General features: G+C 55.0%; 38 protein-coding genes and 14 pseudogenes. 30 read left to right on the forward strand and 22 right to left on the reverse strand.

The annotated features are described in order from the left end of the window. The 4 genes and pseudogenes from EXE41_RS12740 to EXE41_RS12760 all read left to right on the forward strand — a co-directional run. Nucleotides 1–96, forward strand: a pseudogene (locus tag EXE41_RS12740) (IS1595 family transposase); the annotation flags it as partial. Nucleotides 97–655: 559 nt separating this feature from the next. Next, nucleotides 656–1,963, forward strand: coding sequence for a dicarboxylate/amino acid:cation symporter (locus tag EXE41_RS12745; RefSeq protein ID WP_137691212.1), 1,308 nt, complete (start codon nucleotides 656–658; stop codon nucleotides 1,961–1,963). A gap of 539 nt (nucleotides 1,964–2,502) precedes the next feature. Then, the gene (locus EXE41_RS12755) at nucleotides 2,503–2,796 is read left to right on the forward strand and encodes a hypothetical protein (RefSeq protein ID WP_137691214.1); all 294 of its coding nucleotides are present in this window, start codon (nucleotides 2,503–2,505) and stop codon (nucleotides 2,794–2,796) included. A 249-nt stretch (nucleotides 2,797–3,045) separates the two neighbouring features. Beyond that, a pseudogene (locus tag EXE41_RS12760) lies at nucleotides 3,046–3,381 on the forward strand (hypothetical protein); the annotation flags it as partial. A gap of 131 nt (nucleotides 3,382–3,512) precedes the next feature. Here EXE41_RS12760 and EXE41_RS12765 read toward each other — a convergent pair. The 10 genes from EXE41_RS12765 to EXE41_RS12810 form a co-directional block, all read right to left on the reverse strand. Beyond that, nucleotides 3,513–3,887, reverse strand: coding sequence for a Rid family detoxifying hydrolase (locus tag EXE41_RS12765; RefSeq protein ID WP_137691215.1), 375 nt, complete (start codon nucleotides 3,885–3,887; stop codon nucleotides 3,513–3,515). Nucleotides 3,888–3,924: 37 nt separating this feature from the next. Next, entirely contained in the window at nucleotides 3,925–4,584 is a 660-nt protein-coding gene (locus EXE41_RS12770) for a carbohydrate-binding family 9-like protein (RefSeq protein ID WP_137691216.1), read from the reverse strand. Then, nucleotides 4,581–5,423 carry an SDR family NAD(P)-dependent oxidoreductase gene (locus EXE41_RS12775; RefSeq protein WP_137691217.1) on the reverse strand — a complete coding sequence of 281 codons (843 nt, stop codon included), beginning with the start codon at nucleotides 5,421–5,423 and terminating at the stop codon, nucleotides 4,581–4,583. The genes EXE41_RS12770 and EXE41_RS12775 overlap by 4 nt, the downstream gene beginning before the upstream one ends. Before the next feature lie 83 nt (nucleotides 5,424–5,506). Then, nucleotides 5,507–6,673, reverse strand: a complete 1,167-nt coding sequence (locus EXE41_RS12780) for a mandelate racemase/muconate lactonizing enzyme family protein (RefSeq protein ID WP_137691218.1) — start codon at nucleotides 6,671–6,673, stop codon at nucleotides 5,507–5,509. 40 nt (nucleotides 6,674–6,713) lie between these two features. Continuing rightward, nucleotides 6,714–7,853 carry a hypothetical protein gene (locus tag EXE41_RS12785; RefSeq protein ID WP_137691219.1) on the reverse strand — a complete coding sequence of 380 codons (1,140 nt, stop codon included), beginning with the start codon at nucleotides 7,851–7,853 and terminating at the stop codon, nucleotides 6,714–6,716. 63 nt (nucleotides 7,854–7,916) lie between these two features. Continuing rightward, on the reverse strand, nucleotides 7,917–8,762 hold the full coding sequence (locus EXE41_RS12790) for a carbohydrate ABC transporter permease (RefSeq protein ID WP_137691220.1): 846 nt from the start codon (nucleotides 8,760–8,762) through the stop codon (nucleotides 7,917–7,919). Beyond that, complete coding sequence (locus EXE41_RS12795) at nucleotides 8,759–9,697, reverse strand: carbohydrate ABC transporter permease (RefSeq protein WP_137691221.1); 939 nt, start codon at nucleotides 9,695–9,697, stop codon at nucleotides 8,759–8,761. Before EXE41_RS12795 ends, EXE41_RS12790 begins: the two co-directional genes overlap by 4 nt. Before the next feature lie 9 nt (nucleotides 9,698–9,706). Continuing rightward, nucleotides 9,707–11,059 (reverse strand): sugar ABC transporter substrate-binding protein, encoded by a 1,353-nt coding sequence (locus EXE41_RS12800; RefSeq protein WP_137691222.1) that lies wholly within the window; start codon nucleotides 11,057–11,059, stop codon nucleotides 9,707–9,709. A gap of 77 nt (nucleotides 11,060–11,136) precedes the next feature. Next, nucleotides 11,137–11,940 carry a creatininase family protein gene (locus EXE41_RS12805; protein WP_137691223.1) on the reverse strand — a complete coding sequence of 268 codons (804 nt, stop codon included), beginning with the start codon at nucleotides 11,938–11,940 and terminating at the stop codon, nucleotides 11,137–11,139. Next, nucleotides 11,937–13,043 (reverse strand): ABC transporter ATP-binding protein, encoded by a 1,107-nt coding sequence (locus EXE41_RS12810; RefSeq protein ID WP_137691224.1) that lies wholly within the window; start codon nucleotides 13,041–13,043, stop codon nucleotides 11,937–11,939. The genes EXE41_RS12805 and EXE41_RS12810 overlap by 4 nt, the downstream gene beginning before the upstream one ends. Before the next feature lie 165 nt (nucleotides 13,044–13,208). Here EXE41_RS12810 and EXE41_RS12815 point away from each other — a divergent pair, with 165 nt between their 5' ends. Beyond that, on the forward strand, nucleotides 13,209–13,985 hold the full coding sequence (locus EXE41_RS12815) for an IclR family transcriptional regulator (protein WP_137691225.1): 777 nt from the start codon (nucleotides 13,209–13,211) through the stop codon (nucleotides 13,983–13,985). A gap of 352 nt (nucleotides 13,986–14,337) precedes the next feature. On the opposite strand, the pseudogene EXE41_RS20025 reads toward EXE41_RS12815, so the two are convergent. The 4 genes and pseudogenes from EXE41_RS20025 to EXE41_RS12830 form a co-directional block, all read right to left on the reverse strand. Then, nucleotides 14,338–14,727, reverse strand: a pseudogene (locus tag EXE41_RS20025) (IS6 family transposase); the annotation flags it as partial. Between the two features lie 31 nt (nucleotides 14,728–14,758). Next, nucleotides 14,759–15,900: pseudogene (locus tag EXE41_RS12820) on the reverse strand (IS4 family transposase); the annotation flags it as partial. Between the two features lie 7 nt (nucleotides 15,901–15,907). Continuing rightward, nucleotides 15,908–17,011 (reverse strand): IS630 family transposase, encoded by a 1,104-nt coding sequence (locus EXE41_RS12825; RefSeq protein WP_137691226.1) that lies wholly within the window; start codon nucleotides 17,009–17,011, stop codon nucleotides 15,908–15,910. 18 nt (nucleotides 17,012–17,029) lie between these two features. Then, nucleotides 17,030–17,185: pseudogene (locus tag EXE41_RS12830) on the reverse strand (IS4 family transposase); the annotation flags it as partial. 199 nt (nucleotides 17,186–17,384) lie between these two features. On the opposite strand from EXE41_RS12830, the gene EXE41_RS12835 reads away from it, so the two are divergent. The 10 genes from EXE41_RS12835 to EXE41_RS12880 all read left to right on the forward strand — a co-directional run bounded on the left by EXE41_RS12835 (nucleotide 17,385) and on the right by EXE41_RS12880 (nucleotide 30,252). After that, nucleotides 17,385–19,319 carry an archaea-specific SMC-related protein gene (locus EXE41_RS12835; RefSeq protein WP_137691227.1) on the forward strand — a complete coding sequence of 645 codons (1,935 nt, stop codon included), beginning with the start codon at nucleotides 17,385–17,387 and terminating at the stop codon, nucleotides 19,317–19,319. A 77-nt stretch (nucleotides 19,320–19,396) separates the two neighbouring features. Beyond that, entirely contained in the window at nucleotides 19,397–19,999 is a 603-nt protein-coding gene (rdfA, locus tag EXE41_RS12840; protein ID WP_137691228.1) for a rod-determining factor RdfA, read from the forward strand. A gap of 1,100 nt (nucleotides 20,000–21,099) precedes the next feature. Next, the gene (locus EXE41_RS12845) at nucleotides 21,100–21,864 is read left to right on the forward strand and encodes an IclR family transcriptional regulator (protein WP_137691229.1); all 765 of its coding nucleotides are present in this window, start codon (nucleotides 21,100–21,102) and stop codon (nucleotides 21,862–21,864) included. A gap of 108 nt (nucleotides 21,865–21,972) precedes the next feature. Next, the gene (locus tag EXE41_RS12850; protein WP_137691230.1) at nucleotides 21,973–22,794 is read left to right on the forward strand and encodes an acetoacetate decarboxylase family protein; all 822 of its coding nucleotides are present in this window, start codon (nucleotides 21,973–21,975) and stop codon (nucleotides 22,792–22,794) included. A gap of 65 nt (nucleotides 22,795–22,859) precedes the next feature. Beyond that, nucleotides 22,860–23,426 (forward strand): hypothetical protein, encoded by a 567-nt coding sequence (locus EXE41_RS12855; protein WP_137691231.1) that lies wholly within the window; start codon nucleotides 22,860–22,862, stop codon nucleotides 23,424–23,426. A gap of 184 nt (nucleotides 23,427–23,610) precedes the next feature. Further along, nucleotides 23,611–24,282 (forward strand): cysteine hydrolase family protein, encoded by a 672-nt coding sequence (locus EXE41_RS12860; protein ID WP_137691232.1) that lies wholly within the window; start codon nucleotides 23,611–23,613, stop codon nucleotides 24,280–24,282. Nucleotides 24,283–25,120: 838 nt separating this feature from the next. After that, the gene (gene fdrA / locus EXE41_RS12865; RefSeq protein ID WP_158294416.1) at nucleotides 25,121–26,689 is read left to right on the forward strand and encodes an acyl-CoA synthetase FdrA; all 1,569 of its coding nucleotides are present in this window, start codon (nucleotides 25,121–25,123) and stop codon (nucleotides 26,687–26,689) included. Further along, complete coding sequence (locus EXE41_RS12870) at nucleotides 26,686–28,098, forward strand: DUF1116 domain-containing protein (RefSeq protein ID WP_137691234.1); 1,413 nt, start codon at nucleotides 26,686–26,688, stop codon at nucleotides 28,096–28,098. The genes fdrA and EXE41_RS12870 overlap by 4 nt, the downstream gene beginning before the upstream one ends. 129 nt (nucleotides 28,099–28,227) lie before the next feature. Then, nucleotides 28,228–29,178, forward strand: a complete 951-nt coding sequence (locus tag EXE41_RS12875) for a carbamate kinase (RefSeq protein WP_137691235.1) — start codon at nucleotides 28,228–28,230, stop codon at nucleotides 29,176–29,178. A 261-nt stretch (nucleotides 29,179–29,439) separates the two neighbouring features. Next, nucleotides 29,440–30,252, forward strand: a complete 813-nt coding sequence (locus tag EXE41_RS12880) for a DUF2877 domain-containing protein (RefSeq protein ID WP_158294417.1) — start codon at nucleotides 29,440–29,442, stop codon at nucleotides 30,250–30,252. Between the two features lie 841 nt (nucleotides 30,253–31,093). Here the strand turns inward: EXE41_RS12880 and EXE41_RS12885 are convergent. Together EXE41_RS12885 and EXE41_RS12890 are read right to left on the reverse strand one after the other, a co-directional pair. Then, nucleotides 31,094–32,086, reverse strand: a pseudogene (locus tag EXE41_RS12885) (transposase). A gap of 137 nt (nucleotides 32,087–32,223) precedes the next feature. Then, nucleotides 32,224–32,997 carry an SDR family oxidoreductase gene (locus EXE41_RS12890; RefSeq protein WP_137691237.1) on the reverse strand — a complete coding sequence of 258 codons (774 nt, stop codon included), beginning with the start codon at nucleotides 32,995–32,997 and terminating at the stop codon, nucleotides 32,224–32,226. Between the two features lie 171 nt (nucleotides 32,998–33,168). On the opposite strand from EXE41_RS12890, the gene EXE41_RS12895 reads away from it, so the two are divergent. Both EXE41_RS12895 and EXE41_RS12900 read left to right on the forward strand, forming a co-directional pair. After that, the gene (locus EXE41_RS12895; RefSeq protein ID WP_137691238.1) at nucleotides 33,169–33,993 is read left to right on the forward strand and encodes an IS5 family transposase; all 825 of its coding nucleotides are present in this window, start codon (nucleotides 33,169–33,171) and stop codon (nucleotides 33,991–33,993) included. 63 nt (nucleotides 33,994–34,056) lie between these two features. Continuing rightward, entirely contained in the window at nucleotides 34,057–35,310 is a 1,254-nt protein-coding gene (locus tag EXE41_RS12900) for an amidohydrolase family protein (protein ID WP_137691239.1), read from the forward strand. 253 nt (nucleotides 35,311–35,563) lie between these two features. Here the strand turns inward: EXE41_RS12900 and EXE41_RS12905 are convergent. Further along, nucleotides 35,564–36,095 (reverse strand): annotated as a pseudogene (locus tag EXE41_RS12905) (transposase); the annotation flags it as partial. A gap of 55 nt (nucleotides 36,096–36,150) precedes the next feature. Here EXE41_RS12905 and EXE41_RS12910 point away from each other — a divergent pair. Then, nucleotides 36,151–36,525 (forward strand): annotated as a pseudogene (locus EXE41_RS12910) (IS6 family transposase); the annotation flags it as partial. Between the two features lie 295 nt (nucleotides 36,526–36,820). Then, nucleotides 36,821–37,071 (forward strand): annotated as a pseudogene (locus tag EXE41_RS12915) (IS6 family transposase); the annotation flags it as partial. A 227-nt stretch (nucleotides 37,072–37,298) separates the two neighbouring features. Here EXE41_RS12915 and EXE41_RS12920 read toward each other — a convergent pair. Further along, nucleotides 37,299–38,048, reverse strand: coding sequence for an SDR family NAD(P)-dependent oxidoreductase (locus EXE41_RS12920; RefSeq protein ID WP_394348113.1), 750 nt, complete (start codon nucleotides 38,046–38,048; stop codon nucleotides 37,299–37,301). Nucleotides 38,049–38,220: 172 nt separating this feature from the next. On the opposite strand from EXE41_RS12920, the gene EXE41_RS12925 reads away from it, so the two are divergent. Next, complete coding sequence (locus EXE41_RS12925) at nucleotides 38,221–39,288, forward strand: phytoene/squalene synthase family protein (RefSeq protein WP_137691247.1); 1,068 nt, start codon at nucleotides 38,221–38,223, stop codon at nucleotides 39,286–39,288. A 99-nt stretch (nucleotides 39,289–39,387) separates the two neighbouring features. On the opposite strand, the gene EXE41_RS12930 is transcribed toward EXE41_RS12925, so the two are convergent. Beyond that, nucleotides 39,388–39,996: a TetR/AcrR family transcriptional regulator gene (locus tag EXE41_RS12930; RefSeq protein WP_004595558.1), complete on the reverse strand. Its 609-nt coding sequence runs from the start codon at nucleotides 39,994–39,996 to the stop codon at nucleotides 39,388–39,390. A 212-nt stretch (nucleotides 39,997–40,208) separates the two neighbouring features. On the opposite strand from EXE41_RS12930, the gene EXE41_RS12935 reads away from it, so the two are divergent. The 5 genes from EXE41_RS12935 (at nucleotide 40,209) to EXE41_RS12960 (ending at nucleotide 46,646) form a co-directional block, all read left to right on the forward strand. Further along, nucleotides 40,209–40,847, forward strand: a complete 639-nt coding sequence (locus EXE41_RS12935) for a helix-turn-helix domain-containing protein (RefSeq protein ID WP_137691241.1) — start codon at nucleotides 40,209–40,211, stop codon at nucleotides 40,845–40,847. Nucleotides 40,848–41,600: 753 nt separating this feature from the next. Beyond that, nucleotides 41,601–41,885 (forward strand): hypothetical protein, encoded by a 285-nt coding sequence (locus EXE41_RS19675; RefSeq protein ID WP_241987244.1) that lies wholly within the window; start codon nucleotides 41,601–41,603, stop codon nucleotides 41,883–41,885. A gap of 1,514 nt (nucleotides 41,886–43,399) precedes the next feature. Continuing rightward, entirely contained in the window at nucleotides 43,400–44,215 is an 816-nt protein-coding gene (locus EXE41_RS12950; protein WP_137691243.1) for a hypothetical protein, read from the forward strand. Nucleotides 44,216–44,427: 212 nt separating this feature from the next. Further along, the gene (locus tag EXE41_RS12955; RefSeq protein ID WP_137691244.1) at nucleotides 44,428–45,309 is read left to right on the forward strand and encodes a M48 family metallopeptidase; all 882 of its coding nucleotides are present in this window, start codon (nucleotides 44,428–44,430) and stop codon (nucleotides 45,307–45,309) included. A gap of 29 nt (nucleotides 45,310–45,338) precedes the next feature. Further along, nucleotides 45,339–46,646, forward strand: a complete 1,308-nt coding sequence (locus EXE41_RS12960; protein WP_241987245.1) for a hypothetical protein — start codon at nucleotides 45,339–45,341, stop codon at nucleotides 46,644–46,646. A gap of 19 nt (nucleotides 46,647–46,665) precedes the next feature. On the opposite strand, the pseudogene EXE41_RS19680 reads toward EXE41_RS12960, so the two are convergent. After that, nucleotides 46,666–47,174 (reverse strand): annotated as a pseudogene (locus EXE41_RS19680) (hypothetical protein). A 79-nt stretch (nucleotides 47,175–47,253) separates the two neighbouring features. Here EXE41_RS19680 and EXE41_RS12970 point away from each other — a divergent pair. Next, the gene (locus tag EXE41_RS12970; RefSeq protein WP_137691245.1) at nucleotides 47,254–48,864 is read left to right on the forward strand and encodes a SufS family cysteine desulfurase; all 1,611 of its coding nucleotides are present in this window, start codon (nucleotides 47,254–47,256) and stop codon (nucleotides 48,862–48,864) included. A gap of 380 nt (nucleotides 48,865–49,244) precedes the next feature. Then, nucleotides 49,245–51,210 (forward strand): annotated as a pseudogene (locus EXE41_RS12975) (cation:proton antiporter). A gap of 216 nt (nucleotides 51,211–51,426) precedes the next feature. Here the strand turns inward: EXE41_RS12975 and EXE41_RS12980 are convergent. Further along, nucleotides 51,427–53,931 carry a heavy metal translocating P-type ATPase gene (locus tag EXE41_RS12980; protein WP_394348114.1) on the reverse strand — a complete coding sequence of 835 codons (2,505 nt, stop codon included), beginning with the start codon at nucleotides 53,929–53,931 and terminating at the stop codon, nucleotides 51,427–51,429. A gap of 113 nt (nucleotides 53,932–54,044) precedes the next feature. Between EXE41_RS12980 and EXE41_RS20030 the strand changes: the two are divergent. From EXE41_RS20030 to EXE41_RS12995, 3 genes and pseudogenes are all read left to right on the forward strand, one after another. Continuing rightward, nucleotides 54,045–54,200: pseudogene (locus EXE41_RS20030) on the forward strand (RNA-guided endonuclease TnpB family protein); the annotation flags it as partial. A gap of 62 nt (nucleotides 54,201–54,262) precedes the next feature. After that, nucleotides 54,263–55,429, forward strand: a complete 1,167-nt coding sequence (locus tag EXE41_RS12990; RefSeq protein ID WP_137691246.1) for an MFS transporter — start codon at nucleotides 54,263–54,265, stop codon at nucleotides 55,427–55,429. Nucleotides 55,430–55,584: 155 nt separating this feature from the next. Beyond that, nucleotides 55,585–55,867, forward strand: a pseudogene (locus tag EXE41_RS12995) (IS5/IS1182 family transposase); the annotation flags it as partial. Here the strand turns inward: EXE41_RS12995 and EXE41_RS13000 are convergent. After that, nucleotides 55,857–55,977 (reverse strand): annotated as a pseudogene (locus EXE41_RS13000) (IS630 family transposase); the annotation flags it as partial. The pseudogenes EXE41_RS12995 and EXE41_RS13000 sit on opposite strands and share 11 nt — an antisense overlap.

The following is a 55,977-nucleotide window of genomic DNA, read 5'->3' on the forward strand; positions in this document are numbered from 1 at the left end:
CTCACGCCGTATATCCGAGCGTTTCAGCTCCGTCGAGAAGTGTTCCGCAAACCGGGGAAAGAAGCGCTCAAAACCATCCTCGAAACTGCGCTATGACTCACCAACAATCTACGCCACAAGAGCGTTGTGTCATAGAAGCGTTCTCATGGTTTGCTGAATCAGCTCTGACGAATTAGAAGCGTTGTGTACTTTGTGTATGTTGTTCTCCGTTTGTCATAGCTATAGCGAAAGAGAAGTTCTGAGTCGCTGTTGACGAGTGAATCGTGTGAGAAATGGATGAATTGGTCGCTGAGTGTGGCGATCTCGAAGCCATTCTCACAACGTTCGTTCAATCCGAAATAACCACGCTGAACGGGTTTGGAAAATCATTATTCGGAAACAAAAAGAAATTCTCTAACTGATTTTGAACCCCGTGTACCGGGTGAACGCACTTCTAAGCTACTAACCTACTATAACAGTAAAAATACAGACTATATGCCCTGTTGAAATCCTCAGGAAATGATATACTCTGGCCCCGTTGCAGTCAGTACAGGAAGTACAATCAGGGTGTCATAGAACAGTGGCATACCTTCCTTTTGTCCTCTCAAATTGTTCAATACAAGAGCATCATCGATATATTTATACGTCGGCTATGTTGCCGGTGTAAATACGGTACATGTCACAGTCTGTCATTGCGTCTCTTTGGAATCGGTATCGTTCGGTCGGAATCGTCTACCGTATCGGGGTCGCGTTCGTCCTCGGCTCGCTCGTTGGCCTCGCCGTCGGCGAGCCCGCAACGGCCCTGAAACCAGTTGGCGACTTGTTCGTCCGACTGCTGAAGATGCTGATCGTTCCTATTGTGGTGTTCACGCTCCTGATGGGTGTCCGGCAACTCTCGCCGTCGTCGCTCGGGCGGATTGGCGCGCAAGTAGTGGGGCTGTACGCACTCACGTCCGCGTTTGCGGTCGCCATCGGACTCGGCGTGAGCAACTTCGTCTCGCCCGGCTCCCGCGGGCTCGAATCACTCCTCGCCGGAGCGGAGGCCCAGAGCGCTGAGGCCCCCAACGCCGTCGAAGTCGTTCTCAACATCGTCCCGACGAATCCCGTGGGCGCGATGGCTGAGGGTAGCGTGTTGCCGACCATCTTCTTCGTCGTCGTGTTCGGCCTTGGCCTCACGCTAGTATGGGAGGAAACGGACGACGAGCAGGTCAAACGCGGCATCGAGGGGTTCTTCGACCTCGCTGACGCAGGTGCAGAGGCGATGTACAAGGTCGTTTGGGGCGCGATGGAGTTCGGAGTTATCGGCGTCTTCGCGCTCATGGCGAATGTTTTCGGCACCGCTGGTGTCGACGCCATCCTTCCCTTCGCGCTCCTTATCGGAACTATGCTCCTCGCGGCCATCATCCATATCGGGCTCGTCTACCTCGGCGTGTTCGTCGTCGGTGTCGCGGGACGGTCTCCGATTGCGTTCCTCTCCGGCGCGCGCGACGCGATGGTGACTGCGCTGAGCATCCGGTCGTCGTCCGGGACGCTCCCGGTGACGATGTCCGACGCGGACGACAACCTTGGCATCGAAGAACGCATCTACGGATTTACTCTTCCGCTCGGCGCCACCATCAATATGGACGGCACGGCGATGTACCAGGGCGTCGCAGCCGTCTTCGCGGCGAACATCGTCGGCTTGGAGCTCTCTCTGGCCGACCAGTTCGCGGTCGTCGCGGTGGCCGTGCTGGCGAGCATCGGAACCGCCGGCGTGCCCGGGTCGGGTCTCATCATGCTCACGCTCGTCTTGACACAGTTGGGGCTCCCACTGGAAATCGTCGGTCTCGTCGCTGGCGTCGACCCCATCCTCGACCGCATCCGGACGATGGTGAACGTGACCGGCGATCTCGCGGTGACGACGGCCGTCGCCACGTGGAACGACGCAGTCGATTTCACCGCTGACGCGTGGAACGACGGCGCCGTTGTGTCGCTGTCCGACTGAACTGAGGCGAGGGACTCCGGTTCAGTTGGCCCGCTCTATTTCTTCGAGCGCCTCAGGGTTCTCGATACTGCTCATGCTGCCGAACTCTTCGTCCGGGTAAATCGTCGCGATTGAGCGGCGGATAATCTTCCCCTACTGCGTATTCGGGAACTCCTCGACGGCGGCGGTCTCGGTGCTGTCGTCGGAAGCGCCGATGGTGGTGGGCTGATTCCCCGCGTTGTGTTCGATGGGCCGACGCGTTCGATCAGATCTGGATTGCTGTCCGATGTCGCAGCAGAGAGTATAAGTACCGAGTCTTCGCCGGGCTCGCTGTCGGTGGCTGGCCCGAGGGCTATCGTCCCTGCGAGACCGCAGTCGACTCTTCGAACCGGCGGATTCTCACCGGTCAATACGCAGGATCAGTGTATCAGGAAATTCATACTAAACCTGTGAAACAATGCTTTGTGAAGTGTTCTATGACACCCTCCTAACGGTCAACACAAGTTCCTCGAGGCTCTCCAGCACAGGTAGTTTATCTGTCTGATGTGAGAATCGATGATATGGCTGACGCGGATTCTCCAACCGTCTCGGTATCTCTCTCTGGTCGCATGGATATCCCAGCAGTCCTGAATCGAACTGGCATCGATCATGTTAGTGTCTATGATCACCGACTCCTTGCTATCTATCACACGGTAATTTTCAATGTGACAACTGACCCGCATCAGATATCGGATGCACAAACACTCGAGATCGAATGCTGGGAAGATCCAATTTCATCTCGTGCTGATGGAAAGTCGTCACAAGATATTCTTCAGGATTCCACCGACGTGTTCGACTCTGCTGAGGACTATTGAGAGATCCACCCTGGTGGCTCGAGCCGATTAGCGCAATAATCACGCCCACTTTGAAGTACCTCGCCGCCATCAAGGAAGCACGAATGCTACAATCGCCTCACGACGGCGCTTCCCCCTTGTAGATCCCTCAAGTACGGGGTTCGAATTTGCTCTACTCCTTTCAGTCGAGATCGAAGCGGTGGCGAAAAATAGGTTCGATATAGGACTAATGCCCTCAATCTGTATTAAATAGAGTCCGAACAGGGTTGTATGAGCGAAAACAAATCGAATTCCGAGGGCCTGATCGAACGCCAGACCACGGGTGAAGACCGCGTGCGGATGACTGCCCGACAGCTGTCGGAGCCTCGCACAGCCAACTGGATCGCTTCCGAAGCGAGCTGGTCACACGAGCCAACCAAGCGCGTCCTCGAACGACTCGCCGACGACGGCATCCTCCACCGTGACGAAGGCGGTACTCACACGACGTATTACCCTGACTACCGTCGCCAGGCGATGCGGCTTCGAGACAGCGGGCACACTGTTGAGGAGCTCATGGACTGTCTCACCGATGTGAAGGCGCAGATCCGCTGTTGGAAGGGCAAATTCGGATATAGAGCATTCAAAACACTGACCGCCTCGTCCTTAAGTTAACATCGCCAACAGTTCTAACAGTCATGTTAATAAATGAGAACGTCAAGACCATTGTACTATTCGCATCGGAGTGGCCGCACCGTCACTCAGACGCTCGCGACAACCTCAATTTCGACAGCGATCTCAATGGGTAGACGGGAGACCTCCATGGCCGCTCGCGCCGGGTACGGCTCGGTCATGTACTCTGCGTAGACCTCGTTGACAGTTTTGTAGTCGTCCATGTCCGTGACGTAGACGTTTGCGTGGACGACGTCGTCGAACGAACTCCCCGCAGCGTCGAGTATGGCAGCGACGTTCTCCAGCGTCCGTGCCGTCTGCTCCGCCACGTCGTCTGAGACGATCTCACCGGAGTCGGGGTCGACAGGGCCCTGTCCCGAGACGTACACCCGGCCGTCGTTGAGCGTTCCCTGCGAGTACGGACCGATCGCATCTGGAGCCTGATTGGTGTTGACTTCCTCCATAGAGAGAGAATATCTTGGCGGTCAATTGTATCTTTCGTCACCGGAACCGGAGTTCGCCGAACGCGGCCGGTCGATGGAAGTCCGGCTCAGGCGCGTCAACCGTGTTCCACGCGGCGTAGAGCGGTTCCGGGCGGCTCCGGAGCCGGTGGAAGTTCCCGTGCCACCGTGTTCCCGGCGACGGAGCGACGTCGACGCCGGAGAGGGCTGATAGTGCGTCGAACGGAAGCGTCGCGGCGACCCACCACCCTTCGTCGTCGGGACGAGGGGTCTTTGTGGGACCGTCGATCGACGTCCGAACCCGAACGGCGTCCGCGGTCTTGAGGTCGACCAGATTTCGGTTCGGTCGGTCAGACCCGTAGGCGAGGTGGAACGTCCCGACGCAGTTCACCTCGAAGTTGAAGTACGCCTCATCGGACGACGGCCGCGGACTGGCGAACCACTCGACGCAGCTGTCCTCCCACACCGGTCCGTTGAGCGTAGTCGCCGTCGCGTGGCTGTGGCGGTCCGTCACCTCGTAGTGTAGGTAGAGCGCGTTGTCGTCGTACAACGCTCGCACCGTCGTCTGCGGCTGGCGCTCAGGGGAGGTCCAGAGGAACCGGTCGACGGTAACCGGGTCCGAATACTCCCACGCCGTCCCAGACGTCTCCCTGACAAGCGGGGCAGAGTCGGAGACGCGAGGGACCGTCGCCGTTCTCATCGACTGGCCGGCGGCTCGTCGGCCTGATAGATCTCGTTCTCGAACGACTGGGGCAAGCCGGCGGTCAGGCCGCCGTCGACGACGAGGTTCTCACCGGTAATGAACCCGGATCGGTCGCTCGCGAGGAACAGGGCGGTGTCCGCCACCTCCCGCGGTCGTCCGAACCGCCCCAACGGGTACTGGTCGAGCCACCGGTCCCGGGCGCTCGTCTCGCCGGACCGCTCTTCCGTGCCCTCCATCTCATCCCGGCGGTTTTGGGTCTCGATGGTTCCGGCTGAGAGCACGTTCGATCGGATTCCGTACTGTCCGTAGTGGGTTGCGAGGTTCCGTGAGAGCGCGAGCAGCCCGCTCTTTGCCTCCGAGTAGCCCGAGAGACCGATCCCAAAGAGCCCGTTGACCGACCCCACGTGGATCATCGACCCGCCGCCCGCGGAAATCATTGCCGGTAGCGCCTCGCGGGCGAGCAGGTACGGCGCCTTGAGGTTCAACTCTAGCATCCACTCGAACTCGTCCTCGCCACACCGGTGAATCAGGTCAGCGGACTCTACTGAGCCGCCGGCGTTATTAACGAGGACGCGGAGGTCGCCGAACTCCTCGACTGCGGTGTCGACGAGATCGCGGACGGCTTCCGAGTCGGTTACGTCGCACTCGACCGGCACAACGCGCCCGTCGTGGTTAGCCTCAAGTTCGTCTGCGACGGTCGCGACATCATCATACGTTCGTGAGCAGATGACCACGTCTCCACCCGCCTCTACGAACGCCGCCGCAATCTCCTTCCCGATACCACGTGAGGCGCCGGTAACTATCGCTGGACGGTCTGCGAGTGACAGCTCGACCATATCGGCTGAAAACACATGGTGGGCGATAATGAAGCTTCCGACGTGAAATCGGCTGCCCGACGCCCTGCGACGCCTGTTAGACGCTACACTTCGTACCGCTCGATCGCGTCTCGGTCGACCTCGATTCCGAGTCCAGGTGCGTCGCGGACCGTCATCCGACCATTCGACGCGTCGAACGGATCTTCAATGATGTCTCCCTCCCATGCGTAGTATGTCGTGTCCGGCGGAAGTGAAAAGCCGGGCAGCCCGTGAACGGCCTGGAGGATAGCCGCGGTCCGAATCCCGAGGTCGAACGCGCAGTGGTGCGTGAAGGGGACGCCTGTATCCTCGACGATCGACGCCTGCTGTCTAAGGCCGCTGATCCCGCCGGCTGGTGTGAGATCCAAGACGGCGACGTCCATCGCGCCGGCCGCCGCAAGCGATTGTAGGTTGTTCGGGATGTACGTGTCCTCGTTCGGGGCGATCGGCTGCCGGAGCCGCTTCCGGAGCGTCGCGAGCGAACCGTGGGCGTTCACGCGTATCGGTTGCTCCAAGTACTGGAGGTAAATACCGGCGTCTTCAAGCGCCGCACCGACGCGGACCGCCTGATCAAGTGACCAGCCCTGATTCGGGTCGAGCCTGAATTCCAATTCTCCGTCCACCTCGTCGTACATGGCCTCGATCCGTGCTACGTCCTGCTGCCAGTCCCGTCCGGCTTTAGTTTTGAGCACCGAAAAACCGGCCTCAAGCGCATTACGAGCCTTGACGCGAGATTCTTCAGGCGAGAGGATGCCGAGGCAGAAGGCGAATTCGATGTCGGTATCGCTTCCCGAGGCACGGTCCGCGGCGTCGGCATTCATCGCGGCCGTCTGATCCGGGGCAGTCGAGCCGCCGAGCAGCTCGTGGATGGGTTTGCCGAGCGCCTTCCCCGCGATATCCCAACAGGCGGTCTCAACGGCGGCAAAGAACAGCTCGACGTTCGTATATTCGATGAACACCTGTCGGCGAAGGCGCTCGACCTCGAACGGCGACTGGCCCTCGATCAGAGGGCCGATTCCATCCTCGATCACAGACTCCGTGGCAGCCGCGGTGAGGAACGTGCGCATCTCTCCCCATCCGGACACCCCCTCGTCGGTCTCAACTTCTACGAGGACTCGTTCCATGGAGTCAACCTGTCCGTGGTTCGTTACGTAGGGGCCGATGCCGAGCGGCTCGTCGAGTTCGAGCAACGGTACGTCCACAGTTCTAGCTGTCACGTCTGTAATTTCCATGTACACCCGTGTACATCCCCGATAGAAGAAGGTACCGTCTTCACCGGATCGCCGCTTCGATCCAGTCGAGCGAGCGGTCCGGGAGGAGCCCGTAGTTGTAGAAGGAGACGCGGGGAACATCCTCCTCACGAAGCCCCTCGACGATCCGTGAGAGCGTCTCAGCGTCGTTAATCTCAGGATAGCCGGGAAGCAGTCCGACGTGAACCGGTACGTCCGGATCGTGGCGCTTGACGCGGTGGTAAGCGCGGAGAACTGCCTCGCGGCTCGACTCGTACGCTGGAAGGCAGACGTAATCGAGGTACTCCGAGAGTCGGTCCAAATCAACGCCAGCCATCCATTCCCGGCCGGGTTCTGGGGTGCCCACGTAGTAGCCGAGCGGTGTCCCGTCCGCAGCCGCGTAGAGGTCCGCGTAGAGGTCACCGAGGCGATCCTGACGTGCTGCGACGTAGTCGGCGACCGGTTGATGCTGTCGGATCCACTCTTCCGGGATGATGTCGTTCGACAGACCGTTCGAGATGATGTCATCGAGTACCTCAACCGTCGCCTCTCGCGCCTCCTCGACGTCGATCCCTCGCGTCGCGGCGTGTTCTCGACAGTGCTCACAGAAGCAGAGGCCGAACAGGAACTCCCCGAGTGTCCCGAGCTCCACGTGGATTTTCTGGTGGTGCCAACCGAATCCGGTGCCGTAGAAGTAGTCGAACGTCTCCAGCTCAATCCGATCGAACCACTCCCGCGAGGCGAGGTCACCCACGACCGATGTCAGGTAGCGCTGAACCGCCGGGTTGGAAGGGCAAAGACCGAACACTAGGTTGTCGCCGTATGGAGACGTCAGCGTGACATCGGGATTCGCCATCCCGAGCCGCGAGTTGTGACAGCCGACCGTCCACGAGGTCAATCGGAGATCCTCGGCTGCCGTCGTGATCGACTCGACCCAGTCCCCGTCCATCCCCTCGTACGGCGTCGGTCGGAGATCGCCATACCTGTCGTCCGGGAGGAAGTACGAACTCGCCTCTGCGAAGTGGGTCTTCTGCCCCGCGCCGTGGGGAGAGAACGCCTGGATGGCGTGGTAGTTCGTCGCGAGGTTCACTTCATCGACGCCGATCCCCCTGAGCCGCGAGGACACCGACTCGACGCCCTCGTCGCGGAGATCCCACGGGTACGCCCACGTTGCAAACTCCATGCGATCAGAGGCAGGGCCGGGGTGTTAAATCCCGCGTCGGATTGGAGCGGAACCGGGGAGACGCTACTCCTTGACGGCGCCAGCGGTCATCCCCGAGACGATGTACTCCTCAAGGAATGCGAAGAGAATTAGCAGCGGCACAATGCCGATGACCGACGCGGTGAGCATCATCCGCCAATCTGTCTGGAGCGCTCCAACCATCGAGAAGACGCCCCGCGGGACGTTGTACTTCCCGGCGTCCGTGAGGAACGTCAAGACGAATAGCAGGCGGTTCCACGCGTAAAGGAACGTGTAGGTGACGCTCGCGACGAGCGCCGGCTTCGTGAGCGGCAGGACGATTTTCGTCAGGATCTGCCACTGATCGGCCCCGTCGATCCGCGCGGACTCCTCTAGCGACACCGGGATCGTCTTGAAGTACCCATACAGCATCCACACGTTGAACGGCAGCGTGAACGCCGCCGCGGGGATAATGACAGCGAGGTAGCTATCGAACAGGCCGACCGCCGTGATGACATCGAAGAGCCCGACGATGAGTACGACCGGTGCGAACATCTGTACGACGAGCACCGCCAACAGGAACGACCGCTTACCGACGAACTCATTGCGTGCGCACGAGTACGCGGCCGGGATGGCAAGCACCAGCGTGAGAAGGACGGTTCCGATGGAGATGAGGAAGCTGTTGCCGACCCACAGAAGGATATCCGTTTGACTCCACACTTGAAGATACGCTTCGAGCGTCGGATCTGCGGGAATGAGTGTCGCCGGGCTTGAGAAGATCTCAGATTCGTTTTTAAACGTACTCGAGAACATCGCGTAGAATGGGAACATCATTAGTCCCAGCAGCGCGATCAGCATCCCGTACAGGCGGACCTTCCGGAGCCAGCTTCGGTCGTGGCCAGCCATCGTCATAGCTCTTCACCCCCACGCGTATATACGCGCAGATAGACGATGGCGAACGCCAGAAGGAAGAGAAAGCCAATGACGCTGAACGCGGCGCCGCGACCGAGGTTCCCGTTCTCCAGACCGACCTGGTAGATCCAGATCACGAGCGTCGATGTGGTGTTGATCGGTCCGCCGCCGGTCATGGTCCAGATCGTGTCGAAGCTGACGAACGTCCAGATTGTCGACAGCAGGGTCGCGATCAGGATCACTGACTTGAGCTGTGGCAGCGTGATGTAGCGGAACTGCTGCCACCGTTCGGCGCCGTCGATCGCGGCCGCCTCGTACAGTTCCTGTGGAATCGACTGGAGCCCCGCCAAGAAGATGATCGCCATGAACGGTGTACCTATCCAGACGTCGGCCACGATGACCCCGAGCCATGCGATCTCGGGATTCCCAAGGATGCCGATCCCCTGATCAATGAGCCCCAGTTCTATCAGGACGGCGTTCAAGTAGCCGTACTGCGGATGTTCGATCCAGCGGAACACGACTGCGGAGATAGCGTAGGGAATTCCCCACGGAATCAGGAACGCCGTGCGGAAGAACTTTCGACCTTTGATGTCGCCCTTCAGATGGACGGCGATCAATAGGCCGAGTAGCGTCTTCCCCGCGACGCCCACGACGACCCAGCGACCGGTCTGCCAGAGCAACTGGGTGAAGATGTCGCTGGTGAGAATTTCGACGTAGTGCTGGAATCCGACGTACGTTTCGACAGGGGAATCTGCGGGGGACTCGTACAGCGAGAGTCGAAACGTTTCGATGATCGGATAACCGACGACGCTCAACAGGAAGATCGCAGCGGGAGCGATCAGCAGGTACGCGCGGCTGTTCCGGCGGAGGTACTCGACCCCCCGTTCTAGGCGCGAGTCGGTTGCTGTCTCGGCGTACTCTTCTATAGTGCCCATTTTTACCGATCACTCCATGGCATCTTCGAGATCGGACTGGGCGTCATCGAGCGCCTGTTGCGGAGATTTCTGTCCGCCGACCGCCTCCTGAATAGCCAAAACCATCCGGTTGTTGAACTCGTTGAAGTTCGAGAGCTTCGGCCTAGCACGGGCGTACTGGCCCGCCTCGATGTAGGGAGCCCAGTTCGACGACTCCTGGAAGTAGTCCCGCTCTCCGACTTCCTCGACAGTGGGCATGAATCCTTTGCTCGTCGCGTACTCGAAGTGGCGGTCGGGATCGAAGTAAAACCGGAGCAGGTCCTCAGCCGTGTCTTTGACTTCGGACTGAGCGAACACGGAGATTGCGTCGATGGTGTTCAGGCTGTACCGGCCCTCGGGCCCAGCGGGCACCTGAACGATACCATAGTCGAAGTCAACGTCGCCTGCCTCCTTGGCAGTGTCGATGTTGATCCCGGTGTAGACGTGTGCGATGACCATCCCGAGTTCACCGGACTCGAACAGCTGGCGAATGTCTTGGCGGGTCGACGAGAGCGGCGAGGGCTGGGTGATCCCGTACTCCTGATTGAGGTCGGCGTAGAGTGAAAGCGCCTCGACGCCGGCGTCGGAGTTGACGACGGGATTCCCGTCCTCGTCAATCAAGTCCGCCCCGTGCGACCAGTGGTAGTGGTAGTACTGTGATCCCGTCTCGATAGCCTCGGCGCCGGCGAGCCCGAGCGGGGGCGTGTCTGTTTCGTCACGGATGGTCTCTCCGGCCGCGATCATGTCCTCCCACGTGTCGAGTTGCGGGTTCTCTGGGTTAAGGCCGGCTGCCTCGAAGACGTCTTTGTTGTAGTAGAAGCACTTGTTCGACGCAGCCCACGGAGCACCATAGTAGGAGCCTTGGTACTTACAGCCCTCGGCCATCCCCTCATAGAACCGGTCGCCGAACTCGCTCTCCATCAACTCGTCGATCGGCTCAAGCTCCTCTTTACCGACTAGCTGGGGAATCCAGCGTGCCGGCCAGCGGGCGGCATCGGGGGCCTCGCCCCCGTCGACGCGGTTATTGACTGTTTGCTGGGCGTTGTCCCAAGTGACGCTGGTGAACTCGAGGGAGACATCGTATTCCTCCTCAAACTGTGCGTTGTTCTCTTCAAAGTACGACTCGATGTTGTCCCCGACGCCCATCGTCAAGAACTGGATGGTCTCTCCGTCTCCGCCGCCGTCATTGTTGCTCCCTCCGCTGTCTCCAGAGCCATCGGAACCACCGCCATTTCCGCCCCCAGAACAGCCCGCAAGCGCGATGATACCGCCGCCACTCATCGCTTGAAGCAGGTTTCGCCGGCCAATACTTCCGTCCATAAGGTTCATCTTTTTTTCGGACATCTGCGCTAAATGTTCACGTGTGGTTATTAAAACCTTTGGGTGGATTGGCTGTTCGCCCGGGATGGCCCGTTCAGCCGTCAGCGATTATGCTCGTAGATGGCGGTGAACAGCGCGCCCAGCTCCTCCGTCACCGCTTCGTAGATGCGTTCGCCCTTATCCGCGTTCGCGAGTTCCGGGGCACCAATGTCGCCCGTTTCGGAGTACTGCTCGAAGTCGCGGTACACCGAGAGCGAGCCGCCATCAAGTAGGTCGCCGCCGGCCCAGTCGTAGTGCTCTTCCCAGCGGGTTCCCTCCTCTATCATTGAATCGACCACCAAGTCAGGACGAAGGTACAGCATGAGGGAGGTTTCGTATTCACCGCCGTGAGCCATGCCCCCGGTTTCACTCTCGCGGAAATCAGAAACTTCGCTCGTCGCAAGCTTGAAATACGTTGTGCCGAGCACCTCCGCGTCCGCCGTTTTCCCGAGAGTACTCACTAACGCATCGATGAGCGCGCCGTTACCGCCGTGTCCGTTTACGAAACACACGGCATCGAAGCCGTTCTCTAGTCCCGTGCGGCCGACATCCTCGAGCGTTCGTCGGAGGTGCTCGAACTCCAGCGAGAGCGTCCCCCCCAGCGAAAGGTGATGCGGCGAGAACCCGCTCCAGATTGGGGGTGTGACGAGCAGCGGGACGGCGTCGCGGAGCGATTTGGCCCCCCCATGAACCATTGCGTCCACCAGAAGTGTATCGGTAATGACGGGGAGATGGTTCCCGTGTTGCTCGACGCTCCCCACGGGGACCACAAGGACGGAGCCGTCTCGCTGACCGACCTTTTTGATGGCCCCGGACGGCTTGCCAGCCCATTCATACTCGTCCGTGCCGATGGTTTCGTGAATCATCGACTCGTTGTTTGCTCGGCGATCGTCGTTGGGACCCGATCTCCCGTCTCGTCAAAGAAGTGAATGTCTTCGATATCGAAATCGAGGTCGATGCGCTCGCCGGTATCAGGACTGTACTCGCTGTCGACACGAGCGACGATCTCTTTCTCTCTGTCGTCGTCAGTCGGGGGATTGAGGTAGAGGTAGTTGTCCGCCCCCATAGGCTCAACCACATCGACATCGGCGGGAATTCGGCCCGATTCGTCCGCCAAGCGAAGGTCTTCGGGGCGGATACCGAGCGTGTAGCGGCCAGTTTCTAGCGACACGTTAAGATCGGTCTGGAAGCTATCACCATCCACGTGGATGCCGTCGGATTCTGACTCAACAGCGACCTCGAAGAAGTTCATGCTCGGGGATCCAATGAACCCCGCGACGAACCGATTGTTCGGTTCGCTGTAGCAGACCTCGGGCTCAGCGACCTGTTGGAGTTCGCCATCGTTCAGAATCGCGATCCGGTCACCCATCGTCATGGCTTCCGTCTGGTCGTGTGTCACGTAAACCGTGGTGACGCCGAGTTCCTCGTGGAGCCGCTGGAGTTCCGTTCGCATCTGTGAGCGGAGCTTCGCGTCGAGGTTAGAGAGCGGCTCGTCCATGAGGAACACCTCAGGGTCGCGGACGATCGCGCGGCCGAGTGCGACCCGCTGCTGCTGGCCGCCCGAGAGTTCCTTGGGATACTGTTCCAGTAGTTCCGGGATTTCGAGAAGTTCGGCGGCGTTCTCGACGCGGTCGTCGATCACAGCGGCCTCGTATTCGCCGGAGAGACGCAGGCCGAAGGACATGTTCTCTCGTACGCTCATGTGAGGATAGAGAGCGTAGTTTTGGAACACCATCGCGATGTTTCGGTCCTGTGGCCGGACGTCGTTGACGACCTTCGATCCGATTCCGATCTCACCTCCAGAGATTGTTTCGAGGCCGGCGACCATACGAAGAGTCGTCGACTTCCCACATCCAGATGGACCGACAACGACGAGGAACTCGCCGTCGCGAACCGTCAGGTCGATCCCTTCGACGGCAACTACGTCGTCGTACGTCTTTGTGACGTTAGATAGCTGTACGTGACTCATTGTAACCTGTCGGCATCTCTTTAGCGGGATATAAAAAATTACCGACGGAGAGGGATCGATAGGGCGATACTCGTTTATTGAGAATTATTAGTCCGACACTCTATTGTATAAAAATGTTTTTGACTATACCAAATATTATACGCGTGGAGACGTGTACAGTAACATATGAGTGATAACCGAGCGCCACGGCGAATTAAGTCGGTGGGGATTGCTTTTGACATACTCAAAATACTTCGAAACGAGGGGGGTGCAACGGTGACAGAGATCGCTGGGGCGATCGACCGCACACCGGGAACGACCCACACCTATCTCGCGACGATGTGCGATAAGGGGTACGTCAAGGTCGAGGACGGGGAGTATCAGGTGGGGCTGTTCGCACTCCCACTCGGTGAATACGTGAGGGCAAACTCCAGGCTTTATCAAATCGGGAAGCCGGAGGTCGATAAACTTGCTCGAAAGACTGGCGAAGCGGCCCACCTCGTGGTGGAGAGTCACAGCCGCGAGATTCTGCTGTACGAGCAGTTCGGAGCCGATGCTGTCGGGGAGGATCTGTACACGCAGATTAAAGGGTATCCTCGGAGGAATCTCCACTGTTCGGCCGCGAGCAAAGCGATCATCGCGCACCTGGACGAATCCCGCCGGAACGAGATACTTGATGGGTACCAACTCGTCTCTCGAACTCCAAACACGATTACGGAAGAGGAGGTGCTCCGAGAGGAATTAGAGCAGGTGCGAAGCGACGGGTATGCGAGTAACGACGAGGAACAAATCACCGGTGTTCGCGCCGTCGCTGCGCCGATCATCCATGAAGAGACGATTTACGGCGCAATCAGTCTATCTGCACCCACGAGTCGAATGCCACAGGATCAGTTCATGAACACCGCCCCGGAGCAGATTCTTGACGTTGCGAACGTAATCGAAGTCAATATTCAAACACCCTAAGCCGAGCCTCGAATTACAGTTCGGCTGATCCGAACAACTGAACATAAACGATTACCGCGCTTGGCTCCTCAGAAAGTAGACATACGCATGTTTGAAGCAATTTTAATGGGAAATGTCGTGGTAATTGGATCAGCGATTTATAGTTTAAATTATATAATATTCTTTACCGCACTTAGTTTTGATATATACAAAACAGTAGAATGTATGATTCAGTATCGAAGCGAATACAATTACAAACGTACGGTTGTAATTCTTGTCGCGTTAGGTGCGGGGATACGGCATCCCAGTACCAATTATGACAGAAGTTCTTGACCATCAAAAGCAAATTTGGTAAATATCTCGCTGTTGAGAAAAGCTGATTCCATGGGAAGCTAAACGACCTGAGCGGGGGGCAGTAGTTTCTGCTACGGCGTTCTAAAACAGTATGAGAAACAGAAGGTTCGATGTATATTGCTCTATAGATACGTTCCACAGAGTTCCGATATCCATGTCACCCGTTCCTGAAATTGAGAGCATGGAGTTGACACGTATCTTATAGCGAATGCGTTCCATCGATGAGAATCACGGCATCGGAGACGTCGTAGTTCTCGGAAAGGACCGTCAGAAACGAATGAGCGATAACAATTATTGTCGTGGGCCCCAGGGTGGTATGAAGTAATTTGTTTGTCTTGGGATCGACGGCAGCATACAGCTAATATTGCTCATTTCTGGGTCGGACCACAGTCTTATCAACCGCAATGTGGCTGGAAACTGACCTGCTCATCCGTCTTTAGTTAAGCTTCACACCTCGGTTGTGTAGCGGTAGCGAGCGTCTCTTGTAAGATTGGTCGTCGCTTGTAGATCTTTTGAGTGTCTTCGATCAGCCGGTCGAGCAGCGGTGGTGGTGAGTAGCCGAGGAACTCACCGAGTTTGTGGAGAATGAGCTGGGCGTGCGACCGAAAGGTCGCCGCCCAGCGCTCTGTCGGAAACACAAGCTCATCATCCGCCTGCTCAGTGACTAGATCTAACAGATCGCGTCTTACAAGCAGCGACAGCAGCGCTGCGTACAATAAGATCCTCACCACGTGTTCGTCACTCGTATCGAACTCGTCCAATTCGTACTGTGTCTTCAGCTCCCGGAACAGCAACTCAACTTCCCACCGACAGCGATAGACCTCCGCTAAATCCGCCGGAAAGAACTCTTTTCTCGCTAAATTCGTCATGTACAGGTGGTAGTCGTCGGCGTCCTCGTCGCGGACGCCGACGACGCGAAATTGCTTCGTATCCAGCGACTGTGTCCCATTGTACGGCCCCCGTTTGAACTCGACTTCGACCTCCACATCGATGTATTTCCGGTCAAGATCATCGAGAACAGCTCGGAGCTGCTCGCCCTCTAAGGGAATGGCGCGGCCGCGCTATTCCCATAACTCCCCCGTAATGAGCGGGTTCGCGTTCTGCTTCAGCCGACTCACGAAGTAGCCGTCGTTTTCGTCGATCAACGCAAACCGGCGGTACTTGAAGTAGGCGAGATCGAACAGTACAAGGCGATTCTCAAGCCACGGCCCTGTTTTGAATAAGTGCTGTCGTGCGTTTTTTCGTTAGCAGTATCGAGCCGTTTAATCGTCTGCTCTGTGGCATTGTGGAGCAGGTGGAGCTTCGCTCTAGCCTGCTCCTCGTGGCGGGCTTCGAACTGGTCTGAGAGAAATTCGTGTAACCGCAACACCGTTCCATCAGCGATCATCACGTCTCTAAATCGGTCGAGATCAGCGTCAACAGCGTTAGGAACAGCGACCTCGTCGAGACCATGCTCGACGAGGTCGCGGAGGTACTCCGCAAGCGTCGGTGTCAACCGTTGATAGAATCCACCCGGAGAGATCGTCTCATCGGCAATCGAGCTGTAACAGCGTCTAAACCCGGCGAGTGTTCGGCTTTCGCCTTAGTACCTAGCGTAACTTTTGAAGATAGTCGTTGAGATGATTGTCGATCCAAGAGGCCGCAAAACTAAGCTGAGCTGTGAGCTTCTCAAAGAGTTCGGTAAGGAAAGCGCGGTATTCTGCCGCGCTCTCCACAATCAACGGTGACGCTTCCCATTTCAGACTCTTCCAGACCTGCTCGATTGGATTGAGATCCGGTGAACCAACGGGCAAAAACACGAGGTCAATTCCGAGTTGATGGGCTCGCTTACGCGTGTACTCGCACACGTGAGAAGAGAAGTTATCCAAGACGAGCAGAATCCGTTGACTCGGATTCTGCTCGCGGATTCCTTCGAGACACTCACAGATTCGTTCTTTCTCCTGATTACTTGGAAACTGGACCACGCTCTCACCGGAGAGTGCATAGAACCCGACCGCTGGTTCGTCTAACTTCACCAGCGGTCGGGTGATGTGAGGGTCGTCGACGGTGTAGAGTCGCTGTGAGTTGTCCCACGGTTGTGGATGCGATGTGTCGAGAAATCCAAGCACAGTTCCACCGTCCGTACGGATCTCTTCGTCGACGACCCAGCCTTCCTCATCGTCTCCATCGCGTTTGTTGTGCGGCTCATCAGTTGCCTCGTCGAACGCGTCGCCGACGCGTTCGTCGAGGATTTCTTCGGCATTCTCTGGCCGTGATGGGCGCTTAGTCCGCGGAATTGCGTAGGAGAGGCCGAGCTTTTCGAGGAACGTAGTGAGATGGGCTGGATGAAATTCAACGTCGAACTCCTCGTTGATGAGGTGTTGTATCTCTTGTTTCTTCCACGGTTGGCCCTCCCGGAGCAGTTCCAAGAGGCGTTGCTGTTGCTCTTCGCCGAGCTTCGGGGGCCTGCCGCCCCCGAAGTTCGGCATTAGAAGTCCAAGACCGCCCTTGTTCCATCGGCGAGCCCAGCGTGTTCCTGTCGCGGAGGACCTGCCGACATCGTCGGCAGCGTCCTCCAAGGTTGCCCCCTTGTAGAGCCGTTTAACGAAGATCAACCGCTCAGTGAGTTTTTCATCCGTAGACTCCGCGAGGAGTCGATCGAGATCGTCCTCACTGAGGTGACGGACGATCTCTTTGCGGCGATCCCCAGACATACCTCCTCATCAGACTCTACCTTCATAACTTTCACTAGGCACTACGGCGAAGCCGAACACAAATGCCCAAACGAAGGCAGGGATCTGGAGCTTGCGGTCACGTTCGACCACGCCGAGTTCCTCGGCGTGCTCTTCGAGGAACTCGGAGGGAAACAGTGTAGTGAGCCGACGCATAATCCGAGACGAGGAGTCCTTGTCGTACACAGACTGGACTTCCTCATTCCTTCGGAAAGATGCCTCGATAAGCCGCCGCTATCACACGGTTTTCGCTTAACTAAAGACGGATGCTGACCTGCTTTATTCTGTAAATCAGAGAACACTACCAGATACTATTGCGGTAGACTTAATATTAAGAAGGCCAAATATATCCTACGTGTCACAAATTTCAAAAACCGCAGTACGCGTCGATATCAGGAATATCGGTGGCATCGACGAAGCATCGGTGACGCTTCCCAGCGGTGTCTCGATTTTAACCGGGCGGAACGCAACAAACCGGACCTCCTTCTTACAGGCACTGATGGCCGGGCTCGGTAGCCGACAAAGTTCACTGAAGGGCAACGCCGAGGAGGGAGAAGTCACCCTCGAACTCGGTGACAAGACGTACACACGAACGCTCAAGCGCCGCGGCGACTCCGTCGACTTCACCGGTGACCCGTACCTTGACGATCCAGAACTAGCCGACCTGTTCGCATTCCTCTTGGAGAACAACGAGGCGCGACGTGCGGTAGCGCGCGGTGACGACCTCCGCGAGATCATCATGCGCCCGATCGATACCGACTCGATCGACGCGGAGATCCGTGAGTGTAAACGCGAACGCGAGGAGCTAGAGTCCGATATCGAGCAGCTCGACGGCCTCGAACGCGATCTCCCGGATCTCGAATCGGACCGGCGCGAGAAGATCGAGGAGCTGGAGGAAGCACAGGAGGAACTCGAGTCGATCCGCGAGGAACTCGACGAGCTCGACGCCAGCGTCGAGGAGAGCCGGACGCGCAAGAAGGAGATGGAGGCAGCGTTCCAGCGCGTCCGGGACGCTCGCTCCGAACTCGACGACCTTGAGTTCGATCTTGAGACTGAGCGCTCGACTCTCTCAGAGCTGAAAGCGGAGCGCAAGGAGCTCCGAGAGACGATTGAAGCAGCTGAGGAGCCCGACGAGAACGCGGATCGGCTCGCCGGCCGTATCGACGAACTTCGCCGCCGGAAGCGTTCGCTCGACGATGACATCAACGAACTCGGCAGCGTCATCGGCTTCAACGAGGACATGGTCGAGGGCTCAGGGATCGACATCGACATCAACGAGGAGACGGCCATCGACGACCCGACCGCCGCCCTAACCGCAGGTGACCGGACGGCCTGTTGGACCTGCGGGTCCGAGGTCGAGACCGACCAGATCGAAGCGACCCTTGACCGGCTCCACGAGCTCCGGTCTGACAAGCTCGACGAGCGCAATGATATCCGCGCGGAGATCCAAGAGCTCACCAACCGGCAGTCATCGATCCAGCAGACCCAACGCGAGAACGAGCGCGCCGAGGAGCGGCTCGAGGCGGTCAACAACGAGATCGAGTCGACCGAGTCGCGGATCGCCGACCTCGAAGTGCGGATCGAGTCGAAAGAGGACGAGATCGAGAATCTGGAAGGCGAGGCCGAATCGATCGACGTCGGTGGCTACGACGAAGCGTTGGAACTCCACCGCGAGGCGAACGGGATAGAGCTCCGGATCGACCGGCTCGAAGACGAGATCGACGAGATTGACGAGGAGATCGAAGAGCGGGAGGCCGCGATCGAGCGCCGCGAGGACCTCAAAGAGGAACGTGAGGAGCTCGCCGAGCGGCTGACCGAATTGCGGACGCGCGTCGATCGCATCGAGGAAACCGCCGTCGAAGAATTCAACGAGCGGATGGGGACCGTCCTCGACATTCTGTCGTACGATAACCTTGACCGGATCTGGATCGAACGCCGCGAGGTTGAGGAACGCGAGGGACGTCGGAAGGTGACACGAACACGCTTCGATCTCCACGTCGTGCGGTCGGCAGCGGATGGGAGCGCATACGAGGACACAGTCGGACATCTCTCGGAGAGCGAACGCGAGGTCACGGGGCTAGTATTCGCGCTTGCTGGTTACCTAGTTCACGACGTCGACGAGACGGTGCCATTCATTTTGCTCGACTCCTTGGAGGCGATCGACTCAGACCGGATCGCCGACTTGGTTAGCTACTTCGGAGACCACGCAGACCACCTCGTCACGGCGCTCCTACCGGAAGATGCACAGGCGCTTGACGACGAGTACGCGTACGTGGAGGCTATTGACTGAAACGTTTGTCGACAGACCCGTCGAGATACTCAGACTTACAGCGTTACGTTTGTAATGCTTGACGCACAAGGGCAGGTATGTCACAGACGAACGGCGGTCGGCAGACGAAGGTCGCCCGCGTGATAGACGATTATGACCTTACGGGGATGGGGTCCCGCCTCGAAGCGGCGTGGACAGGAGAATCGGGTGATCGAACGAGCCTGCGGGACTTGGCCGACGAGTTCAACGAGGCGGTGTTGGAGGCTGCGATTCGGGACGCCGGAGGCGCTCCGCTGGAGTTCGAAGTGTCGGGAACCTACGAGGCACTATCGTCGGGGGCGGAGGCGGGTGCGACGCGCGCACGGCGGCGATTAGAGCGCGAGGACGTTGACGTGGACTCCGTTGAGTCGGACTTTGTCACGCACCAAGCTGTTCATACGTACCTGAAGCGGGACCGGGACGCAAGCCTTCCATCGGACAACGGGGATCCCCGCGAGCGGAAAGTTAAATCCATCGAGAAGCTCCAGGGCCGGCTTACGGCAGTTACTGAGTCCGCGGTCTCCTCACTCGCTGCAGCCGACGAAATCGATCAGTCCGATTATGAGGTGCTCGTTAATGTCCGCGTGGTTTGTCCAGATTGTGGCGCAGGTCAGCCGGTGGGAGAGCTTCTCCGTGAAGGCGGCTGCGGCTGTACGAACTGATTAACGTGCCCCTCTAGCTGGCACTATCGAGCCATGAATAAAGACAGTTATGCGGTCACACATGTTCACGATAACACGCATAGACTATTCGATAATCGTGAATATTGCGTTGCGGTTGTTGAGGCTCTTCAGCTGGTCGCGCTGACAATTCCTGACTGAACCACTGAATCTCATGGTGAAGTCGGTGTGTATCACGCAGATGAGCGTGCGCATCTGAATTAGCTGAGTTTGCGCAGTTTTCGCTGTATACCTAATATCCTATCGGCCTGTTAGTCTACAATGTGGTCAATCTGAGAATCCGATCACACCGTCGTGTTGGTTATCTCTTCGTTCAACGGACTGTTTTTTTTACTGGCGGACAGCAAGCTACAGCCCGAAGGTCTAACGACTGATAGATGCGCACAATCAGTCTGAGATTGGATCATTCCTCCACATGGCATCGATCAACGAATTGAGCGAGCAGAGAGTTCAGGATATCCGGATGCTGTATCCAATACACTGCTGCTGTGCCGTTTCTTCGTTGACGCTCTCAAGCCGGTTGTTGGTGAATCTATCATTCATCCTAAGATTTCACCGCTGGTAGGGCAGGCGGTACCTCCTAACTGCTCTGGTCCTCACTACAACCATATTCGTGGATGTTGGACATGTCCGTCACGAACCTCGGCTAGTTGTATTACAATTGTAAGGATGTAATGGCTAGGAGCGCCATGGCCGTTTGACGTATCTTGAAGGTACAATTGAGTTCCTCGACTTATTCGCGAACGTTGGTGGAAATGGGTTGGTAGTACGTCGAAAACAGTTGTGAATTACCAGTTTACCACCGCTCAAACAATTTCGATGATATCGAATCATTGGTGCGACAATCCAGTACCCCTCGACAAGACTCAGGAGAAAGTCTGGTTTTGATGTTTTAATCTCTGTTCATCTAGTTTATATTGTCATTCCTCAGCGCCCTGCTCACTCTGTGTGAACATCTTGCTAATAGATAAGGGGTATTGTCAGAAGTGGATAGAGTCTCATCAACTACAGCGTAGACAGGATCTTCACCGTCTCACCGTTAACCCGCAAAGAATAAGCCCCGACTTGACCATCTGTAACATATGACCGACTCATCTAAGCCAAACCGCTCGATTAAAACGACAGAGACAGTCTTCGGGATTATCGAAGAAATCAGCCGCTCCTCAGGAGCGACAAGAGAAGAGTTGTCCGATCGACTGGGACTTGCCGAGAGTACTGTTCACACCCATGCTCAGACACTCATCGATCGCGGATACCTGGTCAAAGAGGGACGAGAGTACCAACTTGGACTCCGCTTTCTCGAGCACGGGATGGCCGCTCGGGACCGGTATAAACTAGTTGGTATTTCACAGGAAGCGCTCGAAAATCTTGCGTCTAAGACCGGCGAAGCCGCCTATCTCATAACCGAAGAACACGGGAAAGCTGTGTACGTGAACAAAGCTCTGGGTGATAAGTCCGTCCAGACAGAAGGTAGAATCGGCTATCGACGTCACTTACATGAGATCGCAGCTGGAAAGGCTATCTTAGCGGAGTTGTCTCGAGAAGAAGTTCTCGACATTGTCGAAAAGCATGGTCTACCAATGAAGACAGAAAATACGATCACAGATGTCGACGAATTGTTCGAGGAACTCGATACGATCCGGGAGCACGGGATCGCAGTGAATGTCAATGAATCTCTTGAGGGAGAGAAGGCTGCCGCAGCACCAATAACAACAGATTCAGATGTTGTTGGAGCTGTCGCCGTTGTTGGACCATCTAATCGGCTAACTGGTGAGTTATTTGAGGACACCATTCCCCGCCTTCTACTTGAGGCAGCCAATGAGTTGGAACTCCGGTATCAGTTCTGAGCAACGGATCCATTCGATATTACCGAATCAAAACTAATCTGTGATTGGCTGTCCGTATGAGGGTACAACAATAATCTTCAAATATCAGGAAGTCAGTAATCGATACTGATGTCGTACGATCAGTCCGCAGCAGAAGGTAGTCTTCGACAAAACGAGTACCGTGGGATGCCCACAGGAGAACAGGTACCCTCACCACAATTGCTCGAGAACGTTCGGATGTTCTTTGTGGCATATGAGGCGGACCCTGACGTTCTCCGTCAAGAGCTCCCGCCAGGACTTGAACCACATCCCAGCAATACGATTCGGATGGACATGTACCGCGTTCCCGATGGGCGGATGACTAGCCATTTAGACGAGTTTACACTCACCTATCTCTCAATTGAAATCGACGAGCACGATAGCACGGCTATTACCGCCAGCACGGGCGAAGAAAAATCTCTGCCTGGCCGCTACTGGGTCGGATACTGGACTGATTCGAGCCAGATGCAGAAGTACGTTAGAGAATTTGGTGGGATTCCTGCCGAAGAAGGAACCACCTCTTGGGATTGGGATGGTAACTCGCTTAGTTCGACGCTGAGCGTTGACGGCCAGGACGTCATCGATCTTCAGGCAACGGCAGTTCCTCCAGAAAGCGAGGAGTATGAACCCAAAGAGCGGGTGACCGGCCACTTCAATTATTACGCACGGCGCCAGATCCCGACTCTCTCTGGACATCGGACTGCTATTGATGAATTGGTCGAGTTCCCCATCCCGTCGATTTTCGACGTGTATGAGGCAGAGGTGGAGTCTCTTGAGTTTGACTTCCCTGAGTCACATTATGGATCTCAGTTTGCTCCGACAGAGCCACTCAATGTAACAGACATTGTCTACGGCGAGAACTCATTTGCTTATCCGATCGGTCGACAGATCAAAAACTACCAGACAGAGTAACGACAATATCCGGTGTTCCGGGAATCAGCAAAAATATTTTAACTGTCGCATCGGAAAGCTGAGATATGGCAGAACTTACTGCCAACGGTATCCGACAGTATCTACAGACAAACAAGGGAGTAGCCATTGGGATTCCAGGGGTGGTATTAGTCGTCATCGGGACGTTCTACGACCCGGGAAGCCTCATAAGAAAGATTCTCTTTTTAGTTTCAGCGCCGTTCCTGACTGTTTCGGCGTACGTTGCGGGCCAGAAGATGCTCTTTCTTCTACAGCTAGTCGTCACGCTGAGTGCCGTATTAGCATTCTTCCCTGTCGGCCTATCAATTCGTGTTGGGACACTTCTGGTTCCAGCAGTGTTGATTTTCATTTATCTCGCTGTTGATGGGTACATTGAAGAAGATCCATACTGGCCAATCGCCGGTATTGGCTTAATTCTTCTCGCGACCGCGTTCGCACTTGGCGGATTATCCCCGTTCTACGTGACACTGTTCCTAACTCTGGGCCCGGGACTGATAGCCACGTACTCGCTTATTGAGTACATCACTCTTGACATCCCGGTTCAGTTCATTTGGTTCGTGCTTAATGTCGCTATCGCAGCAGGACCTACTGTTCAGTTGATCGGGATGCTATGACACCAATAAGAATCGAATCGATCTGTATACCTCGGTTACACATCAGTGCCAATACCCAACCCGAACATGAGTAAATTATAAAAAGAACCCAGCATAAGACGAGCATGTGTACAAAACGAGCCACATGTAAGCCGACGCGTGTCGTGACGGCACACTAACAAACGCGACTACAGTCAAACACAACATGACCCTAGAAGTTGACGCAGACCCGTACGAGTTCGAGTTCGACCCGGAAAAGACGGCCCTCATGGTCGTTGACATGCAGAGGGATTTCATAGAGGAAGGCGGCTTCGGGGAGTACCTCGGTAATGACGTGAGTCGGTTACGGAAGGCAGTCGAGCCAACGCAGAAGGTGCTTGAGGCTGCGCGCGACGCAGGATTCAAAATAATTCACACGCGGGAAGGGCACCGTCAAGAGATGGCCGACGCTCCGCCGTCGAAGGTCGAACGAGGCGACTTGGATGTTAAGATCGGTGACGAAGGTCCGATGGGGAAAGTCCTCGTACGGGGCGAACGCGGCCATGACTTTGTTGAAGAACTACAGCCTGAAGAAGGAGAAACAATCATCGATAAGCCTGGCAAGGGCTCGTTCTATTCCACAGATCTTGACCTAGTGCTCCGAAATGATGATATCGAGAACATAATCCTTACCGGGGTGACGACCGAGGTATGTGTTCAGTCTACTGTCAGAGAAGCGAACGACAGAGGGTACGAGTGCTTGGTGCTTGAAGATTGTACAGCCTCGTACTTCCCTGAGTTTGATGAAGTCGGAATAAAGATGATCAAAGCGCAGGGAGCGATCTTCGGCTGGGTCGCTGACTCTGACGAGTTCATCTCGACACTGTCTGACGTATAGAAGCTCACCGGTTGGTAGCTTCCGGAACTCTCTTTTTGGACTTAGATCCGAAATCAGAGTCCAGTCGTTATGGTGAATTTAATGATAGCAGGGAGATCGCTGTCTGAGAATCCATTTGAGGTCGCAAAAAAGAACAGTTTGTGGCGCTGTAACGGGCAAACAGACTACGAACAAAGCGTGTCTCAGGGAGGTGCCATCATGGCTCTTGTCGACGGCGAACCTTTGGATGTTCTCGGTGTTGCCGAGAGTAATTCGATAGATGATCTGGATCTCGTGTGGCCAGTATAACGAGGAGTGAACATGGAGAATTGCACAGGCGTCCGGATCAAGGAGTGCTCATCGTTTTGTGCGTGCGTAGGCGGTGATGTGGGTGCTAGTGGTAGTATCTCGGTGCTGTTTCCTGATTGAAGAACTGAGATCGATGGCGCCGTATGAGCCCAGAGTGTAGATGATCACGGGCCCACGAAGGCCACTCACGCTACACCGCAATAGACATCCTCTCAAACGACGGATAGAGGGTGCTGACTCGGGGCATTCTGTTCGAGCCACTGTAAGAGACCACGAACCCAACTGTCCAGATCGCTCAATCGACGATCTCCCAGTAGGAGACATCTATGTCTGTTAACGAGTCTGAGAAGTAATTAAGAGAGATTCGGCACCTCCGCTTTGTTTCTGCGACCAGAGCGACGTTGGCTTGCTGTCTTCTATGAATTTAACCGAGTATTCCCAACCTGAAATACCATTCTCACTCCTTTAACCAACTTGTTACCCACAAACCCATTATCACAGAAACCCCGAGTGCGTAAGGGTTATACATAAAGAAAATCTACGATAAATGGTGAGCCGTAAACATAGAGTAATCACCGACACCTACGCTGACTCGGTTAAGCTGATGCAGATATCGAGTGACGTTCTCGAATCGTACGATCTCGAAGACGCGTCAGCAGTGATGGGTACTGAAAACAACAGAAAACAGCTCTCTGATGCTAGTTTGTTAGATCAGGACCAACTCGCGGATATCGATCCTGACGACCTAGTGATGGCTGTAAGAGGCCCTGAAGAGATAGTCTCTGACGCGCTTGACCTGATGGAGTCTCAGTTATCAGCAGGGGGTTCCACTGGAAGCGCAACCGTAGAAGAGATTCCTCCAAAATCCATCGAACGCGGAGTTCAACAATTTGAGGAGGCAAACCTCGCCCTTATTTCAGTCCCTGGAGAATATGCGCCACAGGAAGCGTGGAAAGCTCTAAACCAGGGGCTCCATGTGCAGTTATTCTCTGATAACGTCGACATCGAGACTGAACGGGCACTAAAACAGCATGGCCGTCAAGAGGAACTGCTGGTCATGGGACCTGACTGCGGGACTGCGATAATTAACAACGTTCCGCTCGGTTTCGCAAATTCGGTCTCGGAGGGCAACATCGGATTAGTTTCTGCTTCCGGTACAGGACTACAGGAAGTATCATCGCTCATTGACCGAGCTGGATACGGTATCTCACAGGCTATTGGAACTGGAGGACGTGATCTCAAAGATGAAGTCGGTGGTGTCGGAATGTTGCAGGGAATTGACGCCCTCGTTGGTGATAGTGACACCGAGGTTATCGTTCTAATTTCGAAGCCTCCAGGGCCGAAGACGAGGGATAAACTGCTGAAGGCAGCCTCTGAATGCCCAAAACCAACAGTTGTCAATTTCATCGGCACATCTGTTGATGGCGTAGATACCGACCATGTTGTAATAGGAGAAACGCTCGAAGACACTGCCAGAGAAGCCGTATCCCAAGCTCCAGGACCAGACACAGAAGGTGAAACATTTACCCAGAAGATGGGCCTTAATGAGCAATCAATGCCGGAGGTCCTCTCCAAACGGTCGTCACCTGAGACCAGTCGGAAGTACGTTCGTGGACTTTACACTGGCGGGACCCTATGTAGCGAAGCTATCTCAATGTTGGACGGCGAACTTGAGACAATTGGCTCGAATCTCTCCCTTGGAGAGCCGATGGATGAGCCACTCGTCCCCAGCGGACATACCATAGTCGATCTCGGAGAAGATGAACTGACCCAGGGGCGCCCTCATCCGATGATTGACCCCGAACTTCGGGATGAACAGATCCAACAAGCAACTCGGGACAGCGAGGTACTCGTCGTCCTGTTCGATGTTGTCCTTGGGCACGGGGCCCACGCAAATCCTGCAGAGGGAATCGCTGACGCGATCAGCGGCATGGAAGATAACGAGTGGCCGATCCTCGTGGCGTCGGTCACCGGGACAGAGTCAGACCCACAAGGGCTCTCGAATCAAGTCCAAACTTTGCGGGACGCGGGCGTTCACGTCGCTAAAAGTAATGCCGAGGCCGTTCAGACCACCAAATTGATTCACAGTGCCGTCCAAAACAGAGGTGTATACGAATGAGCTACAATGAACTATTTGACGATGAACTCGCAGTAATCAACATCGGGCTTGACCGGTTTAAGGAGACACTTGATTCGACTGGAACGAAAGCGTTACAGCTCGACTGGAATCCACCGAAAGGAATTAGCGATAACTTGGGAGATGAGCTGAACAAGCTTGCTGCCCATAGAGAGAAAATAACCGAAGCGAATCAAGAAGCCTTCGACCGTATGACGGAGGCGCAACCAGTCTGGGTTGATATTGACACAGCAGAGGATGTGATCCCTGACTTTGGTGGGAAGCAACTACTCCATGCTGGACCCCCAGTCTCATGGGAGAATATGTCCGGTCCTCAGCGTGGCGCAGTAATTGGAGCCGCGCTATATGAGGGCTGGGCAGATACTCCCGAAGAAGCGCGATCGTTAGCTGAAAGTGAAATCGAACTTTCACCCTGCTACGAACACGATACTGTGGGTCCGATGGCTGGCGTCGTTGCGCCGTCAATGCCAGTCGCAGTGGTCGAAGATAAAGTCCATGGGAACAGGGCATTTTCGAACCTGAATGAGGGGCTGGGAGAGGTCCTTCGATTCGGCGCGTACTCCGATGAGGTCCTTGATCGACTGGAGTGGATGGAGACTGATCTCGCCGAAGTTCTCAAGTCAGTCGTTGATGATCAGGGTGGTGTCGATCTGAAGCTGATAACTGCCCAGGCGTTACAGATGGGCGACGAAGTACACAACCGGAACGTTGCCGCGACGTCGATGTTCGCCCGGAAAATTGCTCCGTCACTAACCCGTAGTTCTCTCGACAAAGAGAAAGTGTCTGAGGTTGCGCAGTTCCTTGAGGACAACGATCACTTCTATCTTAACCTCTCGATGGCGGCGTGTAAGGTTGCTGCTGATGCTGCAGCCGATATTCCTTGGAGTACGGTTCTCACAGCAATGACGCGGAATGGAACTGAGTTTGGTATTCGAGTGAGTGGACTCGGAGACCAATGGTTCACCGCTCCAGCACCTGCCGTCGACGGGCTGTTCTTCCCACAGTATTCTGAGGAAGATGCAGCAGGAGACATGGGAGACAGTACGATCGCAGAGACCACTGGTGCGGGTGGATTCGCGATGGCAAGCGCCCCCGCAATCACGCAATTCGTCGGTGGATCACCGAGCGACGCACTCAGATATACGAACGAAATGTACGAGATTACAGTTGGGAAGAACCCTAATTATACCATTCCAGCCTTAGACTTTGAGGGAACGCCTACTGGCATTGACCTACTGAAGGTAATTGAAACCGGCGTGGCACCCGTCATCAATACTGGGATCGCTCATAAAGAACCCGGTGTTGGCCAGATTGGAGCTGGACTCGTTCGCGCACCTCGCGAGTGCTTCAATGACGCAATTGAAGAGTTCTGTGAGCAGCACAAACCGTAACAGCAGAAGCAACCGGCCACTATCCGGCTAACAATTCCGGTCAAGGATTAGGTAACTCAAGAACCGTCGTACTTCCCAACGTTCGCAAACGAATCGCAACGACATCCGAACGACCTCACACAGATACACATGACTGAACGGACTGTACTCGCACTCGGTGGTAACGCCTTGTTAAAACCTGAACAGACGGGAACGTTCCAGCAACAATTAGACAATGCCCGAAAAAGCATTCAAGCAATTGATGGGTTACTGAAAAATGGTCAAGAGGTCGTCCTGACCCACGGGAACGGTCCACAGGTCGGTAACATTCTCAATAAAAATAGATCCACAGAGGGGGCTACGCCTCCGATGCCGCTTTTCGCGTGTGGTGCTCAGAGTCAAGGGCTAATCGGGTTTATGCTCCAGCTCGCCTTCGAACAAGAATTTCGAGGTCGAGACTCAGATAGAAGCTGCGTCCCGATTGTGACCCCTGTGACTGTCGATAGTGACAGCGACGCCTTTGAGAATCCGACAAAGCCAGTCGGCCCGTTTTACTCTGAGGAGGAGGCTAAGACGATGATCGAGAGTGAAGGAGTCTCAATGATTGAAGACGCTGGTCGGGGTTGGCGTCGTGTCGTTCCGTCACCAGAACCTGCTGAGATTCACGGCGTTGATACAGTTAACTCAATCCTTGAAAATCAGAATGTGCCGGTCGTCGCAGGTGGCGGAGGCATACCCATAACCGCCACTGACGACGACGGTCCTACAGGAGCTAATGCTGTCGTAGATAAGGATCTGACCGGCGCCACGCTTGCTGATCAAATTGACGCTCAGACGTATGTTATCCTCACCGATGTCTCACACGTCGCTCTTAATTACGGGGAACCAGACCAAGTTGACCTCGAAAAGATCTCAACAGATGAGGCACGCAAATACCAAGACGAACATTTCGAACGTGGGAGCATGTATGAAAAGATCGAGGCTGCGTGTCAATTTGTTGACGGATATTCAGATCGCCGCGCAGTGATCACGAGTCTTCAGAATGCTACTGAGGCGGTTACCGAAGATGTCGGGACAACAATCTACGACGACCAGCCGTAGCCAATAAAACAGTTGAACCGCTAGCTGCTTCCAATAATGCGCCGGGGCTACACTAAACATAAAATAACGTGGGTTGGAAGTGGGGCCCGAGAGACTTGGGGGCAGTTGTCCCGGCAGTACTCTCGCTCAGATACTGGGTCTCGACCCATTGAGGCTGGGAATGTTGTGCGAATCTTTGAGCGTTCACTCTATCTCGATGTCCGTTGTCTCCCCGATAATCGCTCCACGTTGACTCCTATGGTTTTGATCGGTGGCGACAATATGTCAGATAGCCCCCTGCTGTCAAGAGTGTCAGGCTCTCCAATCGCGTTTAATCAGCTGGATGTTGAAACCGGGTCTACCTGGACCTACAGGCAGGGAGATTCGGAAACAAGGGCTGTACTCACGATCGGCAATTCGACAACCCTCACATTGAACTTGGAGTTGTTGAAGCAGTCGAACGCAGTTCCGACTCGCATTTCATCAGTTAGCGAAATCGTCGAGAATTCCCGAATCCAAAACCGAGCTGAGGCGTGTGTGAACCAACTTATTATTGAAGGATACAGCGACGGGCTTGGCTGGCTATCCAAGCTCGGAGGTCCTCTCGACCAACATTCTCAAGCGCCAGAAGAGTTTGGCGAATATGTAAGCTCGTGGGTCCAGCTGTTAACTGTTGATGACGTAAGAGAAGCCACGTTCGACCCTATCGCCGATGTCATTGGCCGTGGCCTTGGTACGACACCGTCCGGTGACGATGTGACTTCTGCGATACTGCTAACGCTTAGCCGTATTTTGTCCAAGCGACTATCCCAACGGCTCCAAGAGATAGGTCATAAAATCGTCGCTTATGCTAATGGGAACACGTCGCGTGTAAGCGCCGCTTTGATAGAACAGTCGATATACGGCCGAGCACCAACCGTTGTCTCCAAATTTCTTCATCATATGTTTTTCGATGTCACAAAAGAGAGGTTGTACTCATCTCTCGCGGATGTCTGTGACATCGGTCACACTTCTGGTGTCGACATCTGTGTTGGAATCTTGACGACGTTAGTATCTATTGTCCCAGCACTCACAGACAAGTCTCACCACAAATAAAATGACATAATACGCTCAAACTTCCCTATCAAGTAAGTACGGCCCTGCTGATTGATGTGACACAGATATATTAAGACGGGTACAGATACGGTTTTTGATTCACTTAGCACGTCGTCCTCGTTTGAGCTATTAGATTTGATCGAATCACACATTAATTATACTGAAGTCTCATTCATAAGTTTTATAAACAACAAAATATTAGAATGTCTTGGACATGCTACAACCCTTTTACGGGTCTAGTGTGTCTAGGCGATTGTCAGAGGCACCACACCGTCTTTCACCTCTCATTTTAAAAGTGAAAAATTTCCACGTCTTACCTCGCAATAGATATATTCAACATAATGGGACTTCAGTCCTGATCTGCTAGATTCCAGCTACAGACCGTCTATCGATTGTATCTAGCAATTCAGCGTTGAAGCGGCAATAATGTTGATTTCAATAGTGTTCGTATCTACAATTGGAATCGTGTTTGCGAAATATCCACAGAAGTGACGCTGATCCGTTGACGAAGACCGTCCTATTGACTATCTCGTGCTTCTGCTGCGGTCGCCAATAAGGAGAACTGCGACGCCATTCATCTCGTCGTTTCAGGCTATGCTAAGAGTAGATCTGTTTGGTTTGGGATTGACAGCAATGTACAGCGAATTCTGTTTCTTACCAACCTGAACGAGCATTTCATTGACCGCAATGAAAATCGGATCCCGTACAGATTCCGGCTATAAATCGATGTTGTACCTCCAGTTACGACCGATCGAGCGGGCCCGATCAACACTAAGTGTCATAAAGTAGAATAATACATAAAACTATAATTATGATGGCCAAGATTGATTATCGAGTTCACTCACCGCCGCAGTATTGTCTTTTGGCTCATAAGGAGCGTGTCATAGAATCTATCTTGTAGCTTCACACAGTCCGGATCACTTCCTCGTTTTGAAGTTCGTGACGGCAACGACAAGTCGGAGGCACAGCGGAACGAACACCCCTGTTCGTGCGTGGACGCGGCCTCGGATGTGGACATGCCTGGGGCCGCAGTCCTTGACTGCGTCGTTGGTCCGTTTGACTCCTGTCCGGTGGTTGTAGGTCTCGTCTATTGGATTGCTTGAGATGTACGTCCTCGCCGTGTTTTTCAATGCGGTCTTCGACCCTGTACTCGATGTCTTTTCGGTTGTCAGTGTTTCTCGGGTTGTACGGAGCGATCGGCAGGACCCCTGCGCCCAGCAGGTGGTCGTGCCACTCAAGAATATCGTAGGCTCTGTCGCCAAGCATCCAGATCGGTGTATTGACGGCGATCGCATCACACGTGACGCGCATCGCCGTCTCCTAGCCTGCTTGTTTAACCTGTGTGAACTCCGCCGCAATCGGATTTTTGTGCCGGTTGAGACGATAGTACAGCCGAAGCCGTAGTAGTACTCTTCAGCCGTTGGGTCGTAGTTCCAAGATGTCGCATCGTGATATTGGATCGTCTCAACGTGTATCGAATCGATTGAGTACGTGGAGTCGAGCAGGCCGCGGGCGGCGGCCTGGTCGACGACCATGTTGAAGACATCGTCGATAACGTGTTCGAGGTCAGTAAGAACCAGTCAATGGTGTCTCTGGATGACGGTTTGTCAAGTCCGCAGTAGTACCAAGCCAGGCCGGGCTGGAGTTCTCGTACAACCGGACGCGTTTCGTAGATATCCTTTTAGTAGAAGTACAGAAAGCCGCAAAAGAAATCCGGTGACTGATGTACTCGTGTTCGCCCTCGCTTCGAGGGGCCGAACGCTTCTTACTCCAGCAGAAATTTGAACTCAAAGTGCTCGAATAGCGGTACTGTCTCAGTAGCCGCGACATTCAAGAAGTCGTCTACCGAAGCTACATCTTACATTGTGCTGGCACTCGCAGACCTCGATCAAGCACCCTGCTGCCTTCTGTGAAAACGTTTCTATAACACCTCATACTGTTACCAGTGGCCGCTGTATTACGGTGTGTGGTTTATCCAGTGTTTGCGTATCCCCCGTCAACGAGAAGCGACTCACCCGTAACATAACTCGCCAAGTCACTAGCAAGGAACAGAGCAGCACCGGCGACATCTTCCGGACTACCGGTTCGCTGGAGCGGAATCATCTGTTTGAATTGCTCTGCGGCCTCGGCATCCATATCTTCCGTATCTTGGTTTGTCAAAGCGGTGTCTATTGATCCCGGATGGAGTGTGTTGACCCGGATACCATGGGGACCCAGCTCGTCTGCGAGTGAGTACGTTAGCATCCGAATAGCGGCCTTTGACATAGTATACACCGGATACTGTTTATTACCTAAGTAGCCAGCAAGACTAGACATATTGATTATACATCCCCCACCGTTGTCCATCAATCTCTCTGAGACGATTTGAGACGCGAAAAAGACAGCTTTCGCGTTGATGTCCATCAGTTGGTCGTACTCCTCTTCGGTCGTCTCCTGTAGGTTCGTCGTTCGATAGATGCCTGCATTATTGACCAGTATACTCAGGTCGCCCATCTCTTCGGCGGCACCGATCGCATCCCGTAAGTCAGCCTCCTTAGTGACATCACACTCAACAAATGTAGCTTTCGCGTCCGTTTCACGGTTGATTTTGGCGTGTGTGGGCTCACCCCCCTGACGTGGTTCAGACTTAATGTCGGCTACAACGACATTTGACCCGTGCTCTGCGAAGGTTAGTGAAATTGCTCGACCGATTCCGCTTGCTGCTCCGGTGACGATTGCTGTGTGATCTGTTAGCAGACTCGCCATATATATTGAATATACTATTAGTACTTAAAACTATGGGCGAAAGAGGTGGTCGCGTAAAGTTAGAGGATGAGGCGTTCGACTTCAGAATGCTTATGACTACTCTGTTGAAAGCGATCTTATTAGCCGATATCACGGGTTTAGAACGGTGAAGCCGAGGAAATCGAACCTGGCATGGAAATCGATATCCTCGACTTCATCGAGCAGTGTCGTGACCTAGCTGAACAAGCGTTGGGGAAGCACGCGGGCGAGCCCGCCAGCGGCGGGTTCGCCCGCTGGGTCCATGTCGTCTTGCACTGTTTTCGGGTCGAAGAGACCCACAGCTACCGTGAAACGCCGAATCGGCTGAAGTATATGGACGAAGTTCGTGACGCTCTCGACTTAGCTCGGGACGATCTCCCCGATCACACGACGATCTACAAATCGTTTGATCGGCTGAAAATGTGGGTGTGGCGGGCGCTGCTGCGCGGAAACGCGCAGCAGCACCCGCAGTCTGGCCACGCTGCCCTCGACAGCACGTTCTTCGATCGGCGACGTGCGTCCTCATACTTCCGCCAGCGGGCAGGACGGACGATACAGACGCTGAAGGTGACGACATTGACCGATGTGGAATCGCTTGCTGTTCTCGATGTCCACATCAACGCACGGTGGAAGCACGATACGAAGATCGGACCGCAGGTCGTCCGCCGAAACGCGGACGACCTGCAGTCCGTCGCCGCCGACAACGGCTTCCAAGATTGGCACACCGAGTACGAGATCGCTGCACACGATGTCGATTACCTTGTTCATTATCGTGGCTCGTCAGCCAAAGCAGCTGCGAATAACGCACTCAACCACGCGAAGGGCTACTCTCAGCGGTGGATGGCCGAAACATCGTATTCGACAACGAAGCGCTCGCTCGGCGATGCGGTGCGAGCGCTGGGCTGGTATCGACAGTTCCGTGAGATTGTCTTGATGTTCGCCATCACCAACATAGAACCGCTGTGTGAGCCGCTGTGACCGTGGCTCAGAATCTATTCAACACAGCAGTGATTTTAATTGGCTAGTGGTAGTAGTTGAGTCGTGGCCGATACAACAGACCTGATCGTCAGGAATGGTTATCTTGAACACAAGGATGCCGTCGTCGATATTGCGATTTCGGACGGCCGGATCCAGGACATCACAACGGGACTGAATGCGAACGCAGAACGGGAACTGGACGCTGAAGGCGACGTCGTCTCTCCCGGCTTGGTTGACGCACATTTCCACACAGACATGGCGCTTGCGGCTGCGGGCGACCGCTATCCGAACTACAATGAAGGGACATTCGGAAAAGAAGAACTCGTCGCCAAGTCACGTGATTTCTTTAGCAACGAGTCTATCGACGACCTCAAATCGAGGATCCGCCGAGCTACAAAACGAGCCGTCAGAAACGGCGTTCTCCACATGCGGAATCATGTCTATGTCGACAGCGTCGTAGGAACGAAGGTCGTCGAAGCGACGCTTGAGGTGAGAGACGAGCTTCAGGACGTGATCGACATGCAGATCGTCGCGTTCCCACAGCAGGGGTTTCTCCGAGATCCGGGGTCACAGCACGCTGCGCGGGAGGCGCTGAATATGGGCGCCGATCTGGTCGGCGGTATCGATCCAGCTTCGATGAACAATGATATTGAGACAACAATTGACACGTGGTTTGATATCGCGAGCGACTACGATGTCGGTGTCGACGCCCATGTTCATGACCGGGGCACTGTCGGAATGTACACTCTTGAGCGGCTGGCTGAGAAGACCGTCGAACGCGGGTACGAAGGGCGGGTAACCGCGGGTCACTGCTTTGCGCTCGCGGATGCGGCAGGCGGGGGTGCGGACTATCTCAACAGTCGTCTAGAATCCGCGTTGGAGACGTTCAAGACAGCCGATCTAAACGTTGTAACGTGCTACCAGAGCACTCGCCCGTCGATGCCAATTCAGCAGTTCCAAAATAACGGGCTCGTCATGGCACATGGAACCGACGAGGCCCAAGACGTGTGGGAATCTCACGGGAACATGAATTCGCTGGAGGCGATGTTGGTCGCGTCGTTGAAACTCCGTCTCAACTCTGGCCGTCAGTGGGGCACAAACGAGGGGTTGGCATCGCTCTGGCAGCTGATAACCGAGGAGGGCGCAGCGGTGCTTGGAATCGATGACGAATACGACCTACAGATGGGAACTCCTGCCGATCTGGTGGTCCACGGAGCATCGTCGCCACAGTCGGCGATTATCGAGAATACTACCCCACGATACGTCGTTAAAGAGGGTCAGGTAGTCGCAGAGGATGGCGCAGCCACACGACGGTGATTGGATAGCTTCTCGCCTCCCACGCCGCGACGAAGTCGAACGAGAGCAGCCCTCAGCCGACAATAGATCGAGCGATTTGGGTGCGCGCCAGTTCATGATCGGCGGTGGCTTGTGCGCTGAGTCGATGTCCACGCCAGCACTAGCGGGCGTGTTGGACCTCATGGATCGTGACGAAATTACCGCGTATGGGTCTTACGTACTCATGCCGGCCGTCGTGTTATCTTAAGTATAAGAGGGTGTCATAGAACTCTTGTCACACTGTGATGATCGTACTTCCCGGATTGTACGTTCGCAGTTGGTGATAGCGACGACGAAGCGAAGGCAAAGGGAAAAAACACCTGCGCTCGTGCGTGGACGCGGCCTCGGGCGTGCGCTCACCCGAGGCCGCAGTCCTTCACTGATTCGTTGGTTCGTTCGACTCCAGTACGGCAGTTGTACGTCTCATCCAATGTGGACTGCTTCATCTGAACATCCTCGCTGTGATCAGTGATGCGGTTTTCGACCCTGTACTCGATGTCTTTCGGGTCGTCAGTGTTTCGCGCATTGTACGGAGCGACTGGCACGACCCCTGCGGCCAGCAGGTGGTCGTGCCAGTCGAGCGTGTCGTAGGCGCTGTCACCGACCATCCAGATCGGCGTGGCGACGGCGAGTGCGTCACGTGTGACGCGCATCGTCGTCTCATCTGGCGCCTGCTTACTCTCGGTGAACTCGGCTACAATCGGAATCCTTTGCCCGGTTGATATGATCGTGTAACCGTAGCCGTAATAGTACTTGTCGTCGGTCGGAGGCGATGTTCAAATAAGGATTGAAAAGTGAGGCGGTGCCCTTTCAAAGTGATCTATGCCCGAAAACGACCGCCTCGGCGGCTGTTTAGACGAGATCAACTTAGACTTTGTGGAGCGAGAGGCAACACCACGGCTGTTGATGAAGCTCAGTATTCAGCTTCATTTAGCAGGACTATCGCTTTCGAATACTATTTCCTTTCTTGAGATATTTGGTGTTGAAAGGGTTCGATCCACTGTTCATAACTGGGTTCACAAGGGCGATTTACAGCCGGATTCTGGACGAAGCCCGAATCACGTTGCGGTTGATGAGACAGTGATTTGGCTTGACGATGAACAATATTGGCTGTACGCTGCTGTCGATCCCAGTTTAACCGATATACTTCACACAAGGCTTGAACCGACAAGAACGAACGTGATCGCAGATCCGTTTTCGCAGAATAATGACTGAGAAAAGGTTTGAAAGCTAATCGGCAAAAGAGGATTGAAGCTCTAAGAGATCCGTACACCAAGTGTACGGCAATCTAATCGTGTTTTCATATTCATCGTAGTTTCACTCGATTAATTTGGTGGGGTCCGAATTCATCGGTTACACACCTGAGAAAGACGGTTTTCGTGATGAGTATATAAACGACGGTTGGATGGTTTCACACTATCTGTAAAGTGAGGGTAGAAGCTGTCTATCGCTGGATCTCTGCGCTCGTTTACAGAGCTGATCTAACTCATTACTCTGCGAAAAACATGATGTAGACGACGCGATCTTTCTCGTTGATGGCGCGGTTCCACTTCAGCGGGTTTGTGACAAACATGACCTCGATTTTAGATACGAACGACATGGCATCGGAATAGTGTCGAACGTGTCTTTCGTGAGGTGAAACGACGAACTACCAGTTTCCTAAACTGTTTCAGCAACGCCGAGGCAGAAACTGCTAATGGGTGGCTCAGAGCGTTCGCATTCGCATGGAATCAGCTTATCTGAACACTACCTCGAATAGGGATCGCACATCGGTACGACGGAGTTCTTCGCGAAGAGCTACGTCCTCAAGCGAGAGTATTGGACGAAAAACACCCCTTCAGCTGGATGTAGGATGGTGTCTCCGAGTTGTTCGACCCTAAGCGACGACTCTATCGCTGGCAGACCGAGGAGGAACTCGTCGGCGTGACAGAAAACCTCCCGTGACAGCCGTGGAGCCGCAACTGTCTGCGTTATTTTTGAATTTCGCCGCCATCAACCGGGAGTGACTGCCCGGTAATGTACGACGCTTCATCGGAGCACAGCCAAACGATAACGTTGGCAACCTCCTCTGGAGACGCAGCCCGCTTCATCGGAACTTCTTCGACAATCGAACTACGTTCTGATTCAGACATCGACTCCAAGGCTGGTGTCTCTACAATTGTTGGACAGACTGCATTGACGCGAACGTCACTTGTAGCGGTTTCTAAGGCTGCTGTCCGTGTTAGACCGACTACGCCGTGTTTGCTGGCGGCGTACGGTGCCCGACCGGGGCTCCCACGGAGTCCGGCCTTCGAGGAGACGTTGACGATGGCGCCGCCGCCGGTGTCGTATAATGCGGGGAGTTCATATTTCATACCGGCCCAGACGCCAGTCTGATTGACATCGAGGATGCGGTCCCACTCTTCCTCGTCGATATCCGGGACTTGGGCTGGTGTGTTCCCGATCGCGGCGTTGTTGACGGCGTAGTCGAGTCGCCCGTGTTCGTTGAGCGTAGTGTCGACGAGAGCATTAATTGACTCGCTGCGGCTGGTGTCGACTTCGGTGAAGGTTGCATTACCATTATTTTCTTTGATTTGTCCAGCGGTCTCATGCCCAGCCTCCGTGTCGATATCGGCGACGACGACTGTAGCTCCTTCAGTGGCGAATCGGTTGGCAGTTGCGCGGCCGATGCCGGAACCGGCGCCAGTCACGAGTGCGACGGAATTCTCAAAGTCGTACATCAAATACAACTACTGAATATTTAGTCAAGTACTTTGTGGTACTCTCAGGAAAAACATAATATAGACCTCTTGACTGCCAATCTTCTACTAAGAGAATACGATAGTCTTAAATATTAACTGTTTGTTCATAGTGGACGAGCTCAAACGGCCGAGCCAACACCACTCAAAATATATGACGCGACATGAAACAGCGACGTCCGAGCCTCCGCTTGCGTACTGCCATGACGCTGTCCAAGACGTATCGCGTACGTTCGCTCTTACCATCGATACACTAGACCCACCACTGGCCGACCAGATTTGTGTCGGTTACCTGCTCTGTCGAATTCCGGATACGATTGAGGATTCAACCCACATTTCGACGGAAACCCAACAAAGGCTCCTTAGGACTTACTACGCGAGCCTCGACCCTGAATCACAAACGTCGATAGAAGCGTTCACGCGTCAAGCACGACAGTACATGTCAACTCAGTCTCCTGTAGCGGACTGGGCGCTTATTGGGAACACTCCGACCGTTATGGCCGCCTTCGAACAGTTCTCACAGGACACACAGGAGGCAATGCGACCTCCCATCGGTGAGATGATCACGGGGATGATTCGGTTCACCGGGCGATACGCGGACGAGCCAGGAATTCGAATCCAAACGCCCATTGAACTCCGAAGCTATTGCCACTACGTCGCCGGTACTGTTGGGACACTAATTACGAACCTCCTCGCAAAGCAACCACTCACGACTTCCTGCGAGGAGACCCTCCGAAGGAATGCTGAACATTTCGGTCGACTCCTACAACTGGTGAATATTGCAAAAGACGTCCACGAGGATTACGTAACCGAAAACAATGTGTACCTCCCAAGTGAGTGGCTAGCAGCCGAAGGAATTCCACAAGATCAAATCATTCACACAGACTACCAAGAGGGGGCTATATCGGTGCTTTCACGAGTCCTTGACCAGGCCAATCAGCACCTCGACGCTGCTCAATCCTACATCGAAAAAATGCCATTAGGCAACGGAAACACCGTCGTCGCATGGGCAGTTCCATATCTCTTAGCCGTCGGCACTCTTCGAGAACTCCGTACAAACCCCGGAACCGCATTTGCTCCGGAGAGTGTGAAAGTATCCCGTACAGAGGTTCGGACCATCCTGAATGCGGTGTCTGCTACTGATCGGCAGTACCTCACTTCTCTCCGAGAACAGATTGCAGACAACCCGCTTGAAGAGCTACCACCTCATCTCGCTCTCTGACGGTCTCCAAGCACTCTCCACTGATTGCGGGGTGACAAACCGGACATGTGGACTCCGCTGAGCCCCTACTGATGGCAGAAAATACCAGTCACGTCGTTTTTATTCGTTTTTTGTTGAGATACGGTCGATGTGAGCATCGATCGTGGCTTTCAGTGGTTCAATCGACTGCTCTGGGTTGTACACAGTGAGCCGTCGGGCACGGATTCCGATGAGTAGTGATAGCAGTGTCTCTGCTTCCACCTCAACGTCGACGTCGACAAACTGGTTGGATTCGATACCACGACGAAGAATGTCCTCGAGAACCATTTTCACCCTTTCTTCGACTTCCAGGTATTGCTCACGAACAGCCTCGTCGTGGGGTGCATTCATTCGAAGTTCGAACATCGACAACATCAGTCGATAAGGTTCCTCGTTAACCGTCGTTGGGAGGAGAAGTTCGATTAGATGGTCGAGCTCCTCGCGAGGTGAAGATCCTTCTTCGGGGAGGATCGCAAGAAATCCTCCGAGAATGTACTTGAGGAAGTCAACGAGAAGGTCGTCACGACCGTCGTAGTGGTAGTAAATAAGGGCCTTACTGCGGTCAAATTCATCGGCGATGTGCTGGATGGTGAGGTCGCTGTAGCCGTGTTTCTTTACGGCGATGTGGGTGGCTTCCATGATATCCCGTTTTCCGGGATCCATGTCGTCGCCGTAGTTTTCGAAACTCATTAGATGTACCTGTTGTTTCAAGCGGCCTGTCCCTTTTGATTGTTCTGCGAATTGGTGTGTCTTGTTGTCTAGAGGAACCGATGGGATCACCATGTTGAGAGAGGGAAATCGGTACATCGACGCTGTTCCATGGTATAACTATGGTGAAGCAGATTCAAACGTTTCTTTGAGTTTTCCCTAATCATATATCTGTATAGATAGTCACAACTACTATGTCGTCATTGCTACCTCTGAAACCAACTCCTAGCTCAGCATCTGACCGTGGGTTAGAACCGAAGCTCGTTGGATTTGAAGACGAGTCTGTAGATCAAATTCTGTCGGCAGTCAGCTCAACAACAGCCCGGCGTATTCTCATGCAGATCTATGAAGAACCAACGACGGCTTCAGACATGGCTGCTGAGATCGACTCTTCAGTACAGAATATCAGCTATCACTTAGATCGACTTCAAGACGCAGAGTTAGTGGAAGTTGTCGAGACGTGGTATTCCGAGCAAGGGCGCGAGATGGACGTGTACGCCCCGACCAATAGCGCACTCGTGCTTTTTGCGGGAGCAGAGCGAACAACACCGTCACTCACAACAGCGTTGCGTCGTGTCTTCAGCGCGGTCGGTATCGTCGGAGTTGTCAGTATGATCGTCCACGCACGCTGGGCAGCATTGACACCCTCACCGCTGTCGCGAGGTGGTGAGCCTCCCCAGCCGGATCCAACTCTGTGGGAGGCACTCGTTGCGTTCGGAACCGGCCCTGGCGGGTTCGTCCTTGGGGTCAGCGTCGTGCTAATCTTGTCCCTCTTTGTGACGTGGTACCGGCGGACGTATCGTCCGGCGTGGGGACACACCCACTCAGCGTAAATGATTTCTGGGACTCAAAGACACCTTTGAATCTAGGATAAGACGATACTCCCCTCCCTCTAATGTGAGGATATGAAACGTCGAATGTTTCTGGCAAGTGCTGGGATTGGCTTCTCGACCGCCGCAGCAGGGTGTACTTCCCAAGCAGTGTCGAGTCGATCGCCTGAGGCAGACACAGAAAAGACAGCAAACACATCTGAGAGCACACAAAACGAGACTGATCAAAAGTCGGCCCAGACACTAATCAAAGCCGGTGACACCGCTGAGCGGACTATCGGGGCCGGGTCCCTTGACACACGTAGCCTTAGAAAGCCTCACCATGTCGCATTCCGGAATCCGACAGAGGAGACCCATCACGGAACGATTACGATTTCGACTGCTAGCGAAACAGTGTTTGAGGAATCGATAGAGTTCGAAGCGAACACGAGTCTGATTGCGTCGCTTTCTGATCTCAATCTATATACTGTTCGGGTAGCCGTTCCTACGTTAGATGCGACCAAGGAGGTAACCGTTGAACCCGATCAGTTTATCTGTAACGTGACCAAGACAACGATCAGCGTTCGAGAAGATAGGACACTCGGCTCCATGAGTGTGTCGACGCGTATGGCGTGTCCCGGTGTTGTGTCCAAATCAGTACCTGCCGACGAACGTGTGTCGCACACGCTCGGTGAGGATTCGACTTCCACAGATTCGGAGCGAGGTAGCCACACGCTCGTACTCCGGAACTCGTCGGACGAAACGTGGACGGCCCGAATGCTCGTTGAGAACGATTCGACAGCACAATTTGACGGGGTCTATACGGTCGGACCTGCGGGAACGGTACTGATTACTCTCGGTGAGCGCGGAACGTACACGTTATCGGTGGATGTGCTCGAAACGGAGGGAACGATTACTGAGCAAGCAACGCCTGAAAACTTCGATTGTAACCAGTCATCAACGCAGGTCAATATTAGCGCCGGGGGAGAACTCACTGGGAACACCCTTTCAACGCTCATGGCTTGTAGCACCGAGGTAAATTCGACGAACGAATCATCGTAGCAGAGTGTAGGTACGCTGTTTTTCAGACCAAGGGTAGTAGCTAGACTCGTTAGTAATGTATTTCCAGCAGGTGGGGATAAAATATTGATCCTTTTTCACTCGAATGTCGCCTACACAGGCTCTTCAGTAAACAGAACGGAATAGGTGGGCGGCCGTTGAATACTCGCCACGAGGCGGTGCTTACTCGTCTTTCGACGCTTCAAGATGTCTTAGCGCGTCTTCGAGACTGGTCAACCCTTCCTCTAAGGCTGGTAGTGCGTTAGGATCATCTGTCTCTTCGATAGCAAGACTCACCTGTTTGATTGCCTCACGAGTCCGGCTTGTTTTGTCTATATATTATATTTACCACATGACCATTAAAAAGCTCTCGGCTACACTCTTACTCGACAAGCATCCTTAATCGATCGACTGTCTCTGTCAGGGATACACGAAAATTGGATTCAAACAGATCGGTTTTTGACGGTTCGCGAATGTCGGTCTGATAGATTCAACCGGTTATAGAAACTACGGCAAACCGGTAAGATGGGCTAGTTCACAAGGTCATCAGGTACGCAACCCAAACTAAGACTGAGGCGGCGCCAATGCCCCCCATCAGGTAAGTGTACAACTTTCGTGTTTTGCCATGGATTTTGTAGCTGCTATAAATCGAAACAAGCCCTGCTAATGGGACAAGAACGACAGAAATGACTGTACTAACTGCCCCAAGTATGAGGTACTGACGTGTATTCATCTGGTCTGTTGTGGCTGTTTCTGACATTGCCTTACCTGTGACTGAATATCTATTCAGTATTTAAACTAATGGTTTTTCAATAGATCTCTCTGGCGTACAAAAAATTGAGCTATCTTCTAGGGCGAGGATTCCGAGAGCCAAGGACAAAGGTTGGGCCGAGTGCGGTTGCTGGACGGTCGATTCGATGCTGGTTTTCCGAGCTAGATGACACGACTACTCCCACTATTCTGCTATCTGGGATTCGAGTCATTGAGGCCATCTTCGATCTAGAAAGTGAAACCAGTTTGAACTACTTCCTCACCCACCTCGGAGCCAGTATCTACCTGACCGAGTGTCGCTATCTGAGCCCCAAATCAATATGATAGAGAAATGCTTCTTGTCACACCGCAACACGAACTAATGCCCACTCCGTTCTAGCCATGAGCCATTCGTCTTTAGTTAAGCCCAATAGTAATATTGCCGCCGAAATCAAGCAATAAGGAGTTGCTTCAGACCCGTATCTCGAACCGCAGCCGGTGTGATTGTCCGGAATTCAGCCCGAAAACACCGTCATTAGATATTACTATGAGTATTAACTAAAGACGAATGTAGCCATGAGCCTAGCTATTATTGACATAATAGGAGTTGTGTCGCGATCTGCGTGAAATTGTTCCCACCACATGAAATAGATCCCGACATCACAGTTCCATCAAGCGCAGCACGGCAGCAAAGCACAAAGTATATATACTGACAATAAAGTCAATTGACTACCCTCAAAAATATACGTTTACGAGATTAAGGCAAAATGACTACGCTATCAACTCTCGATGAGCGGCGAAACACAATCAATCAACGTCTGGAAACAGCGTTAGGAAGCAGTGATGACCATTCAGTCGTTCTAGCCAACTCAGCTATTAATTCGTGTTCAGACCGATGGTACGGCCAATTGGTTGCTCTTTCCTACGCTACAATTGCTGATCAACCAATTACTGATGTAGTATTATCGGCATCGGCCGCAACGGAGTTACTGCGTGGATACTGTCAGCTGCGAAGTGAACTGCTCCATCAACTTCACACCAGTCAACGCAATTCTCTGATGAGAGACCCAGTGAAAATGCTGCTGGCTGGTGATTATCTCAACTCTACAGCTTACACAGTCTTTTTTGAGGCAGGTAATCAGCAATTCGAAAAAGCTCTTGAGGCTCTTATTGAGACATCAAGATCTCTGATCGATTCATTCAACATTACGCGAACCCAATCAATTGATACGTATACATTCTTGGATAAGTTCGTTGGCACATTAGGTGAAGGCGCAGTAACTATTGCAGCCAATCTCACAGGAAGTAACACTGTACTTCGTAACGAGTTCATAAACTTGGGCCGAGCCCTTAGCTCGGCATATCATGCTTTTAGCATTCTTGAACTGGATGATCGCAGGTCTGTAGGACCTATTGACCATTCGCAATACGAGGAATCTGACCTTTGCCAGTACGGCGCGAGACACTTTCGAGGAGCTATGTACACTCTCAACGAACTTCAGGAAGTTGTAGATGTTGAACCTCTTCTGGAGCTAATTGACGCTCATTTTGGGGGGAAGATGGGATATAAGAAGTGGATTTGATATCTATTCTCTCCCGAAGGAGGGTTTAGCTTTGTAACATCCAGAATCCGGCGGCTAGCTACGAGCTATCAAAAACGAACTACAGTAGAATGTACATACTGGCTTCAGATTTTGCTGCTCACCCCAGCTAACTATATTGTCAATATATAAGTAAAGTTTTATATTATGGCCACATACCGCTCGTTATGCGACATCTCGGACTAAAAATACGGATGGCTATCGTCGGCAGCATCCTTCTCGCGTTCTATTCCGGAGCCGTCGCTGTAGCGTGGTACTTCTTCGGGCAAAGCCAGAGCATCCTCGCGCTCGCCATCGTTGGCAGTATTCTGCTCGTGGGCGTCCAGTACAAGGTTGGAAAGTGGGCCGCGCTCAAGAGCGTCGGTGCTGAGGATATGGATAAACAGCAACATCCGCAGATTTACCTGTTCGTTGAGAAGGTCTGCCACGAAAAGGATCTGAATATGCCGAGTTTAAAGATCGCGGACATGGGCGTTCCGAACGCGTTCGCGGTTGGCCGCCGCGGCAGCGGGACCGTCGTTGTCTCCCGTGAACTCATTCAACTGCTCGACCGGGACGAACTTGAGGGCGTCTTGGCGCACGAACTCGCACATATTGACAACCGCGACGTCATTACAATGCAAATTGGCCAAGGCATCGCCTCGATCGTCAGCATTGTCGCACAGTACATTGTGCTGTTCACTGGCGACAACGACATCGCGGATCTCTTCCTTGCCATCGTAGTCGGGAACCTCGTACAGCTCTTCGTGATGCCATTCGTGTTTGCCATCAGCCGACACCGCGAGTACGTCGCGGACGCTGACGCCCGCCGCGCAATCGGCTCCGGGGATCCGCTCGTTCGCGCACTCAAGAAGATCCACCAAGGGAATCAGCATGCCTCTCGGTCTACAGATCAGCGTACTGGGAAACCAGTAAATCAGCGTAACAGCAGACATGGAAACCCGCGCCGCCGTGAGCAGGGTTCCAACCAACAAGTGGCTACCCTCTGTATCTCTAGCCCTGATCGCAACTTCATACAGCGGGCAATGTCTACGCATCCACCGATGGAGAAGCGCATCCAGCGGCTCCAATCATAGATCTCCTTGTCTGAGATTGTGACTGACCTATGCCAAAAACGACTTCTGACTCAAACAACGTCATGATTCCTGATAGATCTATCCCTGTGTTCGTCAAATCGAGGGCGAACACGCTCCTGTCTTTGCTCTTTACTCTCGTGCTAGGGGGGACAGCCTATACAGGATTCGTGACTGGTCGATATGAATCGGTCCTGTTCAGCCTAGTAGCGATCGCGATTGTCATCATCCCTGCTGTAATAGCCCGTGATCCGACAGTGACGCCCCCGTGGTACTTTCTGCTCCTAATCTGCCTTCCCATTCTCTGGGACGTCAGGACGGGTTCCTTTCTTCAACTGGGGGTCGTCCCAAGCCTCTCTCTCGCGACTCTTGGTCTTCTGTTGATGGTCGAAATCCATTACCTGACGACGCTCCGACTGGCGCCGTGGTTCACCATCGTACTAACCGGTATTTTTACACTCGCGATGGCGGCAGTCTTCAATATCGTCCGCTGGATTTCCGATATTCTGTTTGGGACGACGTTTCTGCTCAACGGGCGCACGCAGGATGCGATCAATACGGCGGTGATGATCGAATTTGTCGCCGCGGCTATTGCCGGAGTCATCGCTGGTGGCATCTTCTATCTACACTTTCAACGGTCGTCTGTTCGAACTGGTAATCGATTACAGGCTGACTCGGCGACACACGGTACAGAAATAAACGCTCAATCGCCCGTCCTGAGCGACAGGTTAGGTATCTCACCACAACGGCAACGACAAGCTGTCCGCATGATGCAAGCAGGGTTAGCGATAGTATTTGGATACGGACTCTGGACAGTCCAAGTTCCGCTCGTGATAAATTCGGGGGTCGCATTGGTCATTACGTTTGTTCCGGCAGTGATAGAACGGGATTACGGTATCCCGATCGAACCAGCACTCGCGCTTTGGTTAACTGGCGCAGTTTTCCTCCACGTTCTCGGAACTGTCGGGCTCTACGGCTTGATACCGGCATGGGATTCACTTACGCATACACTTTCGGCGACAGTCGTTGCCGCAGCAGGGTACACGTTCCTCAGGACGATCCACCTCCACGCCTCATCGATTCACTTCCCTCCTTGGGCGATGTTCGTGTTCACCCTCATGGTCGTCCTCGCGACCGGCGTAGTCTGGGAGGTTCTCGAGTTTGTCCTCGATCGAAGTGCGCTCCTCTTTGGGGCTGACCCAGTGCTCGCGCAGCACGGAATTGACGACACGATTATCGACTTGATCTTTAATGGGATCGGTTCGATACTTGTCGCAATGTGGGGTACGGTGTATCTCACGACAGTGTCAAAGCGTCTCGCTAGTCAGCTCACACCGTAACTTGCGTCTCCTTTCGACCCTATTCCTCACCACGACTCGAAACCAGAGCTTCAGTGAACCTAGTCACGAACGTCACCGAGTCTCCGTATCCTTCACTCGCGAGCACGGTTTCGGCCCCCTCGCCTGCCGCGACATCGGTCGTACAGATGTAGACCTCGGTCGCCGTCCGCGCACTGAGGTGCTGGGCAGCGAGGCCGGCGGGGGCGGCGTCCGCCCGCTCAACCTCGTCGGCAGGGCGGTCGTCTGTATTCGAGATCTACCGCTGGACGCCGTCTATCACCCGTGAGACGACAGGCTTGGAAACTCCAACGGTGTCGCGATCGTCGCACAGCGTTCGTCTATCGCGGCGTCAACGGGCGGGCCTTCGACGGGGCGGCGCATGAGTCGTGACTGGACCGCGGTCAACGACAGACTGGAACTGCCGCGGATGGCGACACTAGCAACATTCTCAAGACAGATTTCACTGTTGTCATGCGAGCAATCATCGATCAGTGGGTCGCCCAAGAAGTGGATAATCTTGCCGGCCATGTGAGCGCGGTCAACTACGTCATTGAGTGGCAATCTCACCTATGGTTTATCTAATCAGCATCGGAGTTTTGTTAGTACCATGAGTTTTGATGCCGAAGCAGTACGTGATAACTTCCCTATCCTCGACCGGCGCGTGAACGGCTATCCGCTCACCTACCTCGACAACGCTGCGACCACGCACACGCCCCGCCAAGTGTATGACGTCTTCGAGGAGTTCTATGCGGGGTACAACGCGAACATTCACCGGGGGATCCACGAGCTCAGCCACGAGGCCTCGCTCGCCTACGAAGCGGCCCACGACCGCGTCGCCGACTTCCTCGGCGCGGACGGCCGCGAGGAGGTCGTCTTCACCAAGAACACCACCGAGAGCATTAATCTCGTCGCGTACGGCCTCAGCCGGCGCCTCAGCGAGGGCGACGAGATCGTCGCGACGGAGATGGACCATCACGCCTCGCTCGTCACTTGGCAGCAGATCGCCAAGCGCACGGGCGCGACCGTCCGCCACATCCCCGTCACGGCCGACGGCCGCCTCGACATGGATGCCGCCCACGACATCATCACCGACGACACGGCGGCCGTCTGCGTCCCCCACGTCTCGAACGTGCTTGGGACGGTCAACCCCGTCGCGGACCTCGCGGCCCTCGCGCACGACCACGACGCGTACGCGGTCGTCGACGGCGCCCAATCCGCCCCGACGCGGCCCGTCCACGTGGCGGCGATGGACGCGGACTTCTTCGCGTTCAGCGGCCACAAACTCGCCGGCCCGACCGGGATCGGTGGGCTGTATGGGAAGCGAGAGCTGCTGGAGGACCTCGATCCGTTCCTCTTCGGCGGAGAGATGATCCGGAACGTCACGCTCACCGACTCCACGTGGAACGGACTACCCTGGAAGTTCGAGGCCGGCACGCCGCCGATCGCAGAGGGTATCGCGCTCGGCGCGGCCGTCGACTATCTCGAGGAACTGGGAATGGACGCCGTCCGTGACCACGAGAACGAGCTCGCGCAGTACCTCCTCCGAGAACTCGCCGACCGAGAGTTCGTCCGGACATACGGCCCCGGCGTCGGCGAGGAACGTACCGGCCTCGTCTCGTTCAACGTTGAGGGCGTCCACGGCCACGACCTCTCTAGCCTCCTCAACGACCGCGGCGTCGCCATCCGCGCCGGCGACCACTGTACGCAACCGCTCCACGACCGGCTCGACATCCCCGGCTCTGCCCGGGCGTCCTTCTACGTGTACAACACCCGCGCGGACGTGGAACGCCTCCTCGAGGTTGTCGACTCGGCCCGTGACGACCTTGACGCGTACCTCGCCTCCGACCGCTACCACGACCGCATCAGCGACCACTACCACCGCCCCCGCAACTCGGACGTGCTCACCGATCCGACGTTCGTGAAGTCCTCCGAGGAGACGACCTGCGGTGACGACGGCGAGTTCCACGTGACGATCACTGACGGGCGCGTCGAAGAGATCGCCTTCGAGAGCCGGAGTTGTGCGGTCAGCCGCGCCGTCGCCAGCCTTCTCTCAGAGGACCTCAAGGGGATGGCGGTCGAGGAAGTCGCCGATCTCGACGGGCATGTCGCCCGCGAGCTCGACGGGCAGTACCCCCACCTCCGCCGCGAGTGCGTCAAAGGTCCCGAGGATGTCATCCGCGAAGCGGCCCGCGAGTACGTCGAGGAACACGGCGCGTAAACCATCAACGTCTCCACTACAAATCCACTCTCCCGTTTTCCTCTTGACTGATTCTACAATTATTACATGGTTCGCTCTTCTGTAGGAGATTGTTGATACAACCGTCGCTAGCTGAGTGGGAACACTAATCGACTTTCTAAGCACCTCTACTGTGGACTCTCAATTTGATTCACGCACCCGTAAATCGCAAGACTGCAGTCCATCAACAATGTGCTACACAAGAGCGTACATAGTTTTCAAATGCGTCCGCTAAGACATTCGAGTTAATCCATAGAGCGTAAATTCGAACGCCTCATTTTCTGGCCTAACGCGATGAAAGAGACGGACCAACCACCTTTTATCCCGGCGGATTAGTAGCCATTCACATAGGTGACCCCGGTGTGGCACAGGAGTTCCTGATACCACTGGTTGCGGGGATAATCGGACTTGGTGTCCTCGCACAGATCCTCGCGGCCCGGCTCCGAGTACCGAGCATCATCTTCTTCCTGTTGGTTGGGGTGACCATCGGGAGACCGGGACTCGGAATCGTGACCAGCGAGACATTCGGGACCTCCCTTTCAGCGATCGTCGGGCTCGCGGTCGCGATCATTGTGTTCGAGGGCGCGTTCCATTTGGAGTTTGAGCGCATCCAGAAGGCGCCACGGGCAGCTATCCGGCTTGTGACGATCGGTGCTGTCATCGCGCTGGTCGGCACCGCGGTGACAGTCCGGTTCCTAGTGGGTCTTCAGTCCTGATCTGCTAGATTCCAGCTACAGACCGTCTCTCGATTGTATCTAGCAATTCAGCGTTGGATCGACACTAGAGGGGTTACCTTGGACGCTCTCTTTCGTGATCGGTGCGCTGCTCGTCGCCACGGGGCCGACAGTCATCTCTCCGATTCTCGAGGTCGTCCCAGTCAGAGACCAAGTCGCGGCGGTCCTCGAGACCGAAGGGATCGTCAACGACGTGACGGCCGCGATCACGGCCGTCGTGCTCTTCGAATCCGTGGATCCGACGGTCACCGCAGAGGGGCTCGTCCGCGGCTTCGCGCTCCGACTTGGCGACGGACTCCTCGTCGGCCTCATCGTCGCGGGCGTCCTCTACTACCTGCTTCGGTACGTCGACCTCTCGCCCGGCGCGGCGCCGAGGAACGCGAGACTGCTCGTGCTCGCCGGCGCGCTGGCCGCGTTCGCCGCTGCGAACCAGCTAGCAAGTGAAGCCGGTGTCGCCGCTGCCGCTACTGCAGGCCTCGCTCTCGGGAATATGGACATTCCGTACAAAGAGGACATCACCGAGTTCAAAGGCGACATCACGCTTCTTGTGTTAGCATTTGTATTTATCGCGCTCGCCGCCCAGTTGCCGCCGGCGGCGATATTCGATGTGGGCCTCGCAGGGGTCGGCGTGGTGGTGCTCGTCGCCGTGGTAATCCGACCACTCTTGATGTTCCTGTCGACTGTGGGGGACCGATTCACTCTCTCGGAACGAGTATTCATCAGCGCCATCGGGCCGCGCGGGATCATCCCGGCGTCGGTCGCTACGCTATTTGCCACGGATCTTAGAGCAGCTGCCACCGAGCTCAACGATCCTGCCCTTGCACAGCAGGCGGACCTCCTGATCGGGACGGTGTTTCTAGTCATCTTCGTCACCGCCCTCGTTCAGGGCGGACTGGCACGCTACATCGCGCAGTACCTCAACGTCATACCCATGAGAGTCATCATCGTCGGAGGCGGGCAGGTGGGCCGCGCGCTCGCCGAGCGCCTCGAAGACCGCGGCGAAAACGTCGTCATCATTGAGCATGATGAGGCGACGATCGAATCGCTCCGAAACGACGGCTTCTCCACCGTCATCGGCGACGGCACGGACACGGAGCTGTTACGCAAGGCGGGGGCGGCCAACGCCAAGATCGCCGTCGCCGCCACCGGCGACGACGACGTGAACCTCCTCGTCGCCCAGCTGTCGAAGACGAATTTCGACGTCGAACGCGTCTTAGCGAAGGCGAACAACTCCGACAACGTCGAGGCGTTCGAAAACTTAGGCGTGGGCACCATCTCGGCCGCGATGTCGGCCGCGTGGGCCCTTGACAACCAAATCGAGCGACCAGACCTGGCCCACTGGATGACCGAGGTTGGTCACAGCGGCGATGTCCAACAGCTTGAGGTCACCAACGAGACGTTCTTCGGCAAGACGGTCAAGGAGGTGGGGACATTGCTGCCCGACGGTTGTCTGATCGCCGTCATCAGCGACGGAGACCGGGAGTCGGTCGAAGTCCCCGGCGCGGAGACAGTTATCGAGCACGGCGATCACGTCACACTCCTCGGTCAACGCGAAGCCGTCCGAGAGGGGATGGAACTGGTCACCGAAGCCTGAGTCCTACGAAGGTGCGGTTGACGATCCTTCTTACATCGGGAACAACAAACACAATTCTCGGGGTCGTCTTCAGCATGCTCGGAAACGCCTTGTTCGTGATCGCTGAGCACTAACATCGATCTCTCCTTTCCAACGAGATGGGCTCGCTCTTTCGAAAGGGAGTTCATCCTGCTGATAGCGGTACGTGACCGATCCTCTCGGCAGCTCCGACCCGGCCTAGGCTGACGGTGATTCCCTGAAGAGACTCCGAGAGGTGTTCAGAGCAAGGACTCCGCCACAGACGGTGACGGCGACCGCTGCGGTCACGGGGTTGAATAGGCCGATAAGCGCGGCCGGTATCGCAATCCCGTTGTATACGAACGCGAGTCCGATGTTCTGCCGAACGCGGCGCCGTGCTGCCCAAGCAAGTTCGAATGTGGTCTCGACGAGCGAGAGGTCGTCGTCGACGATGACAATATCGGCCGCATCCGCGGCAATCGCTGTCCCGCCCCCTAACGAAATCCCGAGATCTGCCTGTGCGAGAGCCGGTGCGTCGTTGGTTCCGTCTCCAACCATTGCGACGCGCTGGTTGTGTTGGAATCGCCGGATTGCCTCTGTCTTCCCTTCCGGTGACACATCCGCAAATACATATGAGACCGCGTCCTGTTCCGTGAAGAACTCTGTCGCCTCCTCATCATCACCAGTGAGGACGGCAACTTCGATCCCGCTCTCGTGGAGACCGGTGACCGTGTCTAGCCACCCCTGCCGTGGGTTGTCGCCGACCACGACGATCCCGTCCGCTCGTCCGTCGCGGCCAATCACAACCGGGAGACGGCCAAATTCGCGGGCTTCGCGCGCCTGCTCTTGAATCGCGGCCGTGACTGTCCAGCCCCGTTCGGCGAACAGGTCGAGGTTCCCGACAAGCACCTCGCGACCCTCGACGGCTCCGGAAACGCCCGTTGCGTGTGTCCGGAAGTCGCACACCTCACGGCCGTCGGGAGTCACTCCGGCGTGGTCAGTGTTGCCTGTATCGGTCTGGGCTGTACTCGCGTCGCCAGCGGTCGAGTCGACCGCGGCGACGATGGCTGCTGCGGCCGGATGCGCGGCGAGTCGTTCAAGCGCGGCTGCATCGGAGAGTGCTTCGTCTGATGCGTTGACATCGACGATATCCATCTCGCCCGTCGTGAGCGTCCCAGTCTTGTCGAATACAACCACGTCGACATCCCGGAGTCGCTCGAAGATAGTGTCATCGAGCACGACGATGCCGCGCTCCATCGCGTCGCGGATGCTCGTAGCAACCGAGAGCGGCGTCGCGAGTCCGAGTGCCCAGGGACTGGCAACAAGCAGCGCGAGCAGCACGCTCATGACGCCCGCCGACAGCGGTCCGCCGCTGGCGACTGTCCAAGCGCCAATCACGGTAGCGACGACGCCAACGAGAATGACGAGCCGGTACGCGAGCTTGTCGGCGCGACGCTGAATCCCGTGGTCGGCGCTCTGGATCGACCACAGCGAATCGGTGATGCGGTCGACACTGCTCGTTACCGGGTCACCGACTTCGATAATCGCGGCGCCGTTGGTGACGACCGCACCGCCCACGATTTTGTCGCCCGTTCCCTTCGCGACTGGGAGTGCCTCGCCGGTGACGACCGCCTCCTTGACGCTACAGTCGTCGCCAACAAGCGTTCCGTCAACCGGGATCCGTTCGCCCTCGCGGACAAGGATTCGATCGCCGGACTCCAGCGAATCGACCGACACCTCTGTCGCGGCGTCGACGTCATCAAGTCGTTGGGCACTGTTCACCTGCGAGACGGTGAGATCTGTGAGCCGTTCCAACGCTCGCTGTTTGATCGATGTCTCATAAAATGAAACGCCCGAGACGACCGTCGCGACAACGAGCGTCAGGTCATAAAAGATATCATTATCCCCAAGAAGGACCGCGCCCGTACCGTAGCAAAACGCGCTGACGACAGTGACCGCGACGAGAAGGTCCGTCGTCGGGCGACGCATTTTGAGGCTGATGTATGCCCCCCGTAACACCGGCATTCCGGTGAAAAACAACACGATTGCGGTCAACACGAAGTAGATACGTAAGAACAGGAAACCGCTGCTCCCACTCAGTTGGAAGGCGCCTTCGAAGGCGTTGAGAAACACAGCGTCAAGGTAGGGCGCGAGATGGGCTGGATACATGATAGCCACGTACGGGACCATCAGGAACGCGCCGAACACGATCCCAGCCGCGTAGCGGAGTCCGAGGACCTCATCGCTTCGGCGTTTGCGGAGTCCGTCCGCCTCCCGCGAGCGGCGCGTGCCGCTTGCGTCACCATCCGTACTCACATCGGATCGGAGAAACGCAGTGTAACCCGTTCTACTCAACACGTCACGGAGATCGTTCACTGACACCGCATCCGCATCGTGATATACGCGGATCGTCTCAGTAACGTAACTCGCCTCTACGGCGATCACGCCGGACTGTATGTCGGCGATGTGTTCGAGATACGCTTCGCACGTCGGCGAGTACATCCCGTCGATCCGAAAGAACGTCCGCGTGACGCCATCAGGGAGAGAGCGATCGGTATCTGGCCCCACATCAAGACGGCCCGATGCGTCGGTATCATCGAGCAGCCCGTGAATATCCCGACACCCAGTGCTACAGAACGACTCATCGGATTCTCCCGCGATCGAGTCACTAGCGATCGGATCCTGACATACGTCGCACTCGTTGGTGGGACTATTGTCACTCATTTAGACAACGTATTGGAACAACATCAATCGATTTGAAGAGCATGGTAATAATTCTTAATGGATATTCTCCTGGCCAAGCTGACAAATAGAAGACAGCCTCGGAACACGTGTAAACGTCGTCGGGCGGAAGCGCACCGATAAACGTGCGCTTGAATCGCGGGACATTGAACGTCAACGGTGATTACGAGCCTGCCAGCGATGGCCAGAACGGGAGTCCACGCGAAATCCCCACCCTCAACGAAACGAACGGCGAAGCCATGAGCGAGTAGGGTGGGTTAGTTCACTAACGGACGGTTTAGGGCACGGGACTGTGAAGCGTTATATTGAACGAATGGGATTGATACGAACACTCCGAGATTCGCCGGCCGCGGCGGTAATTTTCGCAAGTACGCTCGTCGCAGTCATGGGTGTCTCACTCATCAGCCCGGCACTCCCAGCGGTACAGGAAGCGTGGAATATCTCAGAGTCACAGGCAAGCCTCTTACTATCAGCGTTTACGCTTCCCGGGATATTTCTGACACTCCCTATCGGACTGCTTTCCGATCGAATCGGTCGAAAACCGATTCTGATCCCAGCGCTCGTCGTATTCGGACTCAGTGGGGGCAGTATCATCTTTATTTCCGATTTTACGCTTATTCTTGTACTACGAGCGATCCAAGGTGCGGCGAGTAGTGCGATTGCGATGCTCACGGTTACCCTCCTCGGTGACCTCTTTACCGGTGAACAACGGCGCGTGTTGATCGGCACAAATGCGGCGATTCTCGCAGTTGGCGCTGCCGGCTATCCACTGCTTGGTGGAGTTCTTGCAACACTAGCATGGTCAGCTCCATTCGCATGTTTTCTCCTTGCCCTGTTCGTCGCAGTTCCCGGGATGACGTTGCTTGAAGAGCCCAACCAAGACGGGACTAAATCGAACTCAAGTATCCGTGAGTTCCTCACTGGATCGACTCCGATGGCTCCCTTCGCTGTTCTTTACCTCGCTATCTTTGGAATATTTGTTATTCTGTATGGGGCACAGCTTACTGCTGTTCCGTTTCTGCTTGCCAACGAATATCAGCTCTCGTCAGCAAACATCGGCCTTCTCGTGGGGCTGCCTGCGGTGACAATGGGATTGACTGCAATGCAGGGCGATAGAGTGCTTCAAGTACTCACGAGCTTTCAGTCAATCGCGCTCGGATTCGTGAGTTACGGGATTGGACTTACCGTTGTTGCTCTTGCGGACTCCATCTACGTGATCGCTGGTGCACTCCTCCTGTTCGGTTTGGGTCAGGGGCTCGCGGAGCCAATTACAGATACGGCACTCAACGAACGAGCACCGGACGAATTTCGCGGGAGTATTATGAGTATTCGAACAAGCGTACTCAGACTCGGCACTACTGTCGGTCCGCCACTCAGTGTCGGGGCTGCAACGATTTTTGGCTACCAACAAACGCTGTTTGTGTCTGGTGTCGGTTCCTTCCTCATCGGAGTAACGTGGTTCACGGTGAGACGTTTGTGAATGCTAAAAACCACCCAGCAGAGAGAATATCATAGAACTGTTTGGCTCTGTAGTTTTGCTAGACGCAACGGCGACGACTCCGTTATTGTTGTAGAAAGCGAAGAGACGGATCGGTGTGAGACCCGAAATCTGTAATCTGCCTCTTCACGTGCGTTATGGTGGTTAAAACTAAATCAGCTGTCGCTAATCCTGATGAACCCGCCGACTCCGAGGGAGTGGCGGGTTCGCCGAGTGGGCGATGCTCACCGTACATACACTCCGCATCGAGCTGGGCAAACCCTCCTGTGTCTCCGTGGATTTGCTCTCAGAAATGCTCGAGTTCTTGAAAAGATCGGCCTCACCAGGCTTCCACACTACACGGTACTTCGCACGTAGTTTGAGCGGATTCCGACTAGCACGTGGCGTGCGTTTCTCGGCGCATTAATGATCAAGATAACTTCTGAACGCTAAGAAACTTCTCACACCACTTTCTGGCGTAGCTGACTCGCTGTGTCACTTGTTCAAATACGTCTTTGACGAGTTCGTGAAATTCGTCCTCGTCGTCGACG

This window comes from Halorubrum sp. SD690R (genome assembly GCF_005435035.1).
GTDB lineage: Archaea > Halobacteriota > Halobacteria > Halobacteriales > Haloferacaceae > Halorubrum > Halorubrum ezzemoulense.

What these genes read in the sequence shown, in the direction of transcription:
- EXE41_RS12795 (WP_137691221.1), bottom strand. Translation starts at nt 9,697, where the DNA reads ATGGGCACTATAGAAGAGTACGCCGAGACAGCAACCGACTCGCGCCTA.
- EXE41_RS12920 (WP_394348113.1), bottom strand. Translation starts at nt 38,048, where the DNA reads ATGTACGACTTTGAGAATTCCGTCGCACTCGTGACTGGCGCCGGTTCC.
- EXE41_RS12875 (WP_137691235.1), top strand. Translation starts at nt 28,228, where the DNA reads ATGACTGAACGGACTGTACTCGCACTCGGTGGTAACGCCTTGTTAAAA.
- EXE41_RS12890 (WP_137691237.1), bottom strand. Translation starts at nt 32,997, where the DNA reads ATGGCGAGTCTGCTAACAGATCACACAGCAATCGTCACCGGAGCAGCA.
- EXE41_RS12990 (WP_137691246.1), top strand. Translation starts at nt 54,263, where the DNA reads ATGGGATTGATACGAACACTCCGAGATTCGCCGGCCGCGGCGGTAATT.
- EXE41_RS12880 (WP_158294417.1), top strand. Translation starts at nt 29,440, where the DNA reads ATGTCAGATAGCCCCCTGCTGTCAAGAGTGTCAGGCTCTCCAATCGCG.
- EXE41_RS12775 (WP_137691217.1), bottom strand. Translation starts at nt 5,423, where the DNA reads ATGGTCGAGCTGTCACTCGCAGACCGTCCAGCGATAGTTACCGGCGCC.
- EXE41_RS12960 (WP_241987245.1), top strand. Translation starts at nt 45,339, where the DNA reads ATGCCAAAAACGACTTCTGACTCAAACAACGTCATGATTCCTGATAGA.
- EXE41_RS12810 (WP_137691224.1), bottom strand. Translation starts at nt 13,043, where the DNA reads ATGAGTCACGTACAGCTATCTAACGTCACAAAGACGTACGACGACGTA.
- EXE41_RS12895 (WP_137691238.1), top strand. Translation starts at nt 33,169, where the DNA reads ATGGAAATCGATATCCTCGACTTCATCGAGCAGTGTCGTGACCTAGCT.
- EXE41_RS12825 (WP_137691226.1), bottom strand. Translation starts at nt 17,011, where the DNA reads ATGTCTGGGGATCGCCGCAAAGAGATCGTCCGTCACCTCAGTGAGGAC.
- EXE41_RS12860 (WP_137691232.1), top strand. Translation starts at nt 23,611, where the DNA reads ATGACCCTAGAAGTTGACGCAGACCCGTACGAGTTCGAGTTCGACCCG.
- EXE41_RS12745 (WP_137691212.1), top strand. Translation starts at nt 656, where the DNA reads ATGTCACAGTCTGTCATTGCGTCTCTTTGGAATCGGTATCGTTCGGTC.
- EXE41_RS12780 (WP_137691218.1), bottom strand. Translation starts at nt 6,673, where the DNA reads ATGGAAATTACAGACGTGACAGCTAGAACTGTGGACGTACCGTTGCTC.
- rdfA (WP_137691228.1), top strand. Translation starts at nt 19,397, where the DNA reads ATGTCACAGACGAACGGCGGTCGGCAGACGAAGGTCGCCCGCGTGATA.
- EXE41_RS12955 (WP_137691244.1), top strand. Translation starts at nt 44,428, where the DNA reads ATGGCTATCGTCGGCAGCATCCTTCTCGCGTTCTATTCCGGAGCCGTC.
- EXE41_RS12770 (WP_137691216.1), bottom strand. Translation starts at nt 4,584, where the DNA reads ATGAGAACGGCGACGGTCCCTCGCGTCTCCGACTCTGCCCCGCTTGTC.
- EXE41_RS12855 (WP_137691231.1), top strand. Translation starts at nt 22,860, where the DNA reads ATGGCAGAACTTACTGCCAACGGTATCCGACAGTATCTACAGACAAAC.
- EXE41_RS19675 (WP_241987244.1), top strand. Translation starts at nt 41,601, where the DNA reads ATGCTCGTTGAGAACGATTCGACAGCACAATTTGACGGGGTCTATACG.
- EXE41_RS12950 (WP_137691243.1), top strand. Translation starts at nt 43,400, where the DNA reads ATGACTACGCTATCAACTCTCGATGAGCGGCGAAACACAATCAATCAA.
- EXE41_RS12925 (WP_137691247.1), top strand. Translation starts at nt 38,221, where the DNA reads ATGACGCGACATGAAACAGCGACGTCCGAGCCTCCGCTTGCGTACTGC.
- EXE41_RS12790 (WP_137691220.1), bottom strand. Translation starts at nt 8,762, where the DNA reads ATGACGATGGCTGGCCACGACCGAAGCTGGCTCCGGAAGGTCCGCCTG.
- EXE41_RS12785 (WP_137691219.1), bottom strand. Translation starts at nt 7,853, where the DNA reads ATGGAGTTTGCAACGTGGGCGTACCCGTGGGATCTCCGCGACGAGGGC.
- EXE41_RS12970 (WP_137691245.1), top strand. Translation starts at nt 47,254, where the DNA reads ATGAGTTTTGATGCCGAAGCAGTACGTGATAACTTCCCTATCCTCGAC.
- EXE41_RS12755 (WP_137691214.1), top strand. Translation starts at nt 2,503, where the DNA reads ATGGCTGACGCGGATTCTCCAACCGTCTCGGTATCTCTCTCTGGTCGC.
- EXE41_RS12845 (WP_137691229.1), top strand. Translation starts at nt 21,100, where the DNA reads ATGACCGACTCATCTAAGCCAAACCGCTCGATTAAAACGACAGAGACA.
- EXE41_RS12815 (WP_137691225.1), top strand. Translation starts at nt 13,209, where the DNA reads ATGAGTGATAACCGAGCGCCACGGCGAATTAAGTCGGTGGGGATTGCT.
- EXE41_RS12930 (WP_004595558.1), bottom strand. Translation starts at nt 39,996, where the DNA reads ATGAGTTTCGAAAACTACGGCGACGACATGGATCCCGGAAAACGGGAT.
- EXE41_RS12800 (WP_137691222.1), bottom strand. Translation starts at nt 11,059, where the DNA reads ATGTCCGAAAAAAAGATGAACCTTATGGACGGAAGTATTGGCCGGCGA.
- EXE41_RS12805 (WP_137691223.1), bottom strand. Translation starts at nt 11,940, where the DNA reads ATGATTCACGAAACCATCGGCACGGACGAGTATGAATGGGCTGGCAAG.
- EXE41_RS12765 (WP_137691215.1), bottom strand. Translation starts at nt 3,887, where the DNA reads ATGGAGGAAGTCAACACCAATCAGGCTCCAGATGCGATCGGTCCGTAC.
- EXE41_RS12850 (WP_137691230.1), top strand. Translation starts at nt 21,973, where the DNA reads ATGTCGTACGATCAGTCCGCAGCAGAAGGTAGTCTTCGACAAAACGAG.
- EXE41_RS12980 (WP_394348114.1), bottom strand. Translation starts at nt 53,931, where the DNA reads ATGAGTGACAATAGTCCCACCAACGAGTGCGACGTATGTCAGGATCCG.
- EXE41_RS12870 (WP_137691234.1), top strand. Translation starts at nt 26,686, where the DNA reads ATGAGCTACAATGAACTATTTGACGATGAACTCGCAGTAATCAACATC.
- EXE41_RS12935 (WP_137691241.1), top strand. Translation starts at nt 40,209, where the DNA reads ATGTCGTCATTGCTACCTCTGAAACCAACTCCTAGCTCAGCATCTGAC.